The organism is Rhizobium sp. P43 (assembly GCF_056730705.1).
In genome coordinates, this window is the sequence record NZ_CM161539.1 from 1,789,799 (window position 1) to 1,845,691 (window position 55,893).

General features: G+C 61.1%; 54 protein-coding genes and 3 tRNA genes (2 of these 57 only partly in view). 31 read left to right on the top strand and 26 right to left on the bottom strand.

All coding sequences use genetic code 11. The features are described 5' to 3' along the window. The 5 genes from AC1PUL_RS08900 to AC1PUL_RS08920 all read right to left on the bottom strand — a co-directional run. Positions 1-504, bottom strand: the start of a protein-coding gene (locus tag AC1PUL_RS08900; protein ID WP_480467928.1) for an OmpP1/FadL family transporter. The gene continues 702 nt to the left of window position 1, outside the view; only the first 504 of its 1,206 coding nucleotides appear in the window; it begins with the start codon at positions 502-504; its stop codon lies beyond the left edge, outside the window. Between the two features lie 436 nt (positions 505-940). Beyond that, the gene (locus AC1PUL_RS08905) at positions 941-3,871 is read right to left on the bottom strand and encodes a valine--tRNA ligase (protein WP_480467930.1); all 2,931 of its coding nucleotides are present in this window, start codon (positions 3,869-3,871) and stop codon (positions 941-943) included. Positions 3,872-3,985: 114 nt separating this feature from the next. Next, on the bottom strand, positions 3,986-4,966 hold the full coding sequence (locus AC1PUL_RS08910) for a PopZ family protein (protein WP_480467931.1): 981 nt from the start codon (positions 4,964-4,966) through the stop codon (positions 3,986-3,988). 195 nt (positions 4,967-5,161) lie between these two features. Beyond that, positions 5,162-5,830, bottom strand: a complete 669-nt coding sequence (locus AC1PUL_RS08915; RefSeq protein ID WP_480467932.1) for a protein-L-isoaspartate O-methyltransferase family protein — start codon at positions 5,828-5,830, stop codon at positions 5,162-5,164. A 200-nt stretch (positions 5,831-6,030) separates the two neighbouring features. Then, positions 6,031-6,104, bottom strand: a tRNA-Cys gene (locus AC1PUL_RS08920). Between the two features lie 207 nt (positions 6,105-6,311). Between AC1PUL_RS08920 and AC1PUL_RS08925 the strand changes: the two genes are divergently transcribed. Beyond that, the gene (locus tag AC1PUL_RS08925; RefSeq protein WP_480467933.1) at positions 6,312-7,166 is read left to right on the top strand and encodes a hypothetical protein; all 855 of its coding nucleotides are present in this window, start codon (positions 6,312-6,314) and stop codon (positions 7,164-7,166) included. A gap of 270 nt (positions 7,167-7,436) precedes the next feature. Here AC1PUL_RS08925 and AC1PUL_RS08930 read toward each other — a convergent pair whose 3' ends face one another. Together AC1PUL_RS08930 and AC1PUL_RS08935 are read right to left on the bottom strand one after the other, a co-directional pair. After that, positions 7,437-7,688 (bottom strand): hypothetical protein, encoded by a 252-nt coding sequence (locus AC1PUL_RS08930; RefSeq protein ID WP_480467935.1) that lies wholly within the window; start codon positions 7,686-7,688, stop codon positions 7,437-7,439. A gap of 161 nt (positions 7,689-7,849) precedes the next feature. Further along, a complete protein-coding gene (locus tag AC1PUL_RS08935; protein WP_298464837.1) occupies positions 7,850-8,131 on the bottom strand; it encodes a purine-cytosine permease family protein in 282 nt (93 codons plus the stop codon). A 164-nt stretch (positions 8,132-8,295) separates the two neighbouring features. Between AC1PUL_RS08935 and AC1PUL_RS08940 the strand changes: the two genes are divergently transcribed. The 3 genes from AC1PUL_RS08940 (at position 8,296) to AC1PUL_RS08950 (ending at position 10,346) form a co-directional block, all read left to right on the top strand. Next, positions 8,296-8,370: transfer RNA gene (locus tag AC1PUL_RS08940), tRNA-Asn, on the top strand. A 185-nt stretch (positions 8,371-8,555) separates the two neighbouring features. Beyond that, positions 8,556-8,783 carry a hypothetical protein gene (locus AC1PUL_RS08945; RefSeq protein WP_185810381.1) on the top strand — a complete coding sequence of 76 codons (228 nt, stop codon included), beginning with the start codon at positions 8,556-8,558 and terminating at the stop codon, positions 8,781-8,783. A gap of 117 nt (positions 8,784-8,900) precedes the next feature. Next, entirely contained in the window at positions 8,901-10,346 is a 1,446-nt protein-coding gene (locus tag AC1PUL_RS08950; protein ID WP_480467937.1) for a cryptochrome/photolyase family protein, read from the top strand. 60 nt (positions 10,347-10,406) lie between these two features. On the opposite strand, the gene AC1PUL_RS08955 is transcribed toward AC1PUL_RS08950, so the two are convergent. After that, positions 10,407-11,087 carry a hypothetical protein gene (locus AC1PUL_RS08955; RefSeq protein ID WP_480467938.1) on the bottom strand — a complete coding sequence of 227 codons (681 nt, stop codon included), beginning with the start codon at positions 11,085-11,087 and terminating at the stop codon, positions 10,407-10,409. A 354-nt stretch (positions 11,088-11,441) separates the two neighbouring features. Here AC1PUL_RS08955 and AC1PUL_RS08960 point away from each other — a divergent pair, with 354 nt between their 5' ends. From AC1PUL_RS08960 to sseA, 6 genes are all read left to right on the top strand, one after another. Then, a complete protein-coding gene (locus tag AC1PUL_RS08960) occupies positions 11,442-11,696 on the top strand; it encodes a type II toxin-antitoxin system Phd/YefM family antitoxin (protein WP_480467939.1) in 255 nt (84 codons plus the stop codon). Beyond that, entirely contained in the window at positions 11,693-11,947 is a 255-nt protein-coding gene (locus AC1PUL_RS08965) for a Txe/YoeB family addiction module toxin (protein WP_480467941.1), read from the top strand. The genes AC1PUL_RS08960 and AC1PUL_RS08965 overlap by 4 nt, the downstream gene beginning before the upstream one ends. A gap of 94 nt (positions 11,948-12,041) precedes the next feature. Continuing rightward, a complete protein-coding gene (locus AC1PUL_RS08970) occupies positions 12,042-12,293 on the top strand; it encodes a type II toxin-antitoxin system Phd/YefM family antitoxin (RefSeq protein ID WP_480467943.1) in 252 nt (83 codons plus the stop codon). Positions 12,294-12,502: 209 nt separating this feature from the next. Next, on the top strand, positions 12,503-13,540 hold the full coding sequence (locus tag AC1PUL_RS08975; protein ID WP_480467944.1) for a cysteine synthase A: 1,038 nt from the start codon (positions 12,503-12,505) through the stop codon (positions 13,538-13,540). 20 nt (positions 13,541-13,560) lie between these two features. Next, a complete protein-coding gene (locus AC1PUL_RS08980) occupies positions 13,561-14,292 on the top strand; it encodes an alanyl-tRNA editing protein (RefSeq protein ID WP_480467945.1) in 732 nt (243 codons plus the stop codon). 26 nt (positions 14,293-14,318) lie between these two features. Beyond that, positions 14,319-15,743, top strand: coding sequence for a 3-mercaptopyruvate sulfurtransferase (gene sseA, locus AC1PUL_RS08985; protein ID WP_480467947.1), 1,425 nt, complete (start codon positions 14,319-14,321; stop codon positions 15,741-15,743). A 12-nt stretch (positions 15,744-15,755) separates the two neighbouring features. Here sseA and AC1PUL_RS08990 read toward each other — a convergent pair whose 3' ends face one another. Next, entirely contained in the window at positions 15,756-16,652 is an 897-nt protein-coding gene (locus AC1PUL_RS08990; RefSeq protein ID WP_480467948.1) for a DUF4344 domain-containing metallopeptidase, read from the bottom strand. Between the two features lie 154 nt (positions 16,653-16,806). Between AC1PUL_RS08990 and AC1PUL_RS08995 the strand changes: the two genes are divergently transcribed. Beyond that, positions 16,807-17,277: a DUF1203 domain-containing protein gene (locus tag AC1PUL_RS08995; RefSeq protein ID WP_480467950.1), complete on the top strand. Its 471-nt coding sequence runs from the start codon at positions 16,807-16,809 to the stop codon at positions 17,275-17,277. Between the two features lie 109 nt (positions 17,278-17,386). On the opposite strand, the gene ald is transcribed toward AC1PUL_RS08995, so the two are convergent. Continuing rightward, positions 17,387-18,505, bottom strand: coding sequence for an alanine dehydrogenase (gene ald / locus AC1PUL_RS09000; RefSeq protein WP_480467951.1), 1,119 nt, complete (start codon positions 18,503-18,505; stop codon positions 17,387-17,389). A 158-nt stretch (positions 18,506-18,663) separates the two neighbouring features. Here ald and AC1PUL_RS09005 point away from each other — a divergent pair, with 158 nt between their 5' ends. The 3 genes from AC1PUL_RS09005 (at position 18,664) to AC1PUL_RS09015 (ending at position 20,053) form a co-directional block, all read left to right on the top strand. Beyond that, on the top strand, positions 18,664-19,125 hold the full coding sequence (locus AC1PUL_RS09005; protein WP_298464800.1) for an Lrp/AsnC family transcriptional regulator: 462 nt from the start codon (positions 18,664-18,666) through the stop codon (positions 19,123-19,125). A 92-nt stretch (positions 19,126-19,217) separates the two neighbouring features. After that, a complete protein-coding gene (locus AC1PUL_RS09010) occupies positions 19,218-19,553 on the top strand; it encodes a PilZ domain-containing protein (RefSeq protein ID WP_480467953.1) in 336 nt (111 codons plus the stop codon). Positions 19,554-19,714: 161 nt separating this feature from the next. Further along, positions 19,715-20,053 carry a PilZ domain-containing protein gene (locus AC1PUL_RS09015; RefSeq protein WP_480467954.1) on the top strand — a complete coding sequence of 113 codons (339 nt, stop codon included), beginning with the start codon at positions 19,715-19,717 and terminating at the stop codon, positions 20,051-20,053. Positions 20,054-20,087: 34 nt separating this feature from the next. Here AC1PUL_RS09015 and AC1PUL_RS09020 read toward each other — a convergent pair whose 3' ends face one another. Then, positions 20,088-21,017 carry a LysR family transcriptional regulator gene (locus AC1PUL_RS09020; RefSeq protein WP_480467956.1) on the bottom strand — a complete coding sequence of 310 codons (930 nt, stop codon included), beginning with the start codon at positions 21,015-21,017 and terminating at the stop codon, positions 20,088-20,090. A gap of 129 nt (positions 21,018-21,146) precedes the next feature. Here AC1PUL_RS09020 and AC1PUL_RS09025 point away from each other — a divergent pair, with 129 nt between their 5' ends. After that, complete coding sequence (locus tag AC1PUL_RS09025; protein WP_480467958.1) at positions 21,147-21,761, top strand: FMN-dependent NADH-azoreductase; 615 nt, start codon at positions 21,147-21,149, stop codon at positions 21,759-21,761. A 46-nt stretch (positions 21,762-21,807) separates the two neighbouring features. On the opposite strand, the gene AC1PUL_RS09030 is transcribed toward AC1PUL_RS09025, so the two are convergent. After that, a complete protein-coding gene (locus AC1PUL_RS09030) occupies positions 21,808-25,029 on the bottom strand; it encodes an EAL domain-containing protein (protein WP_480467960.1) in 3,222 nt (1,073 codons plus the stop codon). Between the two features lie 108 nt (positions 25,030-25,137). Then, positions 25,138-25,458 (bottom strand): HlyU family transcriptional regulator, encoded by a 321-nt coding sequence (locus AC1PUL_RS09035; protein WP_480467961.1) that lies wholly within the window; start codon positions 25,456-25,458, stop codon positions 25,138-25,140. Positions 25,459-25,573: 115 nt separating this feature from the next. Here AC1PUL_RS09035 and AC1PUL_RS09040 point away from each other — a divergent pair, with 115 nt between their 5' ends. Further along, the gene (locus AC1PUL_RS09040; protein ID WP_480467962.1) at positions 25,574-26,563 is read left to right on the top strand and encodes an alpha/beta hydrolase; all 990 of its coding nucleotides are present in this window, start codon (positions 25,574-25,576) and stop codon (positions 26,561-26,563) included. Here AC1PUL_RS09040 and ilvA read toward each other — a convergent pair. After that, positions 26,556-27,770: a threonine ammonia-lyase gene (ilvA, locus tag AC1PUL_RS09045; protein ID WP_480468545.1), complete on the bottom strand. Its 1,215-nt coding sequence runs from the start codon at positions 27,768-27,770 to the stop codon at positions 26,556-26,558. The two genes, AC1PUL_RS09040 and ilvA, sit on opposite strands and share 8 nt — an antisense overlap. A gap of 132 nt (positions 27,771-27,902) precedes the next feature. On the opposite strand from ilvA, the gene AC1PUL_RS09050 reads away from it, so the two are divergent. Together AC1PUL_RS09050 and AC1PUL_RS09055 are read left to right on the top strand one after the other, a co-directional pair. Next, a complete protein-coding gene (locus AC1PUL_RS09050) occupies positions 27,903-29,357 on the top strand; it encodes a TrkH family potassium uptake protein (protein WP_480467964.1) in 1,455 nt (484 codons plus the stop codon). A 96-nt stretch (positions 29,358-29,453) separates the two neighbouring features. Continuing rightward, the gene (locus AC1PUL_RS09055; RefSeq protein ID WP_480467965.1) at positions 29,454-30,053 is read left to right on the top strand and encodes a hypothetical protein; all 600 of its coding nucleotides are present in this window, start codon (positions 29,454-29,456) and stop codon (positions 30,051-30,053) included. A 30-nt stretch (positions 30,054-30,083) separates the two neighbouring features. Here the strand turns inward: AC1PUL_RS09055 and AC1PUL_RS09060 are convergent, their stop codons facing one another. From AC1PUL_RS09060 to AC1PUL_RS09070, 3 genes are all read right to left on the bottom strand, one after another. Further along, on the bottom strand, positions 30,084-30,896 hold the full coding sequence (locus AC1PUL_RS09060; protein ID WP_480468546.1) for an ABC transporter permease: 813 nt from the start codon (positions 30,894-30,896) through the stop codon (positions 30,084-30,086). A 2-nt stretch (positions 30,897-30,898) separates the two neighbouring features. Next, complete coding sequence (locus tag AC1PUL_RS09065) at positions 30,899-31,687, bottom strand: ABC transporter ATP-binding protein (RefSeq protein ID WP_480467967.1); 789 nt, start codon at positions 31,685-31,687, stop codon at positions 30,899-30,901. A gap of 144 nt (positions 31,688-31,831) precedes the next feature. Continuing rightward, complete coding sequence (locus tag AC1PUL_RS09070; protein ID WP_480467968.1) at positions 31,832-32,866, bottom strand: ABC transporter substrate-binding protein; 1,035 nt, start codon at positions 32,864-32,866, stop codon at positions 31,832-31,834. On the opposite strand from AC1PUL_RS09070, the gene AC1PUL_RS09075 reads away from it, so the two are divergent. Together AC1PUL_RS09075 and AC1PUL_RS09080 are read left to right on the top strand one after the other, a co-directional pair. Continuing rightward, complete coding sequence (locus AC1PUL_RS09075) at positions 32,835-33,221, top strand: hypothetical protein (protein ID WP_480467970.1); 387 nt, start codon at positions 32,835-32,837, stop codon at positions 33,219-33,221. The genes AC1PUL_RS09070 and AC1PUL_RS09075 overlap by 32 nt on opposite strands. 85 nt (positions 33,222-33,306) lie before the next feature. Next, on the top strand, positions 33,307-34,266 hold the full coding sequence (locus tag AC1PUL_RS09080; RefSeq protein ID WP_480467972.1) for a DUF808 domain-containing protein: 960 nt from the start codon (positions 33,307-33,309) through the stop codon (positions 34,264-34,266). Positions 34,267-34,393: 127 nt separating this feature from the next. Here the strand turns inward: AC1PUL_RS09080 and AC1PUL_RS09085 are convergent. The 3 genes from AC1PUL_RS09085 to wrbA form a co-directional block, all read right to left on the bottom strand. Then, a tRNA-Leu gene (locus AC1PUL_RS09085) sits at positions 34,394-34,479 on the bottom strand. Positions 34,480-34,560: 81 nt separating this feature from the next. Beyond that, positions 34,561-34,824, bottom strand: coding sequence for a PilZ domain-containing protein (locus AC1PUL_RS09090; RefSeq protein WP_298464759.1), 264 nt, complete (start codon positions 34,822-34,824; stop codon positions 34,561-34,563). Between the two features lie 164 nt (positions 34,825-34,988). Further along, positions 34,989-35,585: an NAD(P)H:quinone oxidoreductase type IV gene (gene wrbA, locus AC1PUL_RS09095; RefSeq protein ID WP_480467974.1), complete on the bottom strand. Its 597-nt coding sequence runs from the start codon at positions 35,583-35,585 to the stop codon at positions 34,989-34,991. A gap of 190 nt (positions 35,586-35,775) precedes the next feature. On the opposite strand from wrbA, the gene AC1PUL_RS09100 reads away from it, so the two are divergent. The 7 genes from AC1PUL_RS09100 to AC1PUL_RS09130 all read left to right on the top strand — a co-directional run bounded on the left by AC1PUL_RS09100 (position 35,776) and on the right by AC1PUL_RS09130 (position 43,144). Beyond that, positions 35,776-36,561: a competence/damage-inducible protein A gene (locus AC1PUL_RS09100; protein WP_480467976.1), complete on the top strand. Its 786-nt coding sequence runs from the start codon at positions 35,776-35,778 to the stop codon at positions 36,559-36,561. 98 nt (positions 36,562-36,659) lie between these two features. Beyond that, positions 36,660-37,502 carry a universal stress protein gene (locus tag AC1PUL_RS09105; RefSeq protein WP_480467977.1) on the top strand — a complete coding sequence of 281 codons (843 nt, stop codon included), beginning with the start codon at positions 36,660-36,662 and terminating at the stop codon, positions 37,500-37,502. 222 nt (positions 37,503-37,724) lie between these two features. Then, positions 37,725-38,222, top strand: coding sequence for a xanthine phosphoribosyltransferase (gpt, locus tag AC1PUL_RS09110; RefSeq protein ID WP_480467978.1), 498 nt, complete (start codon positions 37,725-37,727; stop codon positions 38,220-38,222). 253 nt (positions 38,223-38,475) lie between these two features. Beyond that, positions 38,476-40,248, top strand: coding sequence for a methyl-accepting chemotaxis protein (locus tag AC1PUL_RS09115; protein ID WP_480467980.1), 1,773 nt, complete (start codon positions 38,476-38,478; stop codon positions 40,246-40,248). Between the two features lie 74 nt (positions 40,249-40,322). Further along, the gene (locus tag AC1PUL_RS09120) at positions 40,323-40,901 is read left to right on the top strand and encodes a hypothetical protein (protein WP_480467982.1); all 579 of its coding nucleotides are present in this window, start codon (positions 40,323-40,325) and stop codon (positions 40,899-40,901) included. A gap of 150 nt (positions 40,902-41,051) precedes the next feature. After that, positions 41,052-41,492 carry a DUF2231 domain-containing protein gene (locus tag AC1PUL_RS09125; RefSeq protein ID WP_480467983.1) on the top strand — a complete coding sequence of 147 codons (441 nt, stop codon included), beginning with the start codon at positions 41,052-41,054 and terminating at the stop codon, positions 41,490-41,492. Further along, entirely contained in the window at positions 41,489-43,144 is a 1,656-nt protein-coding gene (locus tag AC1PUL_RS09130) for a PQQ-dependent sugar dehydrogenase (RefSeq protein WP_480467984.1), read from the top strand. The genes AC1PUL_RS09125 and AC1PUL_RS09130 overlap by 4 nt, the downstream gene beginning before the upstream one ends. 93 nt (positions 43,145-43,237) lie before the next feature. Here the strand turns inward: AC1PUL_RS09130 and AC1PUL_RS09135 are convergent, their stop codons facing one another. The 3 genes from AC1PUL_RS09135 to AC1PUL_RS09145 all read right to left on the bottom strand — a co-directional run bounded on the left by AC1PUL_RS09135 (position 43,238) and on the right by AC1PUL_RS09145 (position 44,387). Next, entirely contained in the window at positions 43,238-43,777 is a 540-nt protein-coding gene (locus AC1PUL_RS09135; RefSeq protein ID WP_480467985.1) for an SRPBCC family protein, read from the bottom strand. Beyond that, on the bottom strand, positions 43,774-44,106 hold the full coding sequence (locus AC1PUL_RS09140; RefSeq protein ID WP_480467986.1) for an ArsR/SmtB family transcription factor: 333 nt from the start codon (positions 44,104-44,106) through the stop codon (positions 43,774-43,776). Before AC1PUL_RS09140 ends, AC1PUL_RS09135 begins: the two co-directional genes overlap by 4 nt. Positions 44,107-44,207: 101 nt before the next feature. Continuing rightward, entirely contained in the window at positions 44,208-44,387 is a 180-nt protein-coding gene (locus AC1PUL_RS09145; RefSeq protein WP_480467988.1) for a hypothetical protein, read from the bottom strand. Positions 44,388-44,518: 131 nt separating this feature from the next. Between AC1PUL_RS09145 and AC1PUL_RS09150 the strand changes: the two genes are divergently transcribed. Further along, positions 44,519-45,346 (top strand): DUF1206 domain-containing protein, encoded by an 828-nt coding sequence (locus AC1PUL_RS09150; protein ID WP_480467990.1) that lies wholly within the window; start codon positions 44,519-44,521, stop codon positions 45,344-45,346. Between the two features lie 31 nt (positions 45,347-45,377). Here the strand turns inward: AC1PUL_RS09150 and AC1PUL_RS09155 are convergent, their stop codons facing one another. Both AC1PUL_RS09155 and AC1PUL_RS09160 read right to left on the bottom strand, forming a co-directional pair. Then, positions 45,378-46,007, bottom strand: coding sequence for an NAD(P)H-binding protein (locus AC1PUL_RS09155; RefSeq protein ID WP_480467991.1), 630 nt, complete (start codon positions 46,005-46,007; stop codon positions 45,378-45,380). Positions 46,008-46,141: 134 nt separating this feature from the next. Further along, positions 46,142-48,052, bottom strand: coding sequence for a methyl-accepting chemotaxis protein (locus AC1PUL_RS09160; protein ID WP_480467993.1), 1,911 nt, complete (start codon positions 48,050-48,052; stop codon positions 46,142-46,144). Positions 48,053-48,888: 836 nt separating this feature from the next. Here AC1PUL_RS09160 and AC1PUL_RS09165 point away from each other — a divergent pair. The 3 genes from AC1PUL_RS09165 (at position 48,889) to AC1PUL_RS09175 (ending at position 55,078) form a co-directional block, all read left to right on the top strand. After that, the gene (locus AC1PUL_RS09165; RefSeq protein WP_480467995.1) at positions 48,889-52,671 is read left to right on the top strand and encodes a vitamin B12-dependent ribonucleotide reductase; all 3,783 of its coding nucleotides are present in this window, start codon (positions 48,889-48,891) and stop codon (positions 52,669-52,671) included. Between the two features lie 108 nt (positions 52,672-52,779). Next, positions 52,780-54,225, top strand: a complete 1,446-nt coding sequence (locus tag AC1PUL_RS09170) for an ATP-dependent nuclease (RefSeq protein WP_480467996.1) — start codon at positions 52,780-52,782, stop codon at positions 54,223-54,225. Between the two features lie 541 nt (positions 54,226-54,766). Continuing rightward, complete coding sequence (locus AC1PUL_RS09175) at positions 54,767-55,078, top strand: DUF1883 domain-containing protein (RefSeq protein WP_298469041.1); 312 nt, start codon at positions 54,767-54,769, stop codon at positions 55,076-55,078. 30 nt (positions 55,079-55,108) lie between these two features. Here the strand turns inward: AC1PUL_RS09175 and AC1PUL_RS09180 are convergent, their stop codons facing one another. Beyond that, positions 55,109-55,893 carry the 3' portion of a flavin monoamine oxidase family protein gene (locus tag AC1PUL_RS09180; protein WP_480467998.1) on the bottom strand. The gene runs 628 nt beyond the window's last position, so 785 of the gene's 1,413 nt are visible here — the last part of the coding sequence; the start codon falls outside the window, past its right edge — the gene reads right to left on this strand; the stop codon is at positions 55,109-55,111.

Below are 55,893 nucleotides of genomic sequence, written 5' to 3' on the forward strand. Positions count from 1 at the left end.
CTTCTCCTGGAAGCCATTAAGCTCTTGATAGAAACCACCACCAATCAGACGCAACTGACCCGGGCCTACATCAAACTTGTAGGAGCAGGTCAAAGCATAGTTGTGGCTGTTTACCTTGGTCTCAACGTTATCGTTGGCGCCCGCCCAGCTTGTCCCAGGCTTCGTGTGAGAGCCCCATGGCTGCGAGTAGTCAGCCATGCACTCAACGCCCTCGGTGAGGCCTGCCTTGAACCCCACTCGCGGTACGAAATAGTTCTCGGTCTGAGTCCCACCGTCACCGCGCGGGGTCAAGTTGCCGTTGGTAGCGTCCGTATCGCGCACATTCTTAAGAGAACGATCCGGCGCAACATAGGTCACACCGCTCTCGAACACATACTGGCCCGGATCGAACAGAAGGTCGATGTTGTAGCCGGCCCGTTCAAGACCGCCCGCCTGCGCGCCTCCCACGAATGCGCATGCTGCAATCAGACCGAGTGCGGTTGTCTTCATCAAATGGTTCGCCATGTCTCTCCCCAATTCAGGCAAAACTGTGATTGGGCATACTAATGATGTATGACGGGATGGCAATCGGGTGACGCAGATCACAGGAGTGTTCCATTACAGAAATTTTTACGTAATGTTTTTGACGCGCACGTCAATACGAGCCTTTCTTGGATGATATTTCCACACCCAGGCGTGAAGCGACCCTGATTTAGAATCTTATACTCACTACGCGACCAAGCGTTGCATCACGGCCACAGGCCCGCCCATCGTGATTGATGACCGAAATTTGAGCATCTTGCCCTTCATCGACCTCCGGACCCATCCAGAGCAGAAGAATACCGGCCAGAATCGATTTCAGCGCCTCCAGATGCAAGGCTTTTCAATAGTGCAATGCAACAACAAAAAGGCCGGATGAGGAATCCGACCTTTAGAATATCATTCCTGAGGTGTGGGCGGTTCAACCGGCCTCGATAACCCTCGAAAGCGCAGTCAAAAGGCTCGCCTTTTGCGTTTCGAGTTCCTGCTGGCGTTCACGCTCGGCAGCAACCACCTCGGGATTGGCATTGGCGACGAACTTCTCGTTTCCGAGCTTGCCGGCAATGCGCGCCAGCTCCTGATCAACCTTTGCGATCGCCTTTTCGATACGCGCCTTCTCAGCGGACAGATCGATCAGGCTCCCCAGCGGCAGGCAGGCGGTCGCCTCGCCGATGACGATCTGGGCGGCGCCCTTCGGCGCGGCATCGGCAACGGTGATCGTCTCGACGCGGGCAAGACGCTTGATCGCAGCATCGTGGCGCAACAGCCGCTCCTGGGTGACACCATTGGCGCCGACGACCACGAGCGGTGCGACAGCACCCGGAGGTACGTTCATTTCCGACCGGGCCGAGCGGATGCCGGTAACGAGGTCGATCAGCCAGTTGATATCAGCTGCAGAATTCTCGTCGGAGAATTCCGGAGCCGGCCAGTCGGCATGGCAGAGCAAAGTATCACGCGAAGCACCCTCGCCTGCGGTATGGGCCCAGAGCTCTTCGGTCATGAAGGGCATGAAGGGGTGAAGCAGCTTATAGATCTGCTCCAGCACATAGGCGGCGCAGGCCTGTGCTTCCTTCTTCGCCTGTTCATCCTCGCCCATGAAGACGGGCTTGAGAAGTTCCAGATACCAGTCGCAGAACTGGTTCCAGACGAAGCGGTAGAGGCTGCCGGCGGCGTCGTTGAAGCGATAATTTTCTATCGCCTCAGTGACTTCTCCCTCCGTGCGGGCAAGCTCGGTCAGGATCCAGCGGTTGATCGCCAGCGACGCCGTTTCCGGCAGGAAAGCCGGATCGGCCTTCACGCCGTTCATCTCGGCAAAGCGGGTGGCGTTCCACAGCTTGGTGCCGAAGTTGCGGTAGCCGGCAATGCGGGCAGGATCGAGCTTCACGTCGCGGCCCTGGGCCGCCATGATCGCCAGCGTAAAGCGCAGTGCGTCGGCACCATATTCATCGATCAGCTCGAGCGGGTCGATGACATTGCCCTTCGACTTCGACATCTTCTGGCCGTTCTTGTCGCGAACCAGCGCGTGCACATAGACCGTGTGGAAGGGTTCGACCGGATTGCCTTCCTCATCCTTCATGAAGTGCAGGCCCATCATCATCATGCGGGCGACCCAGAAGAAGATGATGTCGAAGCCGGTGACGAGAACGTCGGTCTGGTAATATTTCGCCAGTTCCGGCGTGTTGTCCGGCCAGCCGAGCGTCGAGAAGGGCCAGAGTGCCGACGAGAACCAGGTGTCGAGCACGTCCTCGTCGCGGGTCAGGATCTCGCCCGGCTTGAAGTTTTCGAGCTTCTCCTCGACCCACGCCTTCCACGGACCTTCATGGGCAATGTAGTGCTGGATGGCGGCGTGCAGCGCCTCTTCCTCGGTCTTCTCGACGAAAACCTGGCCATCGGGGCCATACCAGGCCGGGATCTGGTGTCCCCACCAGAGCTGGCGGGAAATGCACCAGGGCTCGATGTTTTCCATCCACTCGAAATAGGTCTTTTCCCAGTTCTTCGGCACGAACTTGGTGCGCCCCTCGCGAACGGAACCAATCGCCGGTTCTGCCAAGGTCTTGGCATCGGCAAACCACTGATCGGTCAGCATCGGCTCGATGACGACACCGGAACGGTCGCCGAACGGCTGCATGATCTTCTTGGATTCGACATAGGGAATGTCGTTGCCATCGGCGTCCTTGGTGGTGACGGCGAGACCTTCGGCATTGATCGCCTCGACGATCCGCTTGCGGGCTTCGTAGCGGTCGAGACCGCGATACTCTTCCGGCACCAGATTGATGTCGTCGACCTCGGCCTCGTTCGGCAGATGGCCAGACTTGGCGATCTCGAGCGCCCGTGCTGCATAGACGGCATAATCCTCGCCATCGGCGCGCATCTTCGCCTGCGTGTCCATCAGGCGATAAAGCGGGATCCTGTTGCGGCGGGCGACCTGATAGTCGTTGAAGTCATGCGCGCCGGTGATCTTGACCGCGCCTGAGCCGAATTTCGGATCGGGATATTCGTCGGTGATGATCGGGATCAGGCGGCGATGCTCCTTCGGCCCGACTGGGATCTCGCAGAGCTTGCCGACGATCGCGGCGTAACGCTCATCCGAAGGGTGGACGGCAACCGCACCGTCGCCGAGCATGGTCTCAGGCCGCGTCGTCGCGATCGAGATGTAGTTGCGCTCTTCCTGGAAGGTGACGTTGCCGTCCTCGTCCTTCTCGACATAGGTATAGGTTTCTCCACCCGCGAGCGGGTACTTGAAGTGCCACATATGGCCTTCAACTTCCTTGTTCTCGACTTCGAGGTCGGAAATCGCGGTCTCGAACTTCGGGTCCCAGTTGACCAAGCGCTTGCCGCGATAGATCAGGCCTTCCTTGTAGAGCGTGACGAAGACTTCTAGGACGGCGGCCGACAGGCCTTCGTCCATGGTGAAGCGTTCGCGCGACCAGTCGCAGGAGGCGCCGAGGCGCTTCAGCTGGTTGAAGATCAGGCCGCCGGATTCTTCCTTCCACTCCCAGACCTTCTCGATAAAGGCCTCGCGGCCCATGTCGCGGCGGGTGACGTTCTGACCGCTTTCGGCCAGCTTGCGCTCGACAACCATCTGGGTGGCGATGCCGGCATGGTCCATGCCCGGCTGCCACAGCACATCCTTGCCGCGCATGCGCTCGAAGCGGACCATGATGTCCTGCAGCGTGTTGTTCAGCGCATGGCCCATATGCAGCGAACCGGTCACGTTTGGCGGCGGGATCACGATGGTGAAGGTGTCCTCGCCCGGCTTGGCGTTTGCACCGGCACGAAACGCATCGGCGTCTTCCCATGCCTTGGCGATTTTCGGTTCGACGGCGGCTGAATCATAGGTCTTTTCGAGCATTTTCCGACCGGATTTTCGAGTTCTGGATGGGGGTTTGTAAATAGGACTGGCAAAACCAAGTCAATAAAAAAGGCCGCCCTTGCGAGCGGCCCATGATCCCGGAGGATGCTTCAATCAGCGTCGCGGACCGCGGGCGACGCGTTCGATTTCCTCCCGCACGAGGCGCTCCACCAGCGTCGGCAGGTTGTCGTCGAGCCAATCCTTCAGCATCGGGCGCAGCATTTCCTCGGCCATCTCGTCCAGCGAACGGCGCTCGGTACCGTCAAAGGCGGCGGCGAGTTCGGAGAAGGAGCGCGAGACCTGCTCGACGGTCGCGGCAGACACCAGTGCCGTCAGGTCACGGCTCTCATGCTCTGGCTCGTGGCGCAGTTCGAGGGAAGGCATGATCGGCTCTACCCGCTCGTCCGTCGCCGGATACTCCGGCTCCATGGGGGCATCAAGGAAAGTCGGCTCCTTGCGCTCGACCTGCACCTCGAGCGACGCCATGCGTGCCATCACCATCGGCGAGGCCGGATCTTCCGCACGCTCGACACCGGGCATGGCAGACTGCAAGACCGGTTGCGACGAACCTGTCGTCAACGAGGGGCGCAGCTGCTGATCGCGCATTTCGGATAGACGCGCCGCCATCATTGGTGCCGGCGCCCTTGGCTGCTCTTCCGCAACGGAAGGCATTTCGCGACGCGGCTGGGTCACGGTGACTTGCACCGGCGCGGCCGAGATTGTCGGCGCCTGCGGCTGGACCGGACGCTCCATTCGATCGGATGCCGAGCGCACACGGGCGGCGAGATCAGCGAGAGAAACGCTTCTTGTGGATTCCGGCGCTACCGGCTGGGCTGGCTCGCGATGTGGAGGCAGTTCCGCCTGCGGCAGCTCGCGCTGCAGCATCGGGAAGGACGGACCTGCATCATTGGCCGCGACAAAATCGCCGCCGTCATAGGCGCTGTCGGCATCGCCGGCGTCCTGTTCCTCGAACCGCGTCGAGGCCTCCAGTGACGGGTTGCCGCCGTTCACCGGATCATTGCTCTCGATGATCCGGCGAATGGATGCCAGGATCTCTTCCATGGACGGTTCACGCGCTACGCTTGGCTGAGCCATACTAATCCCCGTTGTCCTCAGAAACGATCGACCCCGAAGTTTGCCGCTGGGCCAATTCGCGCTCACCCTAGGATACGCTCTTGCGGAAAAAAATCACGCCCAGGCAATGAATTGCCGTGATGCACAGCTTTGTTGCGCCGGCACGAAAAAGCCCGCACGCGGCGGGCTTTTTGAAAATGCGCTCTGGGCTTTCGCTCAGAAGACGAATTCGGCAGCCTTGCGGAAGCCCGGCAGCGGCTTCACGGCGGCATTGAAATACTCGGTGTAGGAAGTGATCCCGCCGTTCTTGACGTAGAGACGAGCGCGCGCGGCATTGCCGTAGCCGACAACGGCCACCAGACGACCACCTTCGCGCAGCTGCGTCAAAAGAGCCTCGGGCAGGTGCTCCACGGCACCGTTGACGAAGATCACATCATAGGGCGCCTCGGCCGCATAGCCGTCTTCGAGCTTTGCGGAAACGACGGCAACATTGTCGTAGCCGAGTTCGGAGAGTGTTGCGGTCGATTTGGCGACCAATACTTCGTCGCTTTCAGTCGCAACAACCGAACCCGCGAGCAGCGACAGGAGCGCTGCAGCATAGCCGGCGCCACAGCCAATCTCGAGCACGACATCGTCCTTGGTGATCACGGCCAACTGCAAGAGCTTGGCAAGCGGCGACGGCTCCATGATGTAGCGCGGGGGATTGCCGTTGGCAGCGGGCACCACCTGCATGTCCTCGTCGATATAGGCGAGTGGCTTCAGCTCGGCCGGAACGAAGGCTTCGCGCGGCACCGAAAGGAAGGCGGTCAGCACGGAATGGGACGTGACGTCCGTCGTCCTGATCTGATTGTCCACCATCTTGGTGCGTGCTGCTGCGTAATCCATCATTTCATTCGCGCCCCGTGTCGACCGGCCATAGCGGCTTATTCATCCCGTGTCTTTAATTGCAGCCCGAGACGCTTTCAAGCCGGTCTTCCCGTCGCGCACCAGAATATCGCGGTTGCGAAGTGACGCAACCGCGCGGGCAGTTGCGCAATATTGCCGATGCGGCAGCGAATGAACGTCTCGATCTGGGGAAGTTCGGATGGAGGCCTCGCCCGGAATTGAACCGGGGTACAAGGATTTGCAGTCCTCTGCGTCACCACTCCGCCACGAGGCCATCCGAGTAGAAAAGTGCGTGTGGTGGCGCGGATTTAGACGCGTTCCAAAAAAACCGCAAGACCCATTTTCTGAAAAGAGGCCTTTTAATTTTCTGAAATGATGTTCGCGATGGGTTCTCGGCATAACCAATTTATGCCCAGCGTGTCATTGATTAAGTGCGCCTTAGGTGCTGCGATAAGAGGAGTTATCTTGGAGGTGCGCAGCCATGCCATTCAACATGCAACTGATCTCAAACCATGGCTCCACGAATCCGATCGTTGCTAGACTAACGCTACAGACCTTTGAACTTCTCAAATGGATCGAAATATCTGACGCGCAACAGAATCGTTTGACCGGGCTGATGCATCAGACCCACTTGCGCCTTCTCAGGTGTTACGACCACGCATACCGCATAAAATTGGCAGAGCGTGACCAACTCGAGCACTGGCAAGCCAGCGGTCCTATCAACCCCAAGAAACTCCCCTACGTGATAGATCTCGAGGCGGATGTCGAAGGGTTCCTGATGACCGCTACGCAATACCTCAGAGATCTGGTCCCTGTCTTCAATACTCTCTGGGGAGCGTCGTTTAAACCAGAAGCTCGGCGATTTTGGCGGATGCGAAGTCAATCAAGCGAGGCTGAGAAGTGGAGCATCAAGACGCTCGGGCCCGACCACCCGCTAGTGCCATTTCTACAGGCAAACGAGCCATGGATTGCCGAACTGATAAAGAGAAGAAATGCAGTGGAGCACCGTGAGGATGGTCGGGATCGACTAGTCATAGATAACTTCCGCGCGCTCGGGCCGACCATAGCACCCCCTGCATGGGGTCGGGAAACTCAGGCGCGGAAAGCTGTGATGAGCCCCATCGTCGCCGGGATGGAAGAGTTGCTTTCTTTGCTGCTCAGCTTCGGAGAAGAGCTGTTTGTTATCGCTGTTATGGCGCGACCTCGATGGAAACACGTAGTTGTCCGGGAGATTCCTGAGGAGATGAGAAATCCCAACTGCCCAATCCGCTTCATAACAACGCTTGACGAGGAAATGGCTAAGCATTTGACCGAGGCCGCATCGAGAACAAACTAGGGCTTCGGCGAAGAGAAGAGGCTCAAGGCCATATCGAAGCGAAAGATTTTAAGTCTCTCGCGTCTACCAATTTCTTTACGCGCTGCAAAAACGGCGAGCGCGCGTAGGACAAGCGAAGGTCTTGGAATTCAAAAACCGACGCGCACGTGCTGATCCCCGCTCAGGCGGAGGCGAACCTAGCCAAGATTACGTGCTGCGGCGTACCAATCGTTGCCAGAAGAGCGGACGCCAATTCAACGATGCGTCATGCGTGTCCTTTGGAGGGCCTCCTCAGCCGTCGCCGCGCCAGCGACGGCGGTCGAGGAGCCTGATGGCCGCCATGGCCATGGCCGCATCGGCCAGTCGGCCGGGATCGGTCATGCCTGCCGTGTAAAGCCGGATGACGGCCTTGCCGACCGCTTCGCGATGCCCGTCATCAAGCGCGATCCGCCCCTTGATCGGCGTGGCGGCCCGCATGGCGTCCTCCATGATGGTGAAGTCCGCGGGCGTCAGGATCGTCGTCATGTCGGGCGTTGAGCTCATCGGGTAACGCTCCTTTGTCCGTCCGGGAACCAACCACGCGAATCGCAGTTCGGTTTCCCCGTCCGGTCCGGGCACCCTAGGCCGCCGTCGCCCATGCGGTCATTTCACTATGACACGTGCTGCTCGCCACTCGATGGCCGGTCGGTCGTCCAGCCTTTGCCTCAGCCTCGTGCGCCGGCACCGGCTTCTGTCTTGCGGCGATACCACCAGATGGTTGCCCGTCTGCGCTTGCGGCGGACGAAGGACAGATCATGGGAAAGGACGAGCAGCCCGAGCGGCACCATCCAGAAGCCAAGAATGGGAAGAAAACCGAGGAAGCCACCGCCGACCAGCGCGGCACCGGTGGCGATTCTTCCCGTACGGGAGCGCGGCACCGGAATCTCGACACTGCCAAGGACCAGACGGCCCCGCTTTTGATCGAGGCGGTAACGGCGTTCAGACATCTAGGAAACTCCCTGCATTTCGGCGGTTCTGCGTCCCTCTCTCCCCGCCATCCAGATGGTGAGCCCACGATTAAAAACAAGGTGATGACATTTTTTTTGAAAAACCGCTTGGCAAACGGAGCGAGCATCAGTATTACCCCGCTCACACCGCGCCAAGCGGCTGTTCCCTGGTAGCTCAGCGGTAGAGCATTCGACTGTTAATCGACAGGTCGCCGGTTCGAATCCGGCCCGGGGAGCCATCTCTTTCAAAGGCCCGCGCTGAACACAGCGGCGGGCCTTTTCTTTTCTGGTCTTTCTTTTCCGGCCGCTTTGCTTGCCCGCCAGATCTGGCGGTGGTGTTTCAGACAACACCCTCGAAACCCCGTCTTCACCTTTGCCTGTTATCTCCTTGCCTCAACGGACAGGCATTGAAGGAGGACGGCCGATGTGGCTTGAGCTTCACGACGGGGACGGCTTTCCCTTCTACGTCAACATGGACAATGTGGTGGATTTCCGCTGGTACGAGCGGGAGGGCTATACCTGCCTGCTGACGACCGCCCCGGTCGCCGAAAAGCTGCACCGCCTCTATGTCCGCGAAAACGCCCAGCAGATCATGGCGATGATCCGCGCAGAGCAGGCGCGTCGTGTGGCCCCGGGTCGCTCTGCCGCCTGAAGCGCGTTGAGCGACGACCATCACCTGCGCCTTTCGACGCGCAGATTCGTGATTGCCGCGTGATCCCCTCCCCCTCCGGCTTCGTATGGCAGGGAAAGCCAACGAAGAAGATATTGCATGCCCCATCCGGACAAGACGCTCATCCTCTGGTTTCGCAAGGACCTGAGGCTCGCCGACAACGCAGCCCTGTCGACCGCCGTCAACGAGGGTTATCGCATTCTTCCTCTCTATATACGCGAGCCCGAGCATGCCGGTACCGGGCCGCTCGGGGCAGCACAGGCCTGGTGGCTGCATCATTCGCTTCAGGCTCTGTCCGAGGATCTCAAGGCTTTCGGCTCGCAACTCATCCTGCGGAGCGGCTCGGCGGCAGAGGTCATCGGCGATGTCATCGCCACGACCGGCGCGAAAGCCGTGTTCTGGAACCGGCGCTATGATCCGCCGGGCATTGCCATCGACAAGGAGCTGAAGGCCAGCCTGATTGCCGAGGGCATCGACGTGCGCACCTTTGCCGGCCAGATCCTGCATGAGCCGACCAAGCTGAAAACCGGTGCGGGCGGACATTTCCGCGTCTATACGCCGTTCTGGAAGGCGCTCGACGGCGCCGGCGAGCCGCCCGAGCCGATCCCGGCGCCGAAGGCCATTGGCGCGCCCGATCGCTTTCCCGACAGCGAAGCGCTCGACAGCTGGGCGCTTCTGCCGACCAAACCCAACTGGGCCGCATCCTTCGACGGGCATTGGCAACCGGGCGAGAAGGGCGCGGAGAAGCGCCTGGCCGCCTTCATCAAGGACGGGCTGAAGAACTATCGCAGCGGCCGCGACCTGCCGGCGAGCGAACATGTCTCCCGGCTCTCGCCGCATCTGGCCCTGGGCGAAATCTCGCCCTTTACCGTCTGGCATGCCACGCGCGGCCTGCCCGAGAGCTATCCGCTGGAGGACGTCATCCATTTCCGCAAGGAGCTCGTCTGGCGCGACTTCTCCTATCACCTGCTCTTCCATTTCCCGGATCTCGCGACCAAAAACTGGAATGCCAAGTTCGACGCCTTCCCCTGGCGCGAGGCGCCGGACCTTTTGGAAAAATGGCAGCGCGGCCAGACCGGCTATCCGATCGTCGATGCCGGCATGCGCCAGCTCTGGCAGACCGGCTGGATGCACAACCGCGTGCGCATGATCACCGCCTCCTTCCTGATCAAGGACCTGCTCATCGACTGGCGCTGCGGCGAGCGCTGGTTCCGCGACACGCTTGTCGATGCCGACCCGGCCTCGAATGCCGCCAGCTGGCAATGGGTCGCCGGCTCCGGCGCCGACGCCGCCCCCTTCTTCCGCATCTTCAACCCGACCAGCCAGGGCGAGAAATTCGACCCCGAAGGGGCCTATATCCGCCGCTTCGTGCCGGAGCTGAAGGCCATGCCAGCCAAGTTCATCCACAAGCCATCGGAGGCGCCGCTCACTGTGCTGAAGGACGCCGGCGTCAGCCTCGGCAAGACCTATCCGAAGCCGATCGTCGATCACGGCAAGGCCAGGGATGCTGCGATGGCGGCGTTTCAGGGGTTGAAGGCGGAGTGAGGTGTGTGTAGGCGCTTTGCGCCCGAGACTTTCTGCATCTGCTCAAAATACCCCTCCGGCTCAATCTCTTAAAAAGTCACCATGAGAGACTCTTCTGGAGAAGGGAATATCGGTCGTTCTATCAGTTGGCGGGCTAAGTCCTTGTTCCGGATATGCCGTTAGCCATCCCAGTATCTTCTGAACCAAGCCCTGTGTCACCGGCTGTTCGGTGATCGACAAGGTGATGGCATTGAGCCTAAAGCCGTGGCCGAATGTGGCCGAGAGATTGTTGGGCTCGACGCGGCGGACGCTGGCCGGGTCGTTGATGTCGTCAAAGCTGACGAGTAGCGGATAGTGTTTGCTCGCAAGCTCGCGCGAGCCGCGCATCTTCTCTAGCCGATCATAGACCGCGACGACCTCCGCTTTCGTCCGGGGCTGCTCTTCTCTCGTAAAGAAGGTTTCGCGTGCCGTCTCATGACTGTAGTTCCGCAACAGCGCGAACAGATAGCGGCCGTTGCCGAGATCGACCGTCACGGCCTCTCCGGACAGGCTGCTGGCACCCGCACCTCTGAAGTCGCCAATACCCCACCAGCTTGGTGTGTCGTAGACATTGACACTGACCACCGCGCTCCCGCTTTTCAACCCGTCCGGCGTCATCACGGACACCGTCAATTTCTGGTGCCACTCCCAATCGTGGAAACCGAAGAGATCGCAGCCTGACAGCGGCAGACACAGGGCCAAAGCCGCGACAATCCTTCGCATCACCCCCCCCCACAACCTTGAGCCGCATGATCTGCAGACTTCCCGGTCAGGCGTGAAGATCCGATGAAGAGAATGCTTCAATTTGTAACAATCGACACAGGAAGTCGACGTCTGCGCGTGTGGAATCATACCCCCCTCTGTCACTGCGTGACATCTCCCCCACAAGGGGGGAGAGTGGGTGCCGCGAGTGCCGATCTGTTTACGGCACCAAAGACGGGCGCGAGGCCGACAGCAAGGCCGATCTCCCCCCTTGTGGGGGAGATGCCCGGCAGGGCAGAGGGGGGCTCCACGCGTTGCCCTTGGGTGTCAATCGACCGCACTTGCCTCCTGTACGCAATCAGGTACAATAGTTCCATGAGAACCACATCCTACAGCGACCTGCGCAAGAACCTCGCCTCCCTGCTCGACAGCGTGACGGAAGACCGGACGCCTGTGCTGATCACCCGTGATCGCGGCAAGCCCGCCGCCGTTCTGATGTCGGTGGAGGATTTTGCCTCCTATGAGGAAACGCAGCACCTCTTGAAGAGCCCCCGCAACGCCGAACGCCTGCTTGAAGCAGTGCGCGACCTCGATGACGGCAAGGGCGAGGTGCGCGAGCTCTCGGAGTGAAGCTAATCTTCCATGCGCGCGCCTGGGAGGACTATCTGTATTGGCAGTCCACCGATCCAAAGATGCTGGCGCGCATCAATCAATTGATCAAGGAAAGCAGCCGGTCTCCGTTTCAGGGCATCGGCAAGCCGGAGCCGCTGCGGGGCGAGTTGCGCGGCTGGTGGTCGCGGCGGATCGATCAGGAGCATCGTCTCGTCTATCGGCCAACGGACGATGCGCAGCTGATCGCGCAATGCCGGCATCGCTACTGATCACTTGAGGGCCTCCGCCCGCACCAAGCTCCCGCTTGCCCGATCCTCCACCATGCAATAAATTGACCAATTCTAGTCATTTTCGGAGGCGCGCATGTCGAGCGTGAGCGTTGCCCTTGCCAAGGTCGGACTTGCCAGCCTTGTCGATGAAGCCGCCGCCGGTGCCTTCGTCACGATTACCCGCCACGGTAAGCCGATCGCTATGCTGGTAAGCGTCGAGGCCGGAGAGGCGGCGAAGCGTGTGATGACAAAGCCCAGGACGAATTTCGGCGAGTTCCTGATGTCCTATCCCGGCCCCGCTGATATCGGGATCCACAGCGTTTCACCTGGAGCCCTCCGAACCTAGCTTCCCGAACGCATTTTCCCTCCCCTCGGCCCACCGCGAAAAGCCATTCCTTGCCTTTGACGGCCCCGAGGCCGAAAAGACCGGTTCTCGTTCCGCGCTGATCGCCCTCCGCATAATCTTGTCCAGAAGGACAAATTCGTGTGGTTTTCCGGTTTTCTTCCCCGCGCTTTTGGTTCTAGTGTCCGCGTCAGACAAAAAAGGCAGACATCATGGCATTCCACCCTTCCGTGCTCGAGGCGATCGGCAATACGCCTCTCATCCGGCTGAAAGGCGCCTCCCAGGCGACCGGCTGCACCATTCTCGGCAAGGCCGAATTTCTCAATCCCGGCCAGTCGGTGAAGGATCGTGCCGCCCTCTTCATTATCCGTGATGCCGAGCGGCGCGGGCTCCTGCGTCCCGGCGGCGTGATCGTCGAGGGCACGGCCGGCAATACCGGAATCGGGCTGACCCTTGTTGCCAAGGCGCTTGGTTATCGCACCGTGATCGTCATCCCGGAGACCCAGAGCCAGGAAAAGAAGGACGCGCTGAAACTGCTTGGCGCCGAACTCGTCGAAGTGCCGGCTGTCCCTTACAAGAACCCGAACAACTATGTGAAGATATCCGGCCGCCTCGCCGCCGAGCTTGCGAAGAGCGAGCCCAACGGTGCGATCTGGGCCAACCAGTTCGACAACACTGTCAACCGTGACGCCCATATCGAAACGACTGCGAAGGAAATCTTCGAGCAGACCGGCGGCGCCGTCGACGGCTTCATCTGCGCGGTCGGCTCGGGCGGCACGCTGGCCGGCACCGGGATTGGCCTTCGCAACAGGAAGCCTGGCGTCAAGATCGGCATTGCCGATCCGGAAGGGGCAGCCCTTTACGAATATTACAAGAATGGTGAGCTCAAATCCTCGGGCTCTTCGATTACCGAGGGCATCGGCCAGGGACGCATCACCGCGAACCTCGAAGGCTTCACGCCCGATTTCGCCTATCAGATCCCGGATTCCGAAGCGCTCGACATCGTCTTCGACATCGTCGAAAACGAGGGCCTCTGCCTTGGCGGCTCTTCGGGTATCAATATCGCCGGCGCCATGCGTCTCGCCCGGGATCTCGGCCCCGGCCACACCATCGTGACGATCCTCTGCGACTATGGCAATCGCTACCAGTCGAAGCTCTACAACCCGGATTTCCTGCGCTCGAAGGGTCTGCCGGTCCCGGCCTGGCTCGAAAAGCGTCCGACCTTCGATCTGCCCTTCGAGACCGTCTGATATCCATCGAAAGCAATGCCATGACCACCATCGCCCTCTACCGCGACGATTTCTATCTCTCGACGGCGGAGGCGGTGGTGACCGCAGTGCATGAAGACGGCGCGGTCGAACTCGACCAGACCTGCTTTTATGCCGCCTCCGGTGGCCAACCGGGCGATACCGGCTTCTTCGAGCGGGAAGACGGCAGCCACATCCAGCTTTCCGAGACGCGCCACGGCGCCACCAAGGACGTCATCCTTCACCGCCCTGCCGAAGGCGAGCCCCTGCCCGCCCTTGGCGAACAGCTCGTCCTGCATGTCGACTGGCCGCGCCGCTACAGGCTGATGCGCATGCACACCGCCTGCCACCTGCTCTCGGTCGTCTGCCCCTATCCGATCACCGGGGCTGCCGTCGGCGAAGAGGAAAGCCGGGTCGATTTCGACATGGGCGAGACCATCGACAAGGATCAGGTGACGTCAGACCTGATGAAACTCGTGGGCGGAAACCATCCGGTTTATCTCCAGTGGATCACCGACGAGGAGCTTGCGGCGAACCCCGGGATCGTCAAGTCGAAGAATGTCCGCCCGCCCGTCGGCCTTGGTCGGGTGTCCTTGGTCTGTATCGGCGAGAACTCCGCCGTTGACAGCCAGCCCTGCGGGGGCACACATGTTTCGGAGACCCAGGAGGTCGGTGCGATTCATATCGCCAAGATCGAAAAGAAGGGCAAGGAGAACCGCCGGTTCCGCATTCGCTTTGGAGCCCCGGAGACCTAAGCCATAGGAACGTACGGGAGAAGTGCATGTCGGGTGAAAGAAGCCGTTTCGTCGTTTCGGCGGATTGGGTCGAAAAGAACCTTGGGGCGCCCGGTTTCAAACTCGTCGACGCGTCCTGGTATTTACCCGCCCAGGGGCGCAACGGCGCCGTCGAATATGCCTCCGGCCATATTCCGGGCGCGGTCTTCTTCGATCAGGACGTGATCGCCGATACCTCGACCGGCCTTCCCCATTCGCTCCCCTCGCCCTCCTTCTTTGCCCAGGCCGTCGGCCAGCTCGGCATTTCCTCCGAGGACACGATCGTCGTTTATGACGGTCCCGGCTTCTTCTCGGCCCCGCGAGTCTGGTGGATGTTCCGTGTGATGGGCGCGCGCCGCGTCTATGTGCTCGATGGCGGGATCGACGGCTGGAAGGCGGAGGGCCGCAGGCTCGAGACCGACCTGCCGGAACCGGCGCCCGTCACCTTCGAGGCACAGTTCGACCGGGCAAAGCTCACCTCCTTCGACCAGATGTCAGCCATCACCGACAATGGCGACCGGCAGATTGCCGATGCCCGCCCGGCCGGCCGTTTCACCGGCGAGGAGCCGGAACCGCGTGCCGGCATGCGTTCCGGCCATATGCCGGGTGCACGCAGCGTGCCTGCCGCCTCGCTGTCGGAAAACGGCCGCCTGAAGGATCTCGCCACGCTGCGCTCGATCTTCACCGATGCCGGCATCGATCTCAACAATCCCGTGGTCACCAGCTGCGGCTCCGGTGTGACGGCGGCGGTCGTCACGCTGGCGCTGGAAAGCCTGGGGCATACCGACAATTCGCTCTATGACGGCTCCTGGTCGGAATGGGGCTCGAAGACCGACACGCCGATCGTCACCGGCAAGGCTGACCCGCTGGGCTCCAAGACATCGGGGCCGCTGACGGCCCATGTCACACGGCTCGAAATGAGCGCACCGCCGAAGTCCAGCCTGCCGGTGCCGGTGAATATCCAGACGGCGATCATGCGCACGCATGAGATCCCGCTGCCCTTCTACCGCTTCCTGCATCGCCAGGTCGGCACCCGCTGGCACTGGTATGAGCGGCTGCGCATGCCCGACGACCAGCTAAAGGCGATCATCCATACCGAAAAGGTGTCGATTTCGGTTCTCTATGTAAATGGCGCGCCGGCCGGCTTCTACGAGCTGTCGCAGGAAAACGACGATCTCGTCGAGCTCTCCTATTTTGGCCTTTTCGAGCATGCGCTCGGGCTTGGCATCGGCAAGTGGTTCCTGCTGCAGTGTCTCTATGCGGCCTGGTCGAGCAATCCGAAAAAGGTGACTGTCACCACCAATTCGCTCGACCATCCCCGTGCGCTGCAGCTCTACCAGCAGTTCGGCTTCTCGCCCGTCGGAACCTATAATGCCCTGGTCGATCCGATGACCGACCAGGAGCTTCTGGCGCTGATCAAGCGCGACGGCTGAGGGCGTTCGCCCTCATTCCTTCTTCTTCAGCTTGACGGTCGTCGCATCGCCTTCTGCGTCTGTCGCCTCTTCGCTTTCGGCGTTCTCGGCGCCCTGGTTGTCAAACCAGTTCGCAATGAGTTCCGCATGGAAGGCGGCCATTTCGTAGCAATAGGTGATCTCGCGAGCCTCGGGATCCCAGAAGGCATTCTCCACACCGCAGGCCTTGCCGGTGACCTTGATGCCGTCCTTCAGATTGTAGCCCTCGCCGAAAACGGTGGCGATGGTCTCCAGTGCCCCAGCGCTCTTTAGAAGATCGGCAAACCCCTGCAGATCCTCGTTGCCGGCAGGCTCATAGTTCACCGTGAACTTGGTTTTTGAGCCTTCCGTCATGTTGGCGGCCAGCAGGCTCATCCAGCTGTCGCGTGCCTTCTCGTATTCGAAGGCACATTCCTCACGACGCTCCTGCGGAAACTCGAGCGAATCGGCAAACACCTTAAAGAATTCTGGATCGGCGCCGGTCATCATGCAGACGATGGCATAGGCGCGCTGGCGGTCCAGGCCATGGGTGCCCATGAAATCATCTTCCTGGGGGCCGTCTTCATTCGCATCGTCGAGCAGAAACCAGCCATCGGCCGCGTCCTGCATCGTGGTATTCAATTCCTCGTCCTGTGCACCGAGCAGCAGCACGGCCGACAGCGCATCAACCGCATCCTCTTCCCGGCCGAGGACCGGCAGATTGAACTCCGAGACCAGCATATGGCCGGCCTCGTGGAAGAGAATGAAAATCGCATTGTTGATGACAAATTGCTGACCTTCCAGCACCTGCTCGTCTGTCAGTTCCTGAGCCTTAAGCTGCGCCGACGACATGGACAGCATGGCCATGCACATAACGAGCGTCGCAACCCATGTTGACTTCAAGGACTTCATGGAACCCCTCACCTGATGGTCTGAATATGACGATATCTAGCGCGAAGTCCGGCCGTCTGAGAACCATTATTTTTGGAAGGAACGCCGCAGGAATCGGGTGGCGGAAAGAGCCGCCGGAGGTGAAAACGAGCGAGATCTGATCAAGGAGGCTTTCATGACATCTGCCATTCGTTTTCTACCCATGCCCTCGGCAGAGGCTGCCGCCTACCGCAACGGCGCGCCGGACGCCTATGGACTTATTCCCGAACGGCGCGTTTCTCCCGGCGGTTATCCCTGTCGCCACTGCCTTGGTGAAATCGCTGCAGGCGAAGCCTATCTGACGCTGGCCTATCGTCCCTTCCCGGCGCTCCAGCCCTATGCGGAAACAGGCCCGATCTTCCTGCATGCGGAGGCCTGCCCGCAATACGAGGCGACGGAGGTGCTGCCGCCCATGCTCGGCAGCCCGGATTACATCGTCCGTGGCTATGGCCATGACGATCGCATCGTCTATGGCAGCGGCGGCGTGGTGGCGACGGACGCGATCATGGCGCGGGCTGAGGTACTCCTCGGCAATCCCGACATCGCCTATGTGCATGTGCGCTCAGCCCGCAACAACTGCTATCAGTGCCGGATCGAGCGAGGCTGATGCTACGCATGAAAACGGGCCGGCCGATGGGAAGGCCGACCCGGATCGGCCGCGTTACACGATACATTCACGGACCTGACGCTGCGTAAGGCGACCGGAGAGTGCGACCTTACGCTACGTTCAGCACGGATTCCGGTGCATGGGCGGGATAGCCCAGCGCATCGGCGACCGGCTTGTTGGTGATGCGGCCCTTGTGGACGTTCAGGCCGTTGCGCAGGTGGCGATCCTCGGCAATCGCCCGCAGGCCACGATCGGCAAGCGCCAGACCATGGACCAGCGTCGCGTTGTTGAGCGCATGGGCGGAGGTGATCGGAACCGCACCCGGCATGTTGGCAACGCAGTAATGTACGATCCCATCGACCTCGTAGGTCGGATCGGAATGGGTCGTGGCATGGGAGGTTTCGAAGCAGCCGCCTTGGTCGATTGCGACATCCACGACGACGGCGCCCTTCTTCATGCCAGACAGCATCTCGCGGGTCACAAGCTTCGGGGCTGCGGCACCGGGGATAAGGACGGCGCCGATAACGAGATCGGCGGAGAAGCATTCCTGCTCCAGCGCGTCGATCGTCGAATAGACGGTGTGGACACGGCCGTGAAAGATATCATCGAGCTGGCGCAGGCGCGGCAGCGAGCGGTCGAGGATGGTGACGTCGGCACCGAGGCCGACGGCCATCTTGGCCGCATGCAGACCGACCACGCCGCCGCCGATGACGGTGACCTTGGCCGGCAGAACGCCCGGCACGCCGCCGAGCAGGATGCCGCGGCCGCCATGGGCCTTCTGCAGGGCCGTCGCACCCGCCTGGATCGCCAGGCGGCCGGCGACTTCCGACATCGGGGCGAGCAGCGGCAGTCCACCGCGCTCGTCGGTCACGGTTTCATAGGCAATGGCCGTGACGCCCGACTCGATCAGGCCCTTGGTCTGGTCCGGATCTGGCGCCAGGTGCAGATAGGTGTAGAGGATCTGGCCTTCGCGCAGCTGCACCCATTCGGAAGGCTGCGGTTCTTTGACCTTGACGATCATGTCGGACTTTTCGAACACGTCCTTGGCCGAGGCTGCGATCTTCGCGCCGGCGGCGATATAGGCGTGGTCGTCGGCGCCGATACCGGCACCCGCACCCGTTTCAATCAGGACGTCATGGCCATGCGCCACATATTCTCTGACGGCACCGGGGGTCAGACCGACACGGTATTCATGGTTCTTGATTTCCTTCGGGCAACCGACGCGCATCGAGTGTTCCTCTCTTTATTCGCAGCCAAAGCCGCTTTGTTTCAGATACGGAAATTGAACCACCACGGACGCAAAATGTCCTTGCAAAGTGAGGGGTTCGGCGCGAGACAATTCGAAGCTTCTTGCGTAAATCAGCCATAAAACGGAGAATTCTACGAATGACCGAACTCGACGCCATCGATCGTGCCATTCTGAAGGCACTTCAGGAGAATGGCCGGATGACCAATGCAGAGCTTGCCGAAAAGGTCGGGCTGTCGCCTTCGGCGTGCTCGCGCCGCCACGACATGCTGGAGAAGGCAGGCGTCATCAGCGGCTATCACGCCCGCCTTTCGCACAAGGCGATCGACTACAAGATGATGGTCATCGTCCACATCTCGCTGTCGGGCCAGTTTGCCAAGACGCTGACGGAATTCGAGGCCGCCGTAAAGCGCTGTCCCAATGTGCTGGTCTGCTATCTGATGTCGGGCGAATACGACTATATCCTACGCGTCGCCGCAAAGGACCTGGAAGACTACGAGCGTATCCACCGGGACTGGCTCTCCGCCCTGCCCCACGTGGTGAAGATCAATTCCAGCTTTGCGTTGCGCGAGGTCATCGATCGACCCAATGTGGGCCTATAAAGGTCGATCCTGAAAATCCTAATGAAATGATTTAGACCATTCTCACGGATGGGGCGTAAGCATGGGCCATTCCTTCACTTCAGGACGGCATCATGAGCAATAATCTCGGAATGGATGTTCGAAAATCGCCTCGCAGCCGCTGCCGGCTCGACAGCAAGATCCGGTATTTCCAGCAGGAAGCGGTTGGACGCGTGATCAATATTTCGCGCACGGGTCTCGCACTTGAACTGGCCAGCAAGCTCCCGGCGGCAGCCGGCAGTCAGGTGGTGATCGAGAATGACGATATCGGCCATCTTGAAGGCGTGGTCCGCTGGAATTACGGCGGCCGTATCGGCATCATGTTCCGCCCTAACAGCAATTCGGTCGCCAAGGTCGCTGCCTACTTCCGAAACGTGCATCAGGACGTGCGCCCCGTGCTCACGCGCTGAGCATCGTCCGATTAACGGTAAATTGCCGGAATCGCGCGAGAAATACCTGAATTCTCCTAGGGATATCACTCGCATTTTAATGAGTTTGGCCAGTCGCCGTTAAGGCGCGTGGCCGAGGCTTCCTGCGTTTCAACCAGTCATTTTTGACGGAGCGCATAGGAATGCTTGCAGCCAAACTCAGCCCCGATGGTCGCCGAACTCAACGCATTCGCTGCCATATCCGTGGCACGCTGAATTTCATGGGCCAGCGGCTTGACGTGCGGATCCTGGATATTTCCAGAACCGGCATGGCCATGAAACTCGAAGGATGGATTGAAGCCAAGCGCGGCGCGACCGTCACCGTGCATTGCGCAGAGCTCGGCCATATCGAAGCCTCGGTGCGCTGGTATCGCGCCGGCAAGATGGGGGTCGAATTTGAAATGACCAGCAACACGGTCGCTCAGATCACCGCCTATTTCCGCAATTTCCACCGGGACCCACGCAATCTCGTGCTGGCGTGATAGCGGATGCCGATTGAGGCACAAGATATGTTCATCAAGGCTTGGCCAACACTCTGTAATCCATTGGACAATTTGATAAGCGCTCCTCGAAGGCGCGGATCAGCCAGGCGCCGGCCGGCCCGGGTGGATTGTCTGTTCGCCTGATGGCGTAGAGATTATATGTACCCTGCTCGTATGCCGGCAGGTCGAGATGCACGATCCGACCCTTTTCCACATCCTCGCGAATGATCGAGGCCGGCAGGCCGCCCCAGCCGAGACCGCCCTTGATCAGCTGGTGCTTGGTTGCCATGTCGCTGACACGCCAGGTCTTGAAGGACAGGACATTGAAGTCCCGTCCCGAGGTGAGATCCGATGCGTCGCTGACAACGATCTGGGTTTCCTCGCGCACATCCTGCAGGGAGAGCGTGACCTGCCGTTTGGCCAGCGGATGATCCGCCGCGGCGGCCGGCAGCAAGAAATTGTGGCCGATGCGGTCGACGATCAGCCTATCGTCCTGGCGGGCCAGTGCCCCCCCGATGCCAATCGTCGCCTTGCCGCTCAACACCAACTCGACAAGTCGGCCGAGTTCGCCAATTTCTAGTCGCAGCGAGATTGAGGGAAACTGTCGCTGGAAGTCGCGAAGGACCGACAGCAGCGCCGCCGTTGGCACGAGCACGCTGATGGCAATCGAAAGCTCCGCCTCGAGCCCCTGACGCATGCCACGCGCCTTGGCGCGCATCACTTGAAGATCGCCGACGATGCGGCGGGCATCGGTGAGCATTGCCCTGCCCTCGTCGGTCAGCTTTGGCTGGCGCGTGCCGGTGCGCTCAAACAGCGACACGCCGAGCTGGTTTTCGAGATTGCCGATCGTGTAGCTGACCACCGACTGGGCGCGGTTGAGCTGTCGGGCGGCGGCCGAAAAGCTGCCGGTATCGGCAACGGTCAGGAAGACCTGCAGCTGGTCGAGGGTCGGGTTGGCATCCATGACGACGGGCATCCATCCAGTTATTCGATATCACCGATCTAGATTATCACAGTTTCATCGATGCGTGGTCAGGCATAGATGCATGGCAGGCCTGCTCCCAAAGGCCCTCCACCATTCGAGGAAATGCATATGTGTTCCATCCTTCTCGTCACCTCCAGCCCGCGCGGCTCGGAATCCCTCTCCAACGCAATCGCGACCGAGCTCGCCGAGAAGTTCGCCGGCCAGACCGGCGGCAGCCTGGTGCATCGCGACCTCGTCGAAAGCCAGCTTGACCATGTCGACGGCACCTTCACCGCCGCCATCCGCAAGGTGCCCGACGCCCGTACCGCGGAAGAGGCCGAAGCCGTTGCGCTGTCCGACGCGCTCGTGGCCGAACTTATGGCCGCTGACACGATCGTTATCGGCACCGGCCTGATCAACTTCAACATCTACTCTTCGCTGAAGAGCTGGATCGACCACGTGGCCCGCGCCGGCCTGACCTTCAGCTATACGGAGAATGGCCCGGTCGGCCTCGCCAAGGGCAAGAAGGCCTATCTCGTGCTCGCAGCCGGCGGCATCTATTCCTCCGGTCCCGGCGCGCCGATGAACCATGCCGAGCCCTATCTCAAGACCGTGCTCGGCTTCCTTGGCATCGAGCTCGTTGAGACGGTCTTTGTCGAAGGTGTCGCCTATGGTCCGGAAGCGGCCGAAAAGGCGGTTGCCTCGGCCAAGGCGAAGGTCGAGGAACTGGCGCGGGCTGCCTGAGGCAGTCTTGCTCTGAGGCGCAGCCTCGGAGCCGCCTTGTCATCCTTCAGGCGCCGGCGACCCTGGCCGGCGGCGCCTTTCTCTCGGCTGGAGCAAGCCGTCTTTCTCGATGGTTCGGCAGACGTGCAATCTTCTTCAGTTCGGCGACGATGCCGTCACTGATGGCGTCCTCGATCTCGGCGACGGGTTTCGGCCTGCCGAGCAGGTAACCCTGCAGTTCGTCACAGCCGGCTGCGCTGAGGGTTCGAGCCTGATCCACCGTCTCCACACCCTCTGCCACGACCCGCATGCCGAGCCCGTTGCCGAGATCGATGATCGTGCGAACGATCGCATCGGCGGCCTCTTCCGTGCCCAGGGCCGAAACGAAGCTGCGGTCGATCTTGATAACATCAAAGGGATAGCGACTGAGATAGCTGAGCGAGGAATATCCCGTGCCGAAGTCGTCGAGCGCGATCCTGAGGCCGAGTGTCTTGATATGCCCGAGAATCAGCCGCGCCCTCTGATCGTCGTCAATCAGCACGCTCTCGGTGATTTCGAGCTCCACCCGGTGGGCAGAGATATCCGCGGAGGACAGGATGGCCTCGATCCTTTCCAGAAATTGCGGATGGCGGAACTGGATCGGGGAAACATTGACGCTGACATGAAGGTGTTCCGGCAAAGCTGCTGCCAGGCGGCAGGCTTCGGCCAGCACCCACTCGCCGAGGTCGATGATTTTTCCCGAGGCTTCTGCGACAGGGATGAAATCGCCGGGCTGAACTATACCCCGCTCCGGATGTCTCCAGCGCACCAGCGCCTCGTAACCAACGATCGCGCCATCCCGTGCGGCCACACGCGGCTGCAAATAGAGCTCAAACTCCCTCCGCTCCAGTCCCTGCTCGAGATCGGCTTCCAGCGCACGCCGCTTTTCGATCAGCTCGTCCATGCCCCTGCGATAGCAACGGAAGGTGTTCCGGCCGGACTTCTTGGCATGATAGAGGGCAACATCGGCGCGGCCGATCAGTTCATCCAATTCGCCGGCATGCTCGGGGCAAAGCGCGCCACCAATGCTGATGCCGCATTTGATCCGCTCGCCCTGACCCGTATCAAACGGCTGTCGGAACGCTTCCACAAGGCGACGCCCGACATCTTCGAGCTGTGTCTCGAAATGACAATTGGCGAGGATCACGGCAAACTCGTCACCGCCCAGCCGGGCGGCCATGTCGGAGGGACCGAGGATCGCCGTCAAACGTCTCGCCGTCTCGCGAATGACCTCATCACCGGCCGGATGGCCGTAGAGATCGTTGACATCCTTGAAGTGGTCGAGATCCACGAGTAGCACGCCGCAGCCCCAGCCTTCATTCGCCTGGCCCACATGGGCAGCCAGGGTGTCTGTGAACAGGGCCCGATTGGGCAGGCCCGTCAGCGGATCATGTTGCGCCAGATGGCGGATACGGCCCTCGACAGCCTTGCGCTCGCGCAGGTCCACCAGGCAGCTGATGCGGATATGGCGACCGCGATAGAGAATGTTGCGTCCGCGTGCCTCGATGGGGATTGTCGTCCCGTCGGGTCTGACGATCTGGAACTCTCTGGAGATGTCGGGGGCCGGGTTCGGATCGTCGGTCAGCATCCGGCGTCCGGCTTCATCGACGAGGTCGATGATCGGGGTTCCGACGAGTTCCTTCATCGACCGGCCGGTTAGTAGTTCGAACTGTTCATTGCCGTCGATCACCACGCCGTGTTCATGCATGACGATCGCTTCGAAGGTGGCATTGGCGAGCGCTGTCACCCGCTCCGCCTCTTCCTGGTCGCGCACCTGGGCTTCCAACTCGCTACGGCTGCGCTCCTGCTGCTGGATGTTGTCCATCAGGCTGTTGAACAACCGTGTCAGCTTCTCGGCCTCATCGCCGGGATCGACCGCCAGCCGGTCACCGAGATCAGCCCTGCCCGACACCAGTTTGGACAAGGCATCCTCGACATGGCCAACACCGAGTCGTGTCCCATGCTCGGCGACATTGAGGCCGATATCTTCGACCTCGGCAGTCACCCGAACGGGAACGAGCCTGTCGAGCATCCAGAAGAAGGCATAACCGAGGCCAAAGGCCCAGTAGAAATTGAGAGCCGAGCCGAAGACCTGTATATAGAGCTGGTCGAAGCGTCCGCCCGCCGGAAGATGTTCGAAGGGGGCCAGGAGCGCGAGCGACAGGGTGCCTGCAACACCGGCGAAGGCGTGCACACCGACAGCGCCAACGGCATCATCGACCTTCAGCTTTTCCTCGACATATTGATTGCCGACAACCGCGACGATCGAGCCGAGGGCCCCGGTCAGCAATGCCCCGCCGGGATCGAGGATATGGCAGCCGGCCGTCACTGCGACCAATGCCCCCAGCATGCCCGACAGCGCCTTTTCCGGCAGGACCACGCCGTCCTGCTTGGCGCCGATGACATAGCCGACGCAGGTGCCCATGCCGCCAGCCAGCACCGTGTTGAGGATGATCGGCGCAACATCCGCATTGGCAGCGAGCGTCGAGCCGCCGTTGAAACCGATCCAACCGAAGAACAGGATGAGACCGCCCGTGGTTGATAGCACCGGATTGTTACCGGCGATGCGAACCGGGCGCCCGTCTGCTTCGAAACGACCACGCCTTGCACCGATGACAAGGCAGGCGGCGAGCGCGACCCAACCGCCCGTGGCATGAACGACAGTTGACCCGGCAAAGTCGACAAAGCCCAGGTTACCGAGAAAAGCTCCCGAATTGGGTGCGATCGCAGCACCCCAGACCCAATGGACAAACACGGGATAGATCAGGGTGGACAGGACAATCGAGCCGAGCACATAGGCAGACAGTGTCATGCGCTCGGCAATGGCACCGGAGACGATGGTGGCGGCCGTACCACAGAACATCACCTGGAAGACGAAGAAGCCGGCCAGCCAGCTGTCGAGCCCCTTCAGCAGGAAATAGTCGCCGTCCAGGCCGATGGGTAGGAATGCAGAGGTGCCGAAGGCGAACATGAAACCAACGACGGCGAAGCCAACGACGCCAAAGACGAAATCGAGCAGGTTTTTCTGGGCGACATTGATGGAGTTTTTCGAGCGGACCATGCCGGCCTCGAGAAGCAGGAAACCAACCTGCATCATCATGACCATTCCGGCAGCGGACATCAGCCAGGCGAGATCGGCCGAGGCTCTGGCCGCCTGAACCGCAGCACCATCGGCGGCCTGGGCTGCAACAGCACCACAGGCGAGGCTACCGACCAAACAAAGAGGAGCGGTGACAAGAACAGAGCGCAATGCAAAAATCACTGGAAAACCCGGTCAATATCTCCGGAACAGTGTTGCGCTGCATCATTAACATTCTGTCACCGCAAGGAAACAAATCCTCGCGATAAGCCGTTGCTTTTAGACGATTCGTGTCTCTTCGCCGTCACCGAACAGTGACGGTCCGTTCTGATCGATAATCTGCTGCGCCTTGCGGAAGGTGCAGTCCAGCGCATCGTCGAGCGAGGTAAAGACATCGGCCCGGATAAACTTGCGGGTCAGCATGCGTCCTTCGATCTCGCGCTCGATGCGCCCCGCCAAACGATACTGGCTGCCCTCACGGATGGGCTCGGCGTGGATGACGCAATCCTTGTAGGTTTGCGGCTCGGCAAGCGGCTTGCTCTTGGCCTCAGACGAGGACCCGCCGGTGAAAATCGAGAGGATACTAGACAGGATAGACATGCTTGCCCCTTAGCACGGGACGAGACCGCAAGGAAGACCGTGCCTTACGGGTTCCGCGATCAAGACGGCGTGTTACAGTCGCTGTCGGTCGGGAGGGACCTCGGGAGACACGGGAATGCGCATGATCATCAGCTCCTTGCTTGCACTTATCGTCGTTGTTGCCGCTGTGGTGACATACCTGCACATCAGACCACCGGTCCTGGCGCTCGAACGAGAAGCGGAGGTCGGCGCTGATGTACCGCTTAGTCAGATCGAAACAGTAATCGCAGAGGGAGAGGCTAAGTCCGAGCCCATCCGCAAAGGTCTTGCCAAACAGATCGTCTGGGCGGACCCGACACAGAAGCAGAAGACACCGATTTCGGTGATCTATGTGCATGGATTCTCGGCCTCGGCGGCGGAGGTCCGCCCACTGCCCGACCTCGTCGCCAAGGCGCTGGCTGCCAATCTTTTCTTCACCCGGCTCAGCGGCCACGGCCTTGACGACCCGGACGCGCTGGGATTGGCGACAATCGAAGATTGGGCTGCCGATGTCGGCGAGGCGCTTGCGATCGGCCGGCTCCTGGGCGACAGGGTCGTCGTGATCTCGACATCCACAGGCGCCTCGCTCGTCACCTGGGCGCTCGGACGCCCGTCGCTGGCGGACAAGGTCGTGGCCGCTGTCTTTCTCGCGCCGAATTACGGCGTGCAGGCTTCCGGCAGCCTTTTGCTGACCGGCCCATTCGGCGCCCCGCTGGCACGGCTGCTTCTCGGGGAGCGGCGCGGCTTCGAGCCGATCAGCCCTCTCAATGCACACAACTGGACCACGGACTATCCTGTGACCGCCCTTATCCCGATGGCGCAATCGATCCGGCTTGCCACCCACACGCCGGTCGAGGATATCCGGATCCCTGCCCTCTTTTTGCAGTCTGCGGAGGATAAGGTCGTCAGGCCGGATAAAACGGCTGAAATCGCGGCCCGCTGGGGCGCGCATCATGCGCTTGTTGATCCCGGTCCGACAGGCGACGCCAACAATCACGTCATCGCAGGGGATACCTACTCACCCGACACCACCGAGCCGATCGCGACGATCATCCTCGACTGGCTGTCGCAGCAAGGCATCAGATGATCAGGTTGGCGAGGATCTCGTTTTCGGTGATGTCCTCGAAACCAAGGCCCGCTTGATCGAAGCGGTCGAAGAGTTCGGCAAAATTCTCGCGTTTGCCGGTCTCGATGCCGATCAGGATGGAACCGAAATTGCGCGCCGACTTTTTCAGATATTCGAACCGAGCGATATCATCCTCGGGGCCGAGGAGATTGAGGAAATCGCGCAGGGCTCCGGGACGCTGCGGCAGGCGCAGGATGAAGTATTTCTTCAGGCCGGCGTAGCGCATAGCGCGTTCCTTGACGTCGGGCAGCCTCTCGAAATCAAAATTGCCACCGGAGACGACCGCGACGATGGTGCGGCCACTCAGCGCCACGCGCGGCAGCAAATCGAGTGCCGCCAGCGCCAGCGCGCCTGCGGGCTCCAGCACCACGCCCTCGACATTCAGCATGTCGGTCATGGTCACACAGATCGCGTTTTCCGGCACGATCAACACCTGGTCGGGGCGGAAGCTCTTCAGAGCGTCGAAATTGTGGTCGCCGATCCGGGCCACGGCAGCACCATCGACAAAATTGTCGACCTTTGAAAGCGTAACCACTTTGCCGGCCTCGAGGCTCTTCTTCAGGCTCGGGGCGCCCTGGGGTTCGCAGAAGATCATCGCCTCGGCCGAAACCTTGCCGGCCATATAGCCGGTCATGCCAGAGGACAGGCCACCGCCACCGACAGGCATGACCACGAGATCCGGCGTCACGCCTTCGGGCAACTGCTGCAGTACTTCGGCCGCAACCGTCGCCTGGCCCTCGATGATATCGGGGTGATCAAAGGGTGGCACCATATAGCCGCCGATTGCCTCGACATGCTCGCGAGCGGCCTGATAGCACTGGTCGAAGATGTCGCCGATCAGGCGGATGGTGATGAATTCGCCGCCGAAGATGCGGGTCTTGTCGATCTTCTGCTGCGGCGTCGTCACCGGCATGAAGACAACGCCCTGAACACCGAAATGGCGGCAGACATAGGCAAAACCCTGGGCGTGATTGCCGGCGGAGGCGCAGACAAAGGTCGTGCCGGAGGGGCTATCGGCGACGATCTTGCGGAAAAAGTTGAAGGCGCCCCTGATCTTGTAGGAGCGAACCGGGGTCAGATCCTCGCGCTTCAGGTAGACAGTGGCCCCGTAGCGGGCGCTCAGATGTTCGTTGAGCTGCAGCGGCGTTTCGGGAAAGAGGCCGCGCATCGCCTCCAGCGCTTCATCGACTTGACTGGGGGTCACGTCACCCTCCGTTGAATTTTGGACTGAGCCCCGCTATGGCATAGAGAACGGGCAGAGACAAAGCCTCTTTCAGCTGCAACAGACGGAAGAAATTCCTTGAATACCAATCTGCTCCGCGCCGTCGTCTACATCGCAGGCCTTTGCGGTCTTTATCTCTCGACGGCGATGCTCATCCCGGCGATGGTCAGCCTTTATTACGGGGACGAGGCCTGGTCGGTCTTCACGGTCTCTGCCGCCATGGTCGGCGGCCTGTCTCTGACCGCTGCGATGGCGACGCGCGGCCCCATGCCGACCTTCACCAAGCGCATGGGCTTCCTGCTCGTCAACGTGCTGTGGGCCGTCTTCTCGCTGGTCGGCGCGATCCCGCTCTATTTCTCCGATCTTGATCTGACCTTCGCCCAGTCGCTGTTTGAAGCGATTTCGGGAATCACGACCACGGGTTCGACGGTGATATCGAACCTACACCAGGTTTCTCCCGGCATTCTATTGTGGCGCGGACTGCTTGCCTGGCTCGGCGGTATCGGCATCGTCGCACTTGGGCTCTTCGTCCTTCCCTTCCTGCGTGTCGGCGGCGTTTCGTTCTTCAAAATGGAATCGTCCGATATCGGTGACAAGCCGTTTGCCCGCATCGCCACCTTCACGCGTGCCTTCATGGCCGTGTATGTCGCCATCACATTTGCCTGCATCATCGCCTACGACCTGACCGGCATGGGTCATTTCGATGCGATCGTACACGCCTTTACGACAGTCGCGACGGCCGGTTTCGGCAATTACGACAATTCGTTTGCGGCCTTTGACAGTCATGCGCTGCTCTGGGTCTCGACCTTCTTCATGACGCTCTGCAGCCTGCCATTCTCGATCCTGATCGTGCTTCTGGTACGCGGACGTCTGGATGCCCTGCGCGACCCGCAGATTTTCGTCTTTCTCGGCTATCTCGGCGCCTTCGCCATTGCCGGGGGCCTATACAACCACCTGCGAAACGGCATCGAACTGCCGGTGGCGCTGACCCATTCCTTCTTCAACTTCGCCTCGATCCTGTCCACCACGGGCTATGCCAGCGAAGACTATACGTTGTGGGGGCCATTTGCGGTCGCCGCCGCCTTCTTTGCCACCTTCATGGGCGGCTGCTCCGGATCGACGGCCGGCGGCATCAAGGCCTATCGCTTCGTCATCCTGTTCAACATCATTGTCACGGGCCTGAAGAAGCTGATCTATCCCAATGCGGTCTATTCCGTGCGCTACGGGAACCAGATCGTCGATGCGGATACCCAGCGCGCCGTCTTCCTCTTCGTCAGCGCCTATATCTTCATCTGGGCGATCGGCTCCATGGCCATGGCACTCGCCGGTTACGACTTCGCCACCGCCACCTCCTCTGTCATTACGGCACTGTCAAATGTCGGCCCAGGCATCGGACCGCTGATCGGTCCGGTCGGCAATTTTGCGATGATGAACGATCCGGAGCTCTACATTCTGTCACTTGCGATGCTGCTCGGACGCCTTGAAGTCCTGACCGTGCTCGTTCTTCTCGTACCAATGTTCTGGCGCTCCTGATTTTCAGGCCAACGTGACCCTGGATGGCGGCATCGGCGCTTGACGCGCTGCCGTCGTTCTTCCCACACTCCGCGCAGACCAACGCGGGAGAATCACGTGTCCTTGATATACGCCGCCCCTGCCCGTCCGCTTGCCTTTGCCCTTGTCACAGCACTTCTCGCCGCCGCCCCGGCAAAGGCCGGTCCGCTGCTCGATGCAGCGATCGAGGCGGAGAAGCTCGCGGCACAAAACGATGCGAAAGGCGCCTTCGAGGCGATCCGCTCCGGGCTTGCCGCGTTCACGCAGACCCTGCCGCTGACGGTGCCCCGTGCGCTCTTCATCACCGAGGTACCAAAGGCCTATCGGGCCTATACGCCAAAGGCCGAGCCGGTTTTCGTGACCGGCGAAAAACTGATCACCTATGTCGAGGTGACCGGCCTTAAATGGCAGGCGGCAGCGGACAACCAGCGCCAGTCGCATTTCACCGTCGATCTGGAGCTGACCGATGACGAGGGCAAGACGCTGGCGCTGCAGAAGGAATTCGGCAATTTCACCTTCACCAGCCAGTCCGATGCGATCGAGGTCTATACCCACCTCACGCTCGATGTGGCCGGGGCCAAGCCCGGCAGCTATGTGCTGCGCTACATCGTCAACGACGTGATCGCCGAACGTTCGACGCCGTTCGAACTGCCCTTCACGCTGAAGGACAAGAGCTGAGCGCCCGTTTCGAGCACCCAGCTTTATCCGTCAATTCGCCATGGTCGAGCGATGCGCCCAGCCGGTCATGCGCTTTTCGAGCCAGGCCATCAGCGCATACATGGCGATGCCCTCTACAGCGAGCGCCAACAGGCCCGCAAACACCAGGGGCACGTTGAACTGGCTCTGGGCCGAACTCATCATGTTGCCGAGGCCGTAGTTCGACGCCACCGTTTCCGACACGACGGAGCCCACAAAAGCGAGCGTGATCGCGATCTTCAGCGAGCCGAAGAAATAGGGCATCGAGCGGGGAATGCCGACCTTCAGCATGATGTCGAGCTTCTTTGCTCCCAGCGCCCGCAGCACGTCCTCGGTTTCCGGCTCGATGGTGGCGAGGCCCGTCGCCACATTCACAACAATCGGAAAGAAGGAAATCAGAAAGGCGGTCAGCACCGCCGGCACCGTGCCGATGCCGAACCAAATGACGAGGATCGGCACCAGCGCCACCTTGGGGATGGCGTTGAAGCCGATCATCAGCGGGTATAGCCCGGCATAGATGGTCTTCGACCAGCCGATGAAAAGCCCGAGCGCCAGACCGGCGACGACGGCGATCAGAAAGCCGAGCGTCGTTGTGTAGAGCGTCTGCAGCGAATTCTTCCAGATCGGCGACCAGTATTGCACCACCGCCTCGAAGACCCGCGTCGGCGCCGGCAGGATGGTCGGCGGCATGTCGAGCGCGATCACCGTCAGTTCCCAGATGGCAAACAGCGCCAGCGTGTAGAGGAAGGGCGCCGCCCGCACCCAGTTGATCCGCTGCATCAGCGGCTTGGCCTTAGGTCTTGCGACCTGGCTGTCCATCGTCATCGTCATGCCGCCACCCTCGCCTTTGCGATCTCGCCGTGCAGCACATGCACCATGTCGTTGAATTCGGTCTCGTACATCAGTTCCAGATCGCGCGGCCGCGCAAACGGCACGGTGTGCTCCTTGACCACCTTGCCCGGCCTGGCACTCATCACGAAAATCCGGTCGGCGAGGAAGACCGCCTCGCGCAGATCGTGGGTGACGAGCACGATGGTGACGCCTTGCGCTGCATGCAGATCGCGGATGACGCACCAGAGCTCTTCGCGGGTGAATGCATCGAGCGCGCCGAAGGGCTCATCGAGCATCAGGAGTTCCGGCTCGTGGATCAGCGCCCGGCAGAGATTGGCACGCTGCTGCATGCCGCCGGACAATTGCCATGGGAATTTCGAGCCGACACCCTTCAGGCCGACGATCTCCAGCAGTTTCTCGGCTTTTTCGACATACTCCTTCTTGTTCGCCCGCAGGCGATGCCGATGCTTCTCGACGATTTCGAGCGGCAGAAGAATGTTTTCGAGCGTCGTGCGCCAGGGCAGCATGGTCGGATTCTGAAACGCCATGCCGACGATCGACACCGGCTTGGTCACCTGCTGGCCTGCGACGACGACGACGCCGGATTGCGGGATATGCAGCCCGGTCACGAGCTTCATCAGGGTCGACTTGCCGCAACCGGACGGTCCGACCACGGCGGCGAATTCACCCTTGTCGACGCGCATGGTGAGGCCTGATACGGCGAGCGTTCCGTCCGCGCCGCCATAGCGCATGTCGACATTGTCGATGGAAACGAGATGGGACATGGGGGCTCCGGTCAAAAGGGGATTGCCCAACCTCCCCTTGAGGGGGAGATCGCTGCGAAGCAGCGGGTGGGGAGATCTTGCGTAAGGGTCACCCCACCCCGAACCTGCGGTTCGACCCTCCCCCTCAAGGGGAGGGTGTTACCATCAAGGCAGCATCCGCGCTTCCTTGGCCGGCAGGTAGCTGGCATCGAAGACCTGCTCGGCCTTGACATTGCCCTTCAGGCCCATCGACACCTTCAGCGTCTCGATCGAGGCGGAGAGCCGCGCCATGTCGACGGTGCCCATGCCGTTTTCGACGACATAGGGCGTCTTGATGTTCATGGCAGTCGCCATCTCAAGACGTTCCTTCTCGATCTCGGGATTGAGCGTCTCGTTGCGCTTCAGGACGGCAGCGACACCCTCTTCCGGATTGGCGACCGCATCGGCAAAGCCCTTGGCCAGCGCCTTCAGGAAGCCCTTGACGGCCTCGGGGTTCTCGGCGGCAAAGTCGGAATTGACGAGAACGCTGTTGCCATAAAGGTTCAGGCCGTGATCGGCCATCAGGATGGTGGCGATATCGTCCGCCGGAATGCCCTGTGCCTTCAGGTTCAGGATGACCGAGAAGGCAAAGCCGAAGACGGCATCGACATCACCCTTGGCGAGCATCGGCTCGCGCACGGGGAAACCGATGCTTTCGATGGTGATCTTGCTGTCGTCGATGCCGGCAACCTGCTTGAAGGCCGGCCACTGGGCAAAGGCGCCATCCGGCGGCGGCGCGCCGAGCTTCTTGCCTTCCAGCGACTTCGGATCTTCCGTCACGCCGAGCGACTTTCGGCCGACGACAGAGAAGACCGGCTTGTCATAGACCATCATCACGGCCTTGATCTTCTGGCTCGGATCCTCATCCAGGAACTTGATGACCGAATTGATGTCGCCAAAGCCCATCTGATAGGCGCCGGTCGCCACGCGCGGGATCGCCTCGACAGACCCGTTGCCGCTGTCGATCGTCACATCCAGGCCTTCGGCCTTGAAGTACCCCTTGTCCAGCGCCAACAGGAAGCCGGCCGCAGGGCCCTCGAACTTCCAGTCAAGGGTGAACTTGATGGCGGTTTCGGCATGCGCCTGGCTCACCGGCAGCGTGACGCCGGCCAGCAGGCCGGCTGCAACCATGGCGGCGGAAAAGAGACGTCTTGAGATCATCGATTTTTGCTCCCCTTGTTTTTTGATGCAGCGCATCAAAGCAGGAAACTGGGGAGCCGCAAAGCGGAAAATGCTCAAACTTTCGTCAAAAAAAGATCTGCACAAATTTGGCGCATCCCGATCTGATCTGCAGCGGAGCGCCATGGATCCAAATCAGGACAAACACCGTCTCCTGTCCTCTCGCCGCCGGAAGCAGGAACGCCCGGGATGCCTGGGCGTTAAACGGATCTGTAGAACCGGGTCACTGGCTGCGGCTTCAAGCCTTTCCCTGGATATTCATGGCGCGGAAGGATATGTGGTCGAGGCCTATGCAGCGCTGCCACAGAGCGATGCCAGCCATGACGTTTGGAGATGATGGGCCCACGGATTGGGCCGCGCCGCCTCTTGGCAAGACTGGACAGACATCGATACTACGAACGACCGAACAGATTGGGAAACTTATGGCCACCGGACTTCTTGCACTCCTCGACGACGTTGCAGCCATCGCCAAGCTCGCGGCCACGTCACTGGATGATGTCGCCGCGCAAACCGCCAAAGCAGGAACGAAGGCTGCCGGCGTGGTGATCGATGATGCGGCCGTCACACCGACCTATGTGGTCGGCCTGTCGCCTGCGCGGGAACTGCCCATCATCGGCAAGATCGCGCTTGGATCGCTGCGCAACAAGCTCCTGTTCCTGCTCCCCGCAGCCCTGTTTCTCGGCTATTTCGCGCCCTGGTCCATCACGCCGTTGCTCATGCTGGGTGGTCTTTATCTTTGCTATGAAGGGGCGGAAAAGCTCTATGAGGTGGTGATGCCCCATGGCGCCCATGACCATGAGGCGGCCGTTTTGGGCACGCTCGACCCGGTTGCTATGGAGGATGAGAAAGTGTCCGGCGCGATCCGAACCGACTTCATCCTGTCGGCGGAGATCATGGCCCTGACGCTTGCCACCGTCGCCTTATCCAACATCTATATGCAGGCTGCGGTCCTCGCTTCCGTCGGCATCCTCATCACCATCCTGGTCTATGGTGTCGTCGCCTTGATCGTGAAGGCGGATGATGCCGGCTTGGCACTGGCCGGATCTTCGCACGGCATCCTGAAACCGATCGGTCGTGGTCTCGTGGTTGGCGTTCCTTATCTGCTCAAGATCCTGGCTATGATCGGAACCGCGGCCATGCTCTGGGTCGGAGGCAGCATTCTGGTCCACGGGATCGCCGAGTTCGGCCTGCACGGCCCCGAACACCTGATCGAGGCCCTGGCAACCCGTGTCGCGGCCGCCTCCAGTTCGCTGTCGGGCGTCTTGCATTGGTTCGCAACATCCGCAGCACAGGCCGTGCTCGGCATCCTCGCCGGTGCCGCGACAATCCTTGTCGTCCAGATTGCCGCCCCTCTGATCCGCCGCCTGCGCGCAAAAGCTTGACGGCCACGCGGCGCGAAACCTGGCTCTCGCCTGATATCGTCAGAACAATGACTAATCGCGGGGGCCGGAACTGAGACCATTTTCGGCCGAGAGTCCTGGTCGGGATTGCGGCTTGCGAACGGATTCCTGGTGCGGACGGCGGGGATCGAACCCGCATGACCTAAGGCCGAGAGATTTTAAGTCTCTTGCGTCTACCAGTTTCGCCACGTCCGCGCGGGCTCTGTTTCGATCAGTTCGGCGGACGCGTCAAGGGCGGGCTGCGCGTCTTGCCCCACCCTGCGTGTCATCGATCACTCAGCTGGCGAGCGCATCCACGAATTCAACCCCGATCTCGCGGGGATTGCGCCATTTGACCGCACAGTCACGGGTCGTGCCGTCCTCAAGGCGCAGGCGAAACTGACGGGGAATGTCAGCGGTCGATTCGAAGGTCACCTTGGCGCCGATGGGCGACAGGTTGCGAATCATGCAGTCAAAGGTCGAGTGGCCGCCCGGGAGAATGGCGCGGCCGGCCTTCAGGGCCCGCAAGCGCGGCTGGCGACGGCGTTCTGGCTGGGTCATGGCATGCATCCGGTTATTCATTATAACCACATCATGCATCACAAGGCCGAAGAGACCTTTACAAAAATCGCTGGCATTTGAACGATCACCCGCGCTGCGCCGGAGCGCGCAATAAAAAAGGCGGAGCCGAAGCCCCGCCCTTTCCTGCATCGGATTGCCGTTGATCAGGCGAGCTTGGCAGCCAGCTTTGCAACATGGGCGCCCTGGAACTTGGCGGCCTCCAGTTCGATTTCCGAAGGCTGGCGCGAGCCGTCGCCGTCGGTGATGGTGGAGGCGCCATAGGGCGAGCCGCCCTTGACCTGCTCGACACCCATCTGGCCCTGGAAGGCATAGGGCAGACCGGCATAGACCATGCCGTGATGCAGGAAGGTCGGGACGAAGCCGAGGATCGTCGATTCCTGGCCGCCATGCTGGGTCGCAGTCGAGGTGAACATCGAGCCGATCTTGCCAACCAGCTTGCCCTGGGCCCAGAGGCCACCGGTCTGGTCCCAGAAGTTGCGCATCTGCGAGGCGACCGTGCCGAAACGGGTACCGGCGCCAACGATGATGGCGTCATACTGGTCGAGCTCGTTCGGATCGGCGATCTCGGCCTTCTGGTCGACCTTGTAATAGGAAGCCTTGGCGACATCTTCCGGCACGAGTTCCGGAACGCGCTTGACGGTGACGTCTGCGCCAGCCGACTTTGCACCTTCGGCAACGGCATAAGCCATGGTTTCGATGTGACCATAAGCCGAGTAATAGAGAACCAGTACCTTCGCCATGTCGTATCTCCCTTTGAACATGCGGCCCCGCCGCGCTGTGGATGTGCGACATGTAGCGTATTCGCGGATTGCGACCAGTCATGCGGTCGGGAACGCAGTGTTCAATCAATGAGTGGCTTTACTTCTCTTCACGGACATAAAACGGTAACCTCTCGGTCCCCGCCTGCCCCATTCCCATAGGACTTGAATCATGACCTCGACGATACAGACCGCCGCCATGCTTGCCATCGGCGACGAACTCCTGTCCGGCCGCACCAAGGACAAGAATATCGGCCATCTCGCCGATCTGCTGACGGTTGCCGGCATCGATCTGAAAGAGGTGCGTATCGTCGCCGACGAGGAGGATGCGATCGTCGAGGCGCTGAATGCGCTCCGCTCCAAATACACCTATGTCTTCACGTCGGGCGGCATCGGGCCGACCCATGACGACATCACGGCGGACTCCGTGTCGAAGGCCTTCGGCGTGCCCTGCCTGCATGATCCTGATGCGATGAAGCTGCTGGGTGACATGTATGCCGGCCGCGGTCTCGAATTCACCGAGGCGCGCCAGCGCATGGCGCGCATGCCTGAGGGCAGCCGGCATATCCCGAACCCCGTCTCGACCGCCCCCGGCTTCATCATCGGCAATGTGCATGTGATGGCCGGCGTGCCGCAGGTCTTCCAGGCAATGATGGCGCATGTGATCGAAACCCTGCCGGCCGGCCAGCGAGTTCTCTCCCGTTCCATCGCCTGCCCCTTCGGCGAAGGCGATATCGGCACGGCGCTCGGTGCGATCCAGAAGGCGCATCCGGAGACGTCCATCGGCTCCTATCCGCATTTCGACGGCCGGCGCTTCTCGACGGAGCTCATCGTCCGGGCCCGCGATCAGGCGGTGATCGATGCGGCCGCGGCCGATGTCGAGGCGATGATCGAGTCCATCCGGAATGAGAAGGATGCCGCCGCCAAACGCGATCTCGGCACCGGCGAAGTCGCCTGAAGTCCTTACCACTTGACTGAGGTCAAGGCGGAACCCGCTTTCGGGCACCATGGTTATCTCACGCGGACAACGAATAAGGGCCGCAAGAGGAGACGACCATGGGTTACCGCACACTTCTTGCCATATTGGACACACCCCAAAGCACGCGACAGGTCACGGATTTCGCCGTCGCTCTTGCAAACCAGTTTCAGGCGCATGTGATCGGCGCGCATGCCGAAGCCGTTGCCATGGTGCCGCTGGTCGCGCCGATGGAGATCCCGGATCCAGCGACCGTGCAGGCCCTGCAGGATATGGCGCATCAGGAGACCGAGACCGTCGAGACGATGTTCCGCGAGATCGGGGAGCGTGAAGGCCTGTCGCATGAATGGCGCAGCTTCATCACCTCGTCAGGCTTCAACTCTGCCGCCCTGATCGACAGCGCCCGCAGCGCCGATCTGGTCATCGCCGCCCAGGGCGAAAGCGGCCTTCTGTCGGACAGCCGATCGGAGCTTGAGAGCTTCCTGTTCGAAAGCGGACGGCCGGTGCTGCTCATCCCGCATATCCTGAAGGAACCGAAGCCGATCCGCCGGGTGCTCATCGCCTGGAACGGATCGCGCGAGGCGGCGCGTGCGACCTTCGACGCCCTGCCCTTCCTCAAGGCTGCCGAGACGGTCGAGATCTTCACCGTCGATGCGGCGGATACGGCACTTCAGACCGGCGCCATGGCCGGCGCGGAAATCGCGGCCGCGCTTGCCCGCCATGGGATCAAGGTCACGCTCACCGCCTCCGAAAAGAGCGGGCTTGATCCGGCGATGGCGATCGAGAACCGCCTGTCGGATAGCTCCATCGATCTTCTGGTGATGGGCGCCTATGGCAACAAGCGCTGGTGGGAAATGCTGTTTGGCGGCGTCACCCGCACATTGCTCGATTCGATGACGGCGCTGACGCTTCTATCGCGCTGATCCGCCCTTGCCCGGCCGGGAAGAGGAGGCCTTGCCAGAGGCTTCGGATTCCCGCTAATAGCAACGGCCAAAGACTGGAACCCTTCGGGGGACAAGTTTCGCGCGGTATCTGCCGCGCGAAACGCGTTTGGGGGCCGCATCATGGCGGCCTGCCACGAGGTTCCGGTCCCTGGCGCCGCATCCCGGCGCGGACGTCACCATCCAGCCAGCGGAGCCCTTCGCATGTCCCTTCCCGATAAAGCCTTCCCCGTTTCCTGGGATCAGTTCCACCGTGACGCCCGCGCGCTCGCGTGGCGCCTCGCCGGCCTCGGCCAGGAGTTCCGCGCCATCGTCTGCATCACACGAGGCGGCCTCGTGCCGGCCGCGATCATCTCGCGCGAGCTCAACATCCGCCTGATCGAGACGGTCTGCATCGCCTCCTATCATGACTACGTCAATCAGGGCGAAATGAACCTGCTCAAGGGCATCTCTGCCGACTTGACGGTCAATGGCGGCGAAGGCGTGCTTGTCGTCGACGACCTGACCGATACCGGCAAGACGGCGCTCGAAGTGCGCGAGATGATGCCCAAGGCGCATTTCGCCTGTGTCTATGCCAAGCCGAAAGGCGTGCCGACCATCGACACCTTCGTCACCGAAGTCAGCCAGGACACCTGGATCTATTTCCCCTGGGACATGGGCTTCACCTATCAGGAGCCGATCGCCAAGGGCTCCAAGGGCTGATTGGCGCCATCGCCGCCCGCTGAGCGACCCGCCTCCCGGAGGCGGGTTTTTTGCGTTTCATGGGCCTCGCGGCCCCAACATGAAACAAAAATGCGCATATCAGCTCATTTTCATATGATAACTTTAGCATGCCTTAATTTTCGAGTATTAAAAATAGCCGCTGACGGAGGGAATCACCTGATGTCGCGGAAGGCTCCCAAGCCGGAGACCCTTGCCGTTGCTTTGCCTGCTGCGATGGGAGGTCGCCTGCCACATGTTGCGTTTGCTCAAATCCTTCTCCCTCACCACGAAATTGGCCATGCTGATCGTGGGCATCAACCTCGTGGGCATTGCCGGCCTGTCGAGTTACAGCTGGATCAGCCAGCGTGACACCATGCTGACGCTGGCTGAAGCCGGCTGGGGCAAGGATTCCATCCAGTTTGCCGATCTCGCCGCTGGCGGCGTCAAATGGGGCAAGGCTGACGCCGTTGCCGAGACCTACAAAGTCTACCGCGACAATGCCGCTCTCGACCTCATGCAGTTTTCCGCTCTCAATGCCGAGATGAAGGTGATCGACACCTGGCGCCGCGACGGCATCGAAGGCCTTGCGACGGACGAAGCGATCGCGGCAGCCTTGAAGGCTGCACCGGACAAGCAGGTGGTCGACGCAAGCAATATCGGGGCCGGTCTGGTCTCCTTCGTCACGCCGCTGCCGCTCGACAAGAGCGGGAAGATCCCGGGCTATGTTTTCACCACTTGGTCGGCTGAACGGGTACTGGCAACAGCCAGAACGAACGCCTTGATCTCGCTCGCCATCCAGGCGGCCGTGATTGCTATCGCCGTCACCGCCTTCCTCATCGCCATGCGCCGGCTGGTCGGCCAGCCGCTCGGCGCGATCAGCGCCCGCATCAGCGCGCTGCAGCAGGGCGACATGCAGACGCCCGTCGTCTTTCAGGACAAGGGCGACGAAGTGGGCTTTCTCGCCCGCGCGCTGGAACAATTCCGGCTCGACGCCATCGAGACCCAGGCCCAACGCGATCGGGCAGAACAACAACAGGTCGTGCTCGAACAGGAGCGCGCCCGCAATGCGGCGATGAGCGAGCAAGCTGCCGACACGCAGCGGCGGATCATCGATCGTGTGGGCGAAGCGCTGGCACTGCTGGCGAACGGCCAGCTCGCCACCCGCCTTCAGGATCTCGGTCCCGATTTCGAGCAGCTGCGCGTCGACTTCAACGGCATGGTCGATAGCGTCGCCGAGGCGATCAGCTCCATCAAGAGCGCGTCGCTCGCTGTCGAAGGTGGAGCAGGAGAACTTGCCGGCCAGGCCGAACAGCTTGCCAAGCGTACCGAACAGCAGGCCGCCTCGCTTGAGGAGACCGCCGCGGCCTTGGATCAGGTGGCGAGCACCGTGGAGACTTCCTCCAAGGGTGCGGACCATGCCGGCCGGATGGTCAATGAGGCCAAGGCGGAGGCACGCGAATCCGCCGAAGTGGTCCGTCGTGCGATCGGCGCCATGGATCGCATCCAGTCGTCCTCGTCACAGATTGGCCAGATCATCTCGGTGATCGATGAAATCGCCTTCCAGACCAATCTTCTGGCCCTCAATGCCGGCGTCGAAGCGGCGCGTGCCGGGGAAGCCGGCAAGGGTTTTGCAGTCGTCGCCCAGGAGGTCCGCGAACTTGCCCAGCGCTCGGCCAATGCCGCCAAGGAGATCAAGCAGCTTGTCGCCACCTCGAATGCCGAGGTCGCCGGCGGCGTGAGCCTGGTCAACGAAACCGGCGAGGCCCTCCTGAAGATCGAGGAACGGATCGGCAATATCGCGGAAACCATCGTGGCGATTGCCGCCTCCTATCGCGAACAGTCCTCGGGTCTGAAGGAGATCAATCACGCGATCAACGACATGGATCAGGCGACCCAGCGCAATGCCGCCATGGTCGAGGAGACCTCGGCCGCCTGCCACGACCTCTTAAGCCAGAGCCGCCTGCTGCAGGAGGCCGCCGGCCGCTTCAGCCTCGCTTCTGGCGGTCAAGCCGCCCGCGCGGCCTGACAGGACATCACTCCCAAGGGGACCCGGGGGAGTTCTGGGGGCCCGACTTCATCAACACGAGAGGAGACATTTCGATGAAGAGCATTTTGAAAGGCATTATCGTTGTCAGTAGCTTCACCATGACCGCCGGTCTGGCATCCGCAGAAGAGGCGCATGTCGCCCCCGTCACCGCCTTCGTCCAGGAAAAGGTTGTGCCCTGGCTGAGCGATCCCGTCGTGATCGCCGCCATCAAGGCACAGAACGAGAAGAATGCAGGCCTGGCCCAGGCTGACATCGATGCGCTCGACCAGAAATGGCGTGCCGAAGTCGAATCCGCCGAGAAGCCGATGATCGACGAGGTGCTCGGCAATGATCTTTCCAAGTTCCTGCAGGAGAAGCAGGCCAGCTCGGAAGGCGCCTTTGCCGAACTCTTTGTCATGGACAACAAGGGCCTCAATGTCGGCCAGAGCGACGTGACCTCCGACTACTGGCAGGGTGACGAGGACAAGTTCAGCAAGAGCTTCGGCGCCGGCAAGGATGCCATCTTCGTCGATGAAGTGGAAAAGGACGAATCCACCCAGGCCCTGCAGTCGCAGGCTTCCGTGACGATCAGCGACGAGACCGGCGCGCCGATCGGTGCCATCACCATCGGTGTCAACATGGACGCCCTCTGAGCCTTCAATACCGATCCTCCCAGGCAGAAAGGTCGCGTTCCCTCGGGGAGGCGGCCTTTTTGCTGTCTTCGACCTCCCGCCAGCGCGGAACAAAAGCCCGGCTCGACCGTATGGCTCTTGTGTTCCACCCCTAATGGGAGAGATCGACAGATGGTCACCCTCCAATCCCCGCCCACGGCATCCAATGCCTATCCGGCGTCGGCGCTTTTCGTGCCCTTCCCCTTCGTCTGCTTCACGCTGACCCTGATCACCGACATCCTTTACTGGCGAACCTCGCATCTGATGTGGAGCAACTTCTCCGATTGGCTGCTGTTTTTCGGCCTGATCTTCGGCGCATTATCGGTGATTGCCGGTCTCATTGACCTCGCCAGGCCGGCCACCCGGGCGCTCAGACCCGGTTGGCTCGCCGTCATCGCCTATGTGGCGGTGCTCGTTCTCGCCATCATCAACAGCTTCATTCATGCCGGAGACGGATGGACCGCGATCGTGCCTTACGGGCTCACGGCTTCCGTTGTCACCGTCATCGCCATGATCGCCTGTGTGTACCTCACCGCCGAACAACGCAGCGCCGACGCCTGGAGGACCCCATGACCTGCACGCCCCTCACCCTCCGTCACGCCGCCCTTGCCTCGACCGCTGTCCTGATGCTGGCGATCACCGGCTGCAGCGACGAGACCGAGACCTTCGACATCTCCAGCCAGATCGGCCCGAATCCTGTCTTGCCGGAACCCAGCCAGTCGCTCCTGCCGGACCTGAAGGTCGCAGAGGTCGTCGGCTGGGCCGACAACGAGAGGCCCACGGTCATCGACGGCTTCACCATCTCCGCCTATGCGAAGGATCTCGCCAATCCACGCACCGTCCATACCCTGCCGAATGGCGATGTGCTCGTCGTGCAGAGCAAGGCGCCTCCGGGCAAACCGGTGGAGCGACCGAAGGATTTGATCCGCGGCTTCATCATGTCGATTGCGTCGGGCGGCGGCGGCGGCAAGCCCACCAATCTGATCACGCTGTTGCGCGATACCGACCGGGACGGCACGGTCGACGAGCGCCATGACCTGCTCAAGGATCTCAACTCGCCCTTCGGCCTCGCCTTCATCGACGACACGCTCTATGTCGCCGCCGCCGATGCCGTGCTGGCCTATGACTATCAGCTCGGCCAGACCGAGATCACCACGCCGCCAAGGGTGCTCACCCCGCTGCCGGGCGGGCCCATCAACCACCACTGGACCAAGGATCTGGCGCTCAGCCCCGATGGCCGTTTCCTCTACGCGTCCGTCGGCTCCAACTCGAATGCCGGCGAGCGGGGTCTCGAAGCCGAAAAGGGCCGGGCCGCCATCTGGCAGATCGACCGGGAAACGGGCGCCTCGCGCGTCTATGCGTCAGGCCTGCGCAATCCGAATGGTCTGGCCTTCAATCCGGAAAGCGGCGCGCTGTGGACCGTCGTCAACGAACGCGACGAGCTCGGGCCGAACCTCGTGCCCGATTACATGACCTCCGTTCAGGATCGCGGCTTCTATGGCTGGCCCTGGAGCTATTACGGCGACCATGTCGATCCGCGTCTGCATCCGCCCCGCCCGGATATGGTGGAGCAGGCGATCAAGCCCGACTACGCCCTGTCCAGCCACGTCGCGGCGCTAGGGCTTGCCTTCTCGATGGGCATGGCCATGCCGCAGGACTATGCCAATGGGGCCTTTGTCGGCAATCGCGGCAGCTGGAACCGCGACCAGTTCAACGGCTACAAGGTGCTCTACGTGCCCTTCGAAAATGGCAGGCCCGCCGGCGAGGCCCGCGACGTGGTGACCGGCTTCCTCGACGCCGAAGCGGAAGAGGCGCATGGCCGCCCGGTCGGCCTCGGCTTCGACGGCACCGGCGCGTTGCTGATCGCCGACGATGCGGGCAATACCGTCTGGCGGGTTGCCGCCCAGGATGCCACTGCACTGGCCGAACCGCTGGGCACGGACCAGATGCCGACCGGCTCCCCGGTTGCCGATGAGCTGGCCGCGACCAGCCAGGCCGTGGAAGGTGGTGCATCTGCAACAGGCGTCACGCCGCCGCCGGCTCCCGTCGATCCCGGTATCGCCCCCGCCAACGATCCCGCGACCGCACCGACACCGGATGCCCCGGCCAATGCGGGCGACGGCACGCTGGCCGCGCCAACACCGCCGCAGACGGATGTCCCGGCCACGGGCCCCGAAGGCGGGGTGCAGGATGCCAGCCCACCGCCAGCGCCGACGCAGCCTTGAGGCGCGGGCAGCGCTCCCGTCACAGAAAGGGCCCCCGCCATCGGCGGAGGGCCCTTCCCTCAAACCTCTCGTTTGCCTTCCCGCGGGCCTGACTCAGGCCGGAATTCGGCGGCCGTACTCGTCCTTGAGTTTCAGCCAGCCGTCCCAGAAGGGCTGGGCCCGTGTGCCAGCAAGCGTCGCCACCAGAATATCGAGATGCAGGTGCCAGCCAGCCCCGACCATCAGCAGATTGGCGCGATCGGAGATCCGGCGATGGGTGACGGTGAGCAGCACTCCGTCGCCTTCCGGCCGCAGGTCGAAGCACACCTCGCCACTCTCGCCCCAGGTGAAGACGAGCCGCTTGTCCTTCTGGACCTCGAGCACCCGGCTCTTCATCCGCATCTCCTCGCCGAAACCCTCCGGTCTTTGGCCAGGCGGATCGGTGAGTTCGTCATTGCGCCAGACGAGCTCGAAGGGGGCGCCTGCCCTCTCCTCCATGGCACCGGAGGCCAGCCATTGCCGGCGCATTTCGCCATCGGTCAGATAGCGCCAGATCCGCGAGGCGGGCCCGGGGAGCAAGCGTTCGATCACAAGCGTCGCCGGTTCGGTGACGCGGCCATAGGGATTGATGTCCAGTCGTTGTGTCATCGTCATTCTCCATCCTGTTGCTTTTGGGGGAATGCGGCATCCTCCGCACGGAGGAGCCGTTCGAGGACATCCAGCCGGCCGGTCCAGAAGTGCTCGTAGGTGCTCAGCCACTGATGGGCGCAGCCAAGCGCCCCGGGATCCAGTCGGCAGAGATGGGTGCGCCCCCGGACCTCGCGTCGGATCAGCCCGGCCGCCTCAAGCACCTTGATGTGCTTAGAAGCGGCAGCGAGCGACATGGTGAAAGGCTCGGCCAGTTCGCCGACGCTCCTTTCGCCTTCGGCGAGCGCCGCCAGCATGCGGCGTCGCGTCTCGTCGCCCAGCGCGTGAAAGATCATGTCCAGAGGATTTTGTGAAATATAAACCATGTGGTTGAATATTACCCCTCCAAGGCCGATTTTCAACCATACGGTTTAATATAAGCAGATCGCGCCTTCACTCAGATCATCAGCAACCCGCCCAGCACCAGCAGCAGAAAGACGGCACCGAAGACCAGCGACCAGGCTGACAGCGCAAAGCCGGGCTTGGCGCCGCTGTCGGACTGGCCCGCATAGTCGGTGTCAGCTTGCGTCCGCTGCTCGCCGTCTCCCGCTTCCCCCGCCATGCGCTGCTCTCCCATGTCGGTTACCTCGGCAGGTAACACGCCGTCCTGCCGGCGGTTCCCGTGCCGCGTCCTCAAAGGTCGGGCGCAAGCGGAAGGGAACCCTGCCCGCCTCGCTCCGTTTTGCCCTGACACGAGGAGAGGCTTTCATGAACACACGGTCGAAATTTCACCTGATGGCACGCGCAGGCTATGGCGCACGCGGCATCGTCTTTCTGCTGGTTGCGGGGCTGGCCCTGTTCTCAAGCTTTGCCGGCGGCAGGCCGGACACCAATTCCGCGCTAACGGCGCTTCTGCAGCAACCCTTTGGCCGGATCTGGATCGGCCTGATCGGGCTCGGGCTCGCCGGCTTCGTCGTCTGGCGGCTTGCGCAGTCGCTTGCCAATGCTGACGGGCAGGACGACGACATGAAGGGTTATGCCATCCGCATCGCGCTTTTCGGCAGCGCCGTGACCTATGCTGGCCTCGCGCTCTCAAGTCTGTTGATGGCACTGCAGATGTCGAGCGGCAGCAGTTCCGGCGGTAAAGAGGGCCTGGCCGCCTGGGTCATGGCACAGCCGTTCGGGCGCTATCTTGCCGGATTGATCGGCCTCGGCTTCATCATCGGCGGCGTGGTCACCGCCATGAAGGGCATCAGACGCAAATTCGGCCGCTATCTGGCGCTGGATGCCGAGAAAAATTCGCCGGCGGTGTTGATCTCGATTTACGGCCTCGTGGCGCGCGGCGCGGTTTTCTTCATCATCGGCGTCTTCTTCCTCTATGCAGCCTTCACCGTTGATCCCGACCAGGCCGGCGGCACGGCCGAAGCGCTTGCCTTTGTGCGTGGCCTGCCGTTCGGTGGCATCATCTATGCGGTGGTCGCGCTCGGCCTGGCGGCTTTCGGTCTCTACAATTTCGTCGAGGCGCGCTACCGCCGCATTCGCGCACCTGATGTCGCCGATATCCCCCACCGGCTTCCGCTCGGTCGCCTGAACTGACCCTCACGGGTCCGGAGATCTGTCTCTCTCGCTAAAGCATGGCCTTGGATGGGACGATGGTGACACCCGGCTCGGCGTTCAAGGCAGCGTCGAGCATGACGCTTGCGATCCTCTCGGGCTTGTTGGCCCGCGCCGAGGGCGGCAGGAGCGGCCTCAGCGCCGACAAGACTTTACGCGCCAATTGCTCCATCGGGCGGGGCTCTGTCCGGGGACCATCAATCAATCCGGGGCGAACCAGAACGGTGCGCTCAAACCCCAGCGCGACGATATCCCGCTCGATCTCGCCCTTGACCCGGCTGTAAAAAAACAGCGACTTGACGTCCGCGCCCATGGCGGAATTGAGAACGAAGGTCGTAGCGCCGTTTGCCTGAGCGAGGCGGGCAATCGCCAGGGGATAGTCATGGTCGACCTGGTGGAAACGCTCCCGCGATCCGGCGACCTTCAGCGTGGTGCCAAGAGCGCAGATCACGGCATCGGCGGTCCAGATCGACGGATCCTCCGGCAAGCGGTCGAAGTCGATGATTGGCGCAGAGAGACCTCTCCTGGGTGGAAGCGGCCGACGGGTCGGGGCGGTGACTGTCGCGATGCGCGGGTCGGCGAGTGCCAGCTCGAGCACATGACGACCGACCAGTCCGGTCGCGCCGAGCAGCAATAGGTTCATGATGTCGCGCCTCCTCAATCTATTCCTTCGACGTGTCGGTCCGGCACACTGCGCCTTCGATCGGACAGATGAAAGAAGCGCCGCATGGCTGCAGCGCTTCGTTATTTCGTTGATAAGAGAATTGCCGAATAGGCTTATGCCGCCGTCCGGTAGCCGGCCGAACCCGAGGAGGCCGCGCCTTCCAGTTTGAAGCGGGCAAGCTGCCCCTGGAGCTGGCGCGATTCGCTGGCCAGAACCTGGCTGGCAGCCGTTGTCTCCTCGACCATCGCGGCATTCTGCTGGGTCATCTGGTCCATGTGGTTGACCGATGTGTTGATTTCACCCAGCGCTGCCGACTGCTCTTCGGCGGCGCGAGCGATGGTCACGACATGATCGTTGACGCGGTTGACGAGCGATTCGATCTCCTTCAGCGCCTCGCCGGTGGAGAGCACGAGCGACACACCCCCCTTGACCTCTTCAGCAGACGTATTGATCAGCGCCTTGATTTCCTTGGCCGCATTGGCCGAGCGCTGGGCTAGTTCGCGCACTTCCTGGGCGACGACCGCAAAACCACGGCCGGCTTCACCGGCGCGCGCAGCTTCGACGCCGGCGTTCAGCGCCAAGAGGTTGGTCTGGAAGGCGATCTCGTCGATGACGCCGATGATCTGGCTGATCTTGCTTGAGGACTGTTCGATCCGGCCCATGGCGTCGATCGCATTGCGGACGATATCGCCAGACTTGCCGGCACTCTGCTTCGTCTCCTCCACCATGTGCGAGGCTTCCTTGGCCCGCTGCGTGGACGTCTTGACCGTCGTGGTGATTTCTTCCAGCGCAGCGGCTGTTTCCTCAAGCGCTGCGGCCTGCTGTTCGGTGCGGCGGGCAAGCTGGTTGGCTGCCGAAGAGAGCTCACCGGAGTTGTCGGTGATCGTGCCGGCGGCTCCCAGAATGTTCTGCATGGTCTGGCGCAGGACTGCCATCGTCTGGTTGACGTTGCCCTGCAGTTCGGCAAAGGCGCCCTGGAAATGACCCTGCATCTCATGCGTCAGGTCGGCATCGGCGAGTGCGGCGATCACGCGGCGGACTTCGGTCACGCCACGATCGACATTTTCGACGAGTTCGTTGACCGAACCGGCAAAGCGCTGCAGGTCGGCGTCATCATAGGTCTTGGAAATGCGCTTGGAGAAGTCACCGGCAGCGGCAGCGGCAACAATGCCGCTGATCGAGGTCTGCAGATCCTTGCTCTGGGCATGAAGGGCCGCTTCTTGGGCCTCCATGGCGCGCATCTGCTCTTCATTGGTGCGGAAGACTTCGAGCGCGCGGGCCATTTCACCGATTTCGTCCTTGCGGTCGGTGCCGGGAATGCTGCTGCCGAGCTTGCCGGAGGCCATCTCGGACATGATTGCCGTCAGGCTGCGAATCGGAGTGACGATGCCGCGACGGGCGAGCAGGAAGCTGATGGCAACGCCGGCGACGATGCAGACGGCAGCGGTGACAATCTGGACCAGCATGGTGAAGCCGGAGGCGGCAAGCGCGCTGTCACGCGAACCCTTCAGGCTTTCCGCAGACGAGGTGGAGTATTCCTTGACAACGGCGGTGACGACCTTCTGGGCCTCAAGCGCCTTGTCGAGCTCGGCCTTCATCACCGAGAGGTCCTGACCGGCCGGTGTGGCGGCCACGGCGACCATGGCGCGGATCTGGTTGAAATAGGCGTCGAGCGCGGTCTTGGTGCGGTCGAGGATCTGCACTTCGGCCGGGCTTGCGGTGGTTGAGATCTTCGGCAGGCGGGCCAGCATCTCGCCGGCGCGTTTGTCGGTTTCAGCGGCGAAATCGGCAGCCTTTTCGGGCGCCAGGGCCAGCTGATAGGTCATGCGCGATATCGCGATGATGTCGATGCGCAGGTCCATGGCCTCACGGGCCACCTCCTCGCGTGCACCGGTGTCTTTGAGGGCCGAGCCGAGCGAAGACAGGCCGCTCGCGCCGACGGCTGCAATGGCGGCCGCTGCAACGCCCATCAGGACGACGACGAGGCTCACCTTCTTGAGAATGGAAAGATTGGCAATGGTCATAGGTGTGTCGCTCCGTGCAACCCGCCGTCCTGGCAGGCGGCCCAATACGGCCATGCATGGAGCTCATTCCACACTCTCGGACTGTTTTACGAGGCACATATTGCGATTTGGTTGATGCACTGCGGGAGAAATGCCGAGAGGACATCAACGGAGCGGCCGGTTCCTCGGCAAGGATCCGCAAATCCGTGTCAAGCAGTGGGCTTTCGCGGGATTTCATCCCCAGGTTTTTCGGCCACCGGGTCGTGGCGTCCTGGAGCTCCCACAAAACCTCGGGCAAGACGGGCATGACGGCCCAAATCGGCACGAAATCTCGCCATCAAGAATTCGCCAGCGGAGCGACATCGGGGAAGGCTTGCGTCACACCGGCCGAGAAAGCCGTGTCATTCCCGTGACTTCGCTCTTTTGCCCGTTATCCACAGTCTTGCACCACAACATATAGCGTTAACATTTCCTTCACAAACCACCCCTTGACGGAATCAGTCGGCCCGATGTTAATGGATCCTGTTGCGGCGGCGACAAACCGGGCATTAACGAGGCCGGGTTTCATCAAACATTGTGGCGGCTTTCTTCGAGGTGGAACAGCGTTCTGACGACGCTCTCCGCGCCAGGAAAATTGTGCGATTTTTGACCGCTGGGCGGGGTCTTAGATCTGGCGGCAATAAATTGTTAGTACTATATTTAGTGTTTGCAGCCACCATCTCTACCATATACAGGGTTCTCATCTCCGGATGAATCACCTGACGGACGAACAAATGAGCGGCTGCGCGGTTGGACGTGTAGCCGAACGAAATTACTCGCGCTGATTATCAGCGCCTTAGATCGAGGGACACAGGCAGATGCGCATTGAACGTCGCTTCACCAAACCGGGACAGTCCGCTTATGCGGAAATCGAGTTCCGCAAGGCCATCAGCGAAATCAAGAACCCCGACGGCTCAATCGTATTTCGTCTTGCCGACATCGACGTCCCGGCCCAGTTCAGCCAGGTTGCGGCGGACATTCTTGCCCAGAAGTATTTCCGCAAGGCCGGCGTGCCGAAGATCCTGAAGAAGGTCGAGGAGAACGACGTTCCTTCCTTCCTCTGGCGCTCGGTTGCCGATGAGAAGGCGCTTGCTGCCCTGCCCGAAAACGAGCGTTACGGCTCGGAAACCGATGCCCGCCAGGTCTTCGATCGCCTGGCCGGCACCTGGACCTATTGGGGCTGGAAGGGCAAGTATTTCTCGTCGGAGGAAGACGCTGCCGCCTTCAAGGACGAGCTTGCCTACATGCTCGCCACCCAGCGCGTGGCGCCCAACAGCCCGCAGTGGTTCAACACCGGCCTGCACTGGGCCTATGGCATTGACGGCCCCGGCCAGGGCCATTTCTATGTCGACCCCTTCACCGGCAAGCTGGTGAAGTCCAAGTCGGCCTATGAACATCCGCAGCCGCATGCCTGCTTCATCCAGTCCGTCGAAGACGACCTGGTCAACGAAGGCGGCATCATGGATCTCTGGGTCCGCGAAGCCCGTCTCTTCAAGTATGGCTCCGGCACCGGCTCCAACTTCTCCTATCTGCGCGGCGAAGGCGAAAAGCTTTCCGGCGGCGGCCGTTCGTCGGGCCTCATGTCCTTCCTCAAGATCGGTGACCGCGCTGCTGGCGCCATCAAGTCGGGCGGCACCACCCGTCGTGCGGCCAAGATGGTCGTCGTCGACATCGACCATCCGGATATCGAAGCCTATATCGACTGGAAGGTGAAGGAAGAGCAGAAGGTTGCCGCTCTCGTCACCGGCTCCAAGATCGTCGCCAAGCACCTGAAGGCGATCATGAAGGCCTGCGTCAACTGCGAGGCCGACAACAACGCCTGCTTCGACCCGAACGAGAACCCGGCCCTGAAGCGCGAAATCAAGGCCGCGAAGAAGGACCAGGTTCCGGAAAACTACATCAAGCGCGTCATCCAGTTCGCCCAGCAGGGCTACACGGATCTGGACTTCAAGACCTATGACACGGACTGGGATTCCGAAGCCTACCTGACTGTGTCGGGCCAGAACTCGAACAACTCCGTCTCGCTGAAGGACGACTTCCTGCGTGCTGTCGAGAATGACGGCGACTGGAACCTCACCGCCCGCAAGGACGGCAAGGTGATGAAGACGCTGAAGGCTCGCGACCTCTGGGACAAGATTTCCTATGCCGCCTGGGCATCGGCCGATCCGGGCCTGCACTTCAACACGACGATGAACGACTGGCATACCTCGCCGGCCGCCGGTCCGATCCGCGCATCGAATCCGTGCTCGGAATACATGTTCCTCGACGACACGGCCTGCAACCTGGCTTCGCTGAACCTGCTCCGCTTCAAGGATCAGGCGACCAAGAAGATCGATATCGCCGATTACGAACATGCCGTTCGCCTGTGGACCGTCGTTCTCGAAATCTCCGTGATGATGGCGCAGTTCCCGTCGCGGCAGATCGCCGAACGCTCCTATGAATACCGCACGCTCGGCCTCGGCTATGCGAATATCGGCGGTCTCCTGATGTCCTCCGGCATTCCTTATGACTCGGCCGAAGGCCGCGCCATCTGCGGTGCGCTGACCGCCATCATGACCGGCGTCTCCTATGCGACGTCAGCCGAAATCGCCTCGGAACTCGGCCCCTTCCCGGGCTTTGCGCCGAACCGCGACAACATGCTGCGCGTCATCCGCAACCATCGCCGCGCAGCACTTGGCCTGTCGGACGGCTATGAGGGCCTCTCCGTCAACCCCGTGCCGCTGGTGCATGCCGAATGCTCCGACCCGGCCCTGATTGCTCATGCCACCGCCGCCTGGGACAAGGCTTTGGAACTCGGCGAAAAGCATGGCTACCGCAATGCCCAGGTCTCGGTCATCGCACCGACCGGCACGATCGGTCTCGTGATGGACTGCGACACGACCGGCATCGAGCCCGATTTCGCGCTGGTCAAGTTCAAGAAGCTCGCCGGTGGCGGCTACTTCAAGATCATCAACGCGGCCGTTCCGGAAGCGCTGCGCACGCTGGGCTACTCCGAATCCCAGATCGCCGAGATCGATGCCTATGCCGTCGGCCATGGCAATCTGAACCAGGCGCCGGGCATCAACCCGACGACGCTGCGCGCCAAGGGCTTCACCGACGAGAAGATCGAGGCCGTCAACGGCGCGCTGAAGAGCGCCTTCGACATCAAGTTCGTCTTCAACCAGTGGACGCTCGGCGCCGACTTCCTGAAGGACACCCTCAAGGTCTCCGACGAGCAGCTCGCCGATATGAGCTTCAACTTGCTTGACCACATGGGCTTCTCGAAGAAGGACATCGAGGCCGCCAACATCCATGTCTGCGGTGCGATGACGCTGGAAGGCGCTCCCTTCCTGAAGAAGGAGCACCTGCCCGTCTTCGATTGCGCCAACCCGTGCGGCAAGATCGGCAAGCGTTATCTCTCGGTGGAGTCCCACATCCGCATGATGGCGGCGGCCCAGCCCTTCATCTCGGGTGCGATCTCCAAGACGATCAACATGCCGAACGAAGCCACCGTCGAGGATTGCGGCTCCGCCTACATGCTGTCCTGGAAGCTGGCACTGAAGGCCAACGCGCTTTACCGCGACGGCTCGAAGCTCTCCCAGCCGCTCAACGCCTCGCTGATCGAGGACGAGGACGATGAGGACGGCGTCGAGGAGCTGCTGCAGCAGCCGGCCGCTGCCCAGGCCGTCACCATCACCGAGCGCATCATCGAGCGTGTGGTGGAGCGTGTCGTGCGCGAGCAGGAAAAGCTGCCGACGCGGCGCAAGGGGTATACCCAGAAGGCCAAGATCGGTGGTCACACCATCTTCCTGCGCACCGGCGAATATGACGACGGCCGTCTCGGCGAAATCTTCCTTGACATGAACAAGGAAGGCTCGGCCCTTCGCGCCTTCATCAACAACTTCGCCATCTCCGTCTCGCTCGGCCTGCAATATGGCGTGCCGCTCGAGGAATATGTCGACGCCTTCACCTTCACCAAGTTCGAGCCGGCCGGCATGGTCACCGGCAACGACGCGATCAAGAATGCGACGTCGATCCTCGACTACGTCTTCCGCGAACTGGCGATCTCCTATCTCGGCCGCCACGACCTCGCCCATGTCGACACCTCTGATTTCTCCACCACCGCACTTGGCCGCGGCATGAAGGAAGGCAAGGCGGATGTCGTCTCCAAGGGCCTGACCCGCGGTTACAAGCCGACGCTCGTCTCCAGCCACAGCCCGGCCGCCGTCGGCGCCGAGCCCAAGGGAGCAGCCACCGCCGCCCCCGCCAAGGCCTCGGCCACCGTCACCGCCTTCTCCACCTCGGGGGCAACCGCCCGCAAGCTGGAAGTGGCCACCGCCATCTCCACCCATGAAGTCGTGTCCTTCAAGCGCGACTACGAGGAGCGCGCGGCTGAACTGGCTGAGGAAATCGCCGAAGAAAGCGTCTTCACCGACGCCGCCGCCGATGAAGCCGCTGCCGCCAAGGCCGACGCCAAGAAGCTCGAGGCGACCCGCCGCATGCGCTCGATCGCTCAAGGGTATACGGGCAACATGTGCTCGGAATGCCAGAACTTTACGATGGTGCGGAATGGCACCTGCGAGAAGTGCGATACATGTGGCGCGACGAGCGGGTGCAGCTGATTGGCACAGGGATAGGTGGAGATTTCGATTTTCACCCGCCTGAGATGAGGTAAATTAAACCCCGCGTCGATTGAGTTCGGCGCGGGGTTTTCACTTTGGAGCTATAGAATGGTCGACCTGCGAAAGCGCCTTGCCGAAAAATTCAAGAAGAAGAACCGATACGCTAATTTCGGTCACTGCATAAACAGTGTGCGTATTTCCGGCTTCAGAGGCGTTAGCACCGAGATCTTGTTCGAGTACCCGGTTACAGCTTTGACCGGACTAAACGGAGCTGGAAAGAGCACAATTGGCCACCTCCTTTTGTGCGCGTACCGAAAACAAAGCACTTCGACCACATCAAAGCGCTTCTATGTAAAAGACTTCTTCCCAGTATCCATCGCAGATCCTGCACCATTCACGCCAGATTCGAGCGTGATCTACTCATATCAAACTGACAAAGCCGACACCGACCAGGATCTTACAATATCGCGTCAACAAAAAGAGTGGTCTGGATACAAACGACAGCCTGAACGAAACACAGAATACGTAGGATTTACAGTATACATACCCAAGGTCGAGAAGCGCGATCTGAGTATTTATAGCGCCAAATCTATTCGACTGACGGATAGAACGGAGATTGAGAATTCATGTAAACACTTGAGCAGCATCTTGGGGGCACCGTATCAAGAGATATTTTTTCAAGGAATATCGGCCGGAACAAAGACTGCACAACTTGGGTTCGCCAAGAGACACGGGTATACCTACTCTGAAAACAACATGGGATTTGGAGAAGGTAGGATTGTCTATATCGTTCGCCTTCTCGAAACATGCCCCGAACAGAGTCTCATAGTCCTTGAAGAGCCCGAAACGTCACTTCATGAAAACGCGCAATACGAATTTGTGAAATACTTACTTGACGTAACGAACCGACGAAAACATCAAATTATATTTTCAACACACTCTAGCACCATGATGGATGCACTTCCGCCGGAGGGGCGGAAGCTGTTAACTCGGACAAGTTCAGGCGTCCAAGTGCATGATCGCCTCTCCTCTTCTCGCATACGAACTGCTCTATCACTCGGCCAAAACGGACGGACGATCATTTGCGTAGAAGACTATTTTGCTCAATCCATGCTCCGGGAGATACTCAAACTCCACAATGCACAATTACTACAGAGCGTAGAAATACTACCGTTTGGAGATGCGAAATCAGTAGTTTCCGCGAAAAGTGTTTTGCAGGGGTCGGGAGTTAGGGCGCTAGCCGTTCGAGACGCTGACCAAGGCCCGAGCGAACATGAAAAAATCTTCTCACTCCCTGGCAGCCTACCTCCAGAGAAGGAGGTATTCCAGAGTGACGCAGTTCGCCAAATGATCCTTCACGACTACAACTTCGACTTAACCCAAATGCTTGCGTCCAATCCAGAATTGGATCATCATGATTGGTCAAGTGAGGTAGTGAGTAGAGTTCGCTGTTCTAGAGAAGTCTTGGAAGCAGACGCGATACGCGTATTTCTGTCGTCATCGGGAAAAGAATTTTGGTTTCCCTTTGCAGCAAAAATAGAAAATGAGATATGACTGCAAAATAGCTTTATATTGTCATTGGCGAGTAGGCGTTCATCGGGAATATCTACAACGCTCTTGTGCTGCACACTACTCCCCCAATGCGGGGGAGGACGGAAAATCGAAGGCTTGAGGTCCGCGCAAGCCGCCTAAACTTCAGATTTTCCCGGAGAGGGGCGCAGTTCCGTTGGCACTCACCTCACCAAGCCCCCCTCTTGCGAAATCTGAGGTTTGGCCCTGATCGGGCCAATTCCTCGATTTCGCTTTCTCCCCCGCAAGGGGGGAGATAGGGCCGCGCAACGCCCGGCCTCGAAGCACGAGGCCACAGGTGGATCCAAGTAGAAGGATGCTTCGAGGCCCGCGCTTCACCCGGGCACCTCAGCATGAGGGCATTCTGTCGAGTGCCCCGACTGCGTCCCTTCCTTCTTCCCGATGAACCCAGCGTCCCAAAAAAGTCCGCCCTGCCCGGCCCCGCCGATCCGTCCGGCCAACGCTTCCTTAACGGCCTTCCCGTAATTTATGATAGATTAAAAGACTGAACGGAGACCCAGGCAGAATGTCCAAACCGACCTTCCGCTTCACCCATTACGACCTCAAGGAACAGCGCGCCGGCACCATCATCGAGGTGACGCTCTCGGCGGTGAACAATGTGCGGCTGATGACACCGACGAATTTCCAGCGCTTCAAGGAAACGCTGGATTACAAATATCTCGGCGGCGTGGCGAAGAAGTCGCCGCTCAACATCGTCATTCCGGAAAGCGGCCACTGGCACCTGATCGTCGACATGGAAGGTCATCACGGCCTGGCCGAGTCCAAGGTCAAGATGATCGCGGCACCCGCCGTGCAGCCGAAGCAGAAGGCCTCTTAAGAGGCCTTCCCCCTCCCCGCCTTCGTTCGGTCAGCCCTTCCGCCCTGCAAGCACCGCTTCTGCGGCCCGTTCACCACTCAACAGCGCAGCATGCACCGTGCCGTAATAGTCGGCATTGGTATGCTCGCCGGCCAGATGCAGGCGTGGCGAGGCGGGCTTTGCGAGCGCGTGGTAATCGGCGGGTTCTGACCCCACGGCAAGGAAGGAATAGGCGCCCCCGGCATGGGGATCGCGTGACCAGGCATGGCGGGCAACGGCTTTGGGCGGGCGCGCGGCTTCGCCGAAGATCTCGGCAAGTACGGCCGTGATATCGGCCCGCAGGGCGGCCTCGTCCATGGCATCGACACGCTCGGCATAATCGCCGCTCGCTACCATGGTCAGGATCGGCGCATCGTGGATCGGCATGAGATTGAGCATGTCGGCAAAGCGGCCGCGGGTTTCGCCGGCATAGCCGATGAAATGCGGCTCCCGGGGCCAGAAGGCCTCGTCGAAGGCGACCGTCACCTTGGCGAGACGGCCAAAGCCGAGTGCGGCAATGGCCTTTTGCTGTGGCTGAGGCAGAGGCGGATCGAAGGCGATGGCGCCCGACTTCAACACGCCGAGCGGCACCGTGACGATGCAGTGATCGGCGGTCAGAACACCGCCTGCGGTGTCGACCGACACGCTGTCGGCGGTGTGGCGGATGCTGCGGACCGTCTGGCCGAGACGGATGTCGAGGCCATCCGCCAGATAATCCAGCAGCGTGTCATAGCCCTCCTTCAGCACCGCATCCGGCCCGCCAAAGATCTCGCCCGCATCGAAATGCAGGGCGGAAA

Bases quoted from the DNA above. Each gene is read 5' to 3' on its own strand.
- AC1PUL_RS09145 (WP_480467988.1), bottom strand. From the start codon at position 44,387: ATGGGAGAGCAGCGCATGGCGGGGGAAGCGGGAGACGGCGAGCAGCGG.
- AC1PUL_RS08955 (WP_480467938.1), bottom strand. From the start codon at position 11,087: ATGCGAAGGATTGTCGCGGCTTTGGCCCTGTGTCTGCCGCTGTCAGGC.
- AC1PUL_RS09125 (WP_480467983.1), top strand. From the start codon at position 41,052: ATGGTCACCCTCCAATCCCCGCCCACGGCATCCAATGCCTATCCGGCG.
- AC1PUL_RS09135 (WP_480467985.1), bottom strand. From the start codon at position 43,777: ATGACGATGACACAACGACTGGACATCAATCCCTATGGCCGCGTCACC.
- AC1PUL_RS08905 (WP_480467930.1), bottom strand. From the start codon at position 3,871: ATGCTCGAAAAGACCTATGATTCAGCCGCCGTCGAACCGAAAATCGCC.
- sseA (WP_480467947.1), top strand. From the start codon at position 14,319: ATGTCGGGTGAAAGAAGCCGTTTCGTCGTTTCGGCGGATTGGGTCGAA.
- AC1PUL_RS09070 (WP_480467968.1), bottom strand. From the start codon at position 32,866: ATGATCTCAAGACGTCTCTTTTCCGCCGCCATGGTTGCAGCCGGCCTG.
- AC1PUL_RS08990 (WP_480467948.1), bottom strand. From the start codon at position 16,652: ATGAAGTCCTTGAAGTCAACATGGGTTGCGACGCTCGTTATGTGCATG.
- AC1PUL_RS09140 (WP_480467986.1), bottom strand. From the start codon at position 44,106: ATGATCTTTCACGCGCTGGGCGACGAGACGCGACGCCGCATGCTGGCG.
- AC1PUL_RS08980 (WP_480467945.1), top strand. From the start codon at position 13,561: ATGACCACCATCGCCCTCTACCGCGACGATTTCTATCTCTCGACGGCG.
- AC1PUL_RS09015 (WP_480467954.1), top strand. From the start codon at position 19,715: ATGCTTGCAGCCAAACTCAGCCCCGATGGTCGCCGAACTCAACGCATT.
- AC1PUL_RS08950 (WP_480467937.1), top strand. From the start codon at position 8,901: ATGCCCCATCCGGACAAGACGCTCATCCTCTGGTTTCGCAAGGACCTG.
- AC1PUL_RS09175 (WP_298469041.1), top strand. From the start codon at position 54,767: ATGTCCAAACCGACCTTCCGCTTCACCCATTACGACCTCAAGGAACAG.
- AC1PUL_RS09005 (WP_298464800.1), top strand. From the start codon at position 18,664: ATGACCGAACTCGACGCCATCGATCGTGCCATTCTGAAGGCACTTCAG.
- AC1PUL_RS09020 (WP_480467956.1), bottom strand. From the start codon at position 21,017: ATGGATGCCAACCCGACCCTCGACCAGCTGCAGGTCTTCCTGACCGTT.
- AC1PUL_RS08960 (WP_480467939.1), top strand. From the start codon at position 11,442: ATGAGAACCACATCCTACAGCGACCTGCGCAAGAACCTCGCCTCCCTG.
- AC1PUL_RS09150 (WP_480467990.1), top strand. From the start codon at position 44,519: ATGAACACACGGTCGAAATTTCACCTGATGGCACGCGCAGGCTATGGC.
- AC1PUL_RS09170 (WP_480467996.1), top strand. From the start codon at position 52,780: ATGGTCGACCTGCGAAAGCGCCTTGCCGAAAAATTCAAGAAGAAGAAC.
- AC1PUL_RS09080 (WP_480467972.1), top strand. From the start codon at position 33,307: ATGGCCACCGGACTTCTTGCACTCCTCGACGACGTTGCAGCCATCGCC.
- AC1PUL_RS09010 (WP_480467953.1), top strand. From the start codon at position 19,218: ATGAGCAATAATCTCGGAATGGATGTTCGAAAATCGCCTCGCAGCCGC.
- AC1PUL_RS08915 (WP_480467932.1), bottom strand. From the start codon at position 5,830: ATGGATTACGCAGCAGCACGCACCAAGATGGTGGACAATCAGATCAGG.
- AC1PUL_RS09035 (WP_480467961.1), bottom strand. From the start codon at position 25,458: ATGTCTATCCTGTCTAGTATCCTCTCGATTTTCACCGGCGGGTCCTCG.
- gpt (WP_480467978.1), top strand. From the start codon at position 37,725: ATGTCCCTTCCCGATAAAGCCTTCCCCGTTTCCTGGGATCAGTTCCAC.
- AC1PUL_RS09065 (WP_480467967.1), bottom strand. From the start codon at position 31,687: ATGTCCCATCTCGTTTCCATCGACAATGTCGACATGCGCTATGGCGGC.
- AC1PUL_RS09075 (WP_480467970.1), top strand. From the start codon at position 32,835: ATGGCGGCGGAAAAGAGACGTCTTGAGATCATCGATTTTTGCTCCCCT.
- ilvA (WP_480468545.1), bottom strand. From the start codon at position 27,770: ATGCGCGGCCTCTTTCCCGAAACGCCGCTGCAGCTCAACGAACATCTG.
- AC1PUL_RS08910 (WP_480467931.1), bottom strand. From the start codon at position 4,966: ATGGCTCAGCCAAGCGTAGCGCGTGAACCGTCCATGGAAGAGATCCTG.
- AC1PUL_RS09155 (WP_480467991.1), bottom strand. From the start codon at position 46,007: ATGAACCTATTGCTGCTCGGCGCGACCGGACTGGTCGGTCGTCATGTG.
- AC1PUL_RS08975 (WP_480467944.1), top strand. From the start codon at position 12,503: ATGGCATTCCACCCTTCCGTGCTCGAGGCGATCGGCAATACGCCTCTC.
- AC1PUL_RS08930 (WP_480467935.1), bottom strand. From the start codon at position 7,688: ATGAGCTCAACGCCCGACATGACGACGATCCTGACGCCCGCGGACTTC.
- ald (WP_480467951.1), bottom strand. From the start codon at position 18,505: ATGCGCGTCGGTTGCCCGAAGGAAATCAAGAACCATGAATACCGTGTC.
- AC1PUL_RS09040 (WP_480467962.1), top strand. From the start codon at position 25,574: ATGCGCATGATCATCAGCTCCTTGCTTGCACTTATCGTCGTTGTTGCC.
- wrbA (WP_480467974.1), bottom strand. From the start codon at position 35,585: ATGGCGAAGGTACTGGTTCTCTATTACTCGGCTTATGGTCACATCGAA.
- AC1PUL_RS09100 (WP_480467976.1), top strand. From the start codon at position 35,776: ATGACCTCGACGATACAGACCGCCGCCATGCTTGCCATCGGCGACGAA.
- AC1PUL_RS09120 (WP_480467982.1), top strand. From the start codon at position 40,323: ATGAAGAGCATTTTGAAAGGCATTATCGTTGTCAGTAGCTTCACCATG.
- AC1PUL_RS09025 (WP_480467958.1), top strand. From the start codon at position 21,147: ATGTGTTCCATCCTTCTCGTCACCTCCAGCCCGCGCGGCTCGGAATCC.
- AC1PUL_RS08935 (WP_298464837.1), bottom strand. From the start codon at position 8,131: ATGTCTGAACGCCGTTACCGCCTCGATCAAAAGCGGGGCCGTCTGGTC.
- AC1PUL_RS09160 (WP_480467993.1), bottom strand. From the start codon at position 48,052: ATGACCATTGCCAATCTTTCCATTCTCAAGAAGGTGAGCCTCGTCGTC.
- AC1PUL_RS08995 (WP_480467950.1), top strand. From the start codon at position 16,807: ATGACATCTGCCATTCGTTTTCTACCCATGCCCTCGGCAGAGGCTGCC.
- AC1PUL_RS09130 (WP_480467984.1), top strand. From the start codon at position 41,489: ATGACCTGCACGCCCCTCACCCTCCGTCACGCCGCCCTTGCCTCGACC.
- AC1PUL_RS09105 (WP_480467977.1), top strand. From the start codon at position 36,660: ATGGGTTACCGCACACTTCTTGCCATATTGGACACACCCCAAAGCACG.
- AC1PUL_RS08945 (WP_185810381.1), top strand. From the start codon at position 8,556: ATGTGGCTTGAGCTTCACGACGGGGACGGCTTTCCCTTCTACGTCAAC.
- AC1PUL_RS09115 (WP_480467980.1), top strand. From the start codon at position 38,476: ATGTTGCGTTTGCTCAAATCCTTCTCCCTCACCACGAAATTGGCCATG.
- AC1PUL_RS09060 (WP_480468546.1), bottom strand. From the start codon at position 30,896: ATGACGATGGACAGCCAGGTCGCAAGACCTAAGGCCAAGCCGCTGATG.
- AC1PUL_RS08925 (WP_480467933.1), top strand. From the start codon at position 6,312: ATGCCATTCAACATGCAACTGATCTCAAACCATGGCTCCACGAATCCG.
- AC1PUL_RS09090 (WP_298464759.1), bottom strand. From the start codon at position 34,824: ATGACCCAGCCAGAACGCCGTCGCCAGCCGCGCTTGCGGGCCCTGAAG.
- AC1PUL_RS08970 (WP_480467943.1), top strand. From the start codon at position 12,042: ATGTCGAGCGTGAGCGTTGCCCTTGCCAAGGTCGGACTTGCCAGCCTT.
- AC1PUL_RS09165 (WP_480467995.1), top strand. From the start codon at position 48,889: ATGCGCATTGAACGTCGCTTCACCAAACCGGGACAGTCCGCTTATGCG.